Origin of the sequence: Streptomyces sp. NPDC090445 (assembly GCF_044769385.1) — a bacterium.
Lineage (GTDB): Bacteria > Actinomycetota > Actinomycetes > Streptomycetales > Streptomycetaceae > Streptomyces.
Window position 1 is genome coordinate 1 of sequence record NZ_JBIVXV010000028.1, and the last position, 56,187, is coordinate 56,187.

52 protein-coding genes and 2 pseudogenes (1 of these 54 only partly in view) are annotated in these 56,187 nt (G+C 73.5%); 28 read left to right on the forward strand and 26 right to left on the reverse strand.

The window, feature by feature from the left end; all coding sequences use genetic code 11:
* Positions 1-260: 260 nt before the first annotated feature.
* Positions 261-666, reverse strand: a pseudogene (locus ACIQUT_RS32920) (helix-turn-helix transcriptional regulator); the annotation flags it as partial.
* Between the two features lie 20 nt (positions 667-686).
* Between ACIQUT_RS32920 and ACIQUT_RS32925 the strand changes: the two are divergent.
* A complete protein-coding gene (locus ACIQUT_RS32925; RefSeq protein ID WP_403568385.1) occupies positions 687-941 on the forward strand; it encodes a helix-turn-helix transcriptional regulator in 255 nt (84 codons plus the stop codon).
* A gap of 117 nt (positions 942-1,058) precedes the next feature.
* Here the strand turns inward: ACIQUT_RS32925 and ACIQUT_RS32930 are convergent, their stop codons facing one another.
* Both ACIQUT_RS32930 and ACIQUT_RS32935 read right to left on the reverse strand, forming a co-directional pair.
* Positions 1,059-1,577 carry a hypothetical protein gene (locus tag ACIQUT_RS32930; protein ID WP_403568387.1) on the reverse strand — a complete coding sequence of 173 codons (519 nt, stop codon included), beginning with the start codon at positions 1,575-1,577 and terminating at the stop codon, positions 1,059-1,061.
* A 118-nt stretch (positions 1,578-1,695) separates the two neighbouring features.
* The gene (locus ACIQUT_RS32935; RefSeq protein ID WP_403568389.1) at positions 1,696-2,973 is read right to left on the reverse strand and encodes an ABC transporter ATP-binding protein; all 1,278 of its coding nucleotides are present in this window, start codon (positions 2,971-2,973) and stop codon (positions 1,696-1,698) included.
* Positions 2,974-3,039: 66 nt separating this feature from the next.
* On the opposite strand from ACIQUT_RS32935, the gene lxmA reads away from it, so the two are divergent.
* From lxmA to ACIQUT_RS32960, 5 genes are all read left to right on the forward strand, one after another.
* Positions 3,040-3,258 carry a lexapeptide family class V lantibiotic gene (lxmA, locus tag ACIQUT_RS32940; RefSeq protein ID WP_403568391.1) on the forward strand — a complete coding sequence of 73 codons (219 nt, stop codon included), beginning with the start codon at positions 3,040-3,042 and terminating at the stop codon, positions 3,256-3,258.
* Between the two features lie 122 nt (positions 3,259-3,380).
* The gene (lxmD, locus tag ACIQUT_RS32945) at positions 3,381-3,971 is read left to right on the forward strand and encodes a peptide terminal cysteine decarboxylase LxmD (protein WP_403568393.1); all 591 of its coding nucleotides are present in this window, start codon (positions 3,381-3,383) and stop codon (positions 3,969-3,971) included.
* Entirely contained in the window at positions 3,968-4,975 is a 1,008-nt protein-coding gene (locus ACIQUT_RS32950; RefSeq protein WP_403568394.1) for a hypothetical protein, read from the forward strand. The genes lxmD and ACIQUT_RS32950 overlap by 4 nt, the downstream gene beginning before the upstream one ends.
* A complete protein-coding gene (lxmK, locus tag ACIQUT_RS32955; RefSeq protein WP_403568395.1) occupies positions 4,972-6,126 on the forward strand; it encodes a class V lanthionine synthetase subunit LxmK in 1,155 nt (384 codons plus the stop codon). The genes ACIQUT_RS32950 and lxmK overlap by 4 nt, the downstream gene beginning before the upstream one ends.
* Positions 6,123-6,965, forward strand: coding sequence for a hypothetical protein (locus tag ACIQUT_RS32960; RefSeq protein WP_403568397.1), 843 nt, complete (start codon positions 6,123-6,125; stop codon positions 6,963-6,965). Before lxmK ends, ACIQUT_RS32960 begins: the two co-directional genes overlap by 4 nt.
* Here ACIQUT_RS32960 and ACIQUT_RS32965 read toward each other — a convergent pair.
* The 15 genes and pseudogenes from ACIQUT_RS32965 to ACIQUT_RS33035 form a co-directional block, all read right to left on the reverse strand.
* Positions 6,901-7,266 carry a hypothetical protein gene (locus ACIQUT_RS32965; protein WP_403568399.1) on the reverse strand — a complete coding sequence of 122 codons (366 nt, stop codon included), beginning with the start codon at positions 7,264-7,266 and terminating at the stop codon, positions 6,901-6,903. The genes ACIQUT_RS32960 and ACIQUT_RS32965 overlap by 65 nt on opposite strands.
* Positions 7,263-7,481 carry a hypothetical protein gene (locus ACIQUT_RS32970; RefSeq protein ID WP_403568400.1) on the reverse strand — a complete coding sequence of 73 codons (219 nt, stop codon included), beginning with the start codon at positions 7,479-7,481 and terminating at the stop codon, positions 7,263-7,265. Before ACIQUT_RS32970 ends, ACIQUT_RS32965 begins: the two co-directional genes overlap by 4 nt.
* 49 nt (positions 7,482-7,530) lie before the next feature.
* Positions 7,531-8,307 carry a hypothetical protein gene (locus ACIQUT_RS32975; RefSeq protein WP_403568402.1) on the reverse strand — a complete coding sequence of 259 codons (777 nt, stop codon included), beginning with the start codon at positions 8,305-8,307 and terminating at the stop codon, positions 7,531-7,533.
* 186 nt (positions 8,308-8,493) lie between these two features.
* Complete coding sequence (locus tag ACIQUT_RS32980) at positions 8,494-9,144, reverse strand: hypothetical protein (protein WP_403568404.1); 651 nt, start codon at positions 9,142-9,144, stop codon at positions 8,494-8,496.
* A gap of 50 nt (positions 9,145-9,194) precedes the next feature.
* Positions 9,195-10,049 (reverse strand): immunity 49 family protein, encoded by an 855-nt coding sequence (locus tag ACIQUT_RS32985; protein ID WP_403568406.1) that lies wholly within the window; start codon positions 10,047-10,049, stop codon positions 9,195-9,197.
* Positions 10,050-10,168: 119 nt separating this feature from the next.
* Positions 10,169-11,029, reverse strand: coding sequence for an immunity 49 family protein (locus ACIQUT_RS32990; protein WP_403568408.1), 861 nt, complete (start codon positions 11,027-11,029; stop codon positions 10,169-10,171).
* A complete protein-coding gene (locus tag ACIQUT_RS32995; protein ID WP_403568410.1) occupies positions 11,026-14,109 on the reverse strand; it encodes a hypothetical protein in 3,084 nt (1,027 codons plus the stop codon). Before ACIQUT_RS32995 ends, ACIQUT_RS32990 begins: the two co-directional genes overlap by 4 nt.
* On the reverse strand, positions 14,106-14,531 hold the full coding sequence (locus ACIQUT_RS33000) for a DUF6507 family protein (RefSeq protein ID WP_403568412.1): 426 nt from the start codon (positions 14,529-14,531) through the stop codon (positions 14,106-14,108). The genes ACIQUT_RS32995 and ACIQUT_RS33000 overlap by 4 nt, the downstream gene beginning before the upstream one ends.
* A gap of 47 nt (positions 14,532-14,578) precedes the next feature.
* Positions 14,579-14,890, reverse strand: coding sequence for a pore-forming ESAT-6 family protein (locus ACIQUT_RS33005; protein WP_403568414.1), 312 nt, complete (start codon positions 14,888-14,890; stop codon positions 14,579-14,581).
* 70 nt (positions 14,891-14,960) lie between these two features.
* Positions 14,961-15,293 carry a hypothetical protein gene (locus ACIQUT_RS33010; protein ID WP_403568416.1) on the reverse strand — a complete coding sequence of 111 codons (333 nt, stop codon included), beginning with the start codon at positions 15,291-15,293 and terminating at the stop codon, positions 14,961-14,963.
* A 135-nt stretch (positions 15,294-15,428) separates the two neighbouring features.
* Entirely contained in the window at positions 15,429-16,847 is a 1,419-nt protein-coding gene (locus ACIQUT_RS33015) for a DUF6177 family protein (RefSeq protein ID WP_403568418.1), read from the reverse strand.
* Positions 16,848-16,914: 67 nt separating this feature from the next.
* Positions 16,915-20,889 carry a type VII secretion protein EccCa gene (gene eccCa, locus ACIQUT_RS33020; RefSeq protein WP_403568419.1) on the reverse strand — a complete coding sequence of 1,325 codons (3,975 nt, stop codon included), beginning with the start codon at positions 20,887-20,889 and terminating at the stop codon, positions 16,915-16,917.
* A gap of 2 nt (positions 20,890-20,891) precedes the next feature.
* Positions 20,892-22,886, reverse strand: coding sequence for a cobalamin biosynthesis protein CbiA (locus ACIQUT_RS33025; protein WP_403568420.1), 1,995 nt, complete (start codon positions 22,884-22,886; stop codon positions 20,892-20,894).
* A 93-nt stretch (positions 22,887-22,979) separates the two neighbouring features.
* Positions 22,980-24,335, reverse strand: a complete 1,356-nt coding sequence (gene eccD / locus ACIQUT_RS33030; protein WP_403568422.1) for a type VII secretion integral membrane protein EccD — start codon at positions 24,333-24,335, stop codon at positions 22,980-22,982.
* Positions 24,336-24,544: 209 nt separating this feature from the next.
* A pseudogene (locus ACIQUT_RS33035) lies at positions 24,545-24,847 on the reverse strand (hypothetical protein); the annotation flags it as partial.
* Between the two features lie 352 nt (positions 24,848-25,199).
* Here ACIQUT_RS33035 and ACIQUT_RS33040 point away from each other — a divergent pair.
* Together ACIQUT_RS33040 and ACIQUT_RS33045 are read left to right on the forward strand one after the other, a co-directional pair.
* Positions 25,200-25,547, forward strand: coding sequence for a GntR family transcriptional regulator (locus tag ACIQUT_RS33040; protein ID WP_403568424.1), 348 nt, complete (start codon positions 25,200-25,202; stop codon positions 25,545-25,547).
* On the forward strand, positions 25,544-26,575 hold the full coding sequence (locus tag ACIQUT_RS33045; protein WP_403568426.1) for a DUF1648 domain-containing protein: 1,032 nt from the start codon (positions 25,544-25,546) through the stop codon (positions 26,573-26,575). Before ACIQUT_RS33040 ends, ACIQUT_RS33045 begins: the two co-directional genes overlap by 4 nt.
* Before the next feature lie 98 nt (positions 26,576-26,673).
* Here the strand turns inward: ACIQUT_RS33045 and ACIQUT_RS33050 are convergent, their stop codons facing one another.
* Both ACIQUT_RS33050 and ACIQUT_RS33055 read right to left on the reverse strand, forming a co-directional pair.
* Entirely contained in the window at positions 26,674-27,570 is an 897-nt protein-coding gene (locus tag ACIQUT_RS33050) for a sigma-70 family RNA polymerase sigma factor (RefSeq protein ID WP_403568428.1), read from the reverse strand.
* A 371-nt stretch (positions 27,571-27,941) separates the two neighbouring features.
* On the reverse strand, positions 27,942-28,409 hold the full coding sequence (locus ACIQUT_RS33055) for a histidine phosphatase family protein (RefSeq protein WP_403568430.1): 468 nt from the start codon (positions 28,407-28,409) through the stop codon (positions 27,942-27,944).
* 186 nt (positions 28,410-28,595) lie between these two features.
* Here ACIQUT_RS33055 and ACIQUT_RS33060 point away from each other — a divergent pair, with 186 nt between their 5' ends.
* From ACIQUT_RS33060 to ACIQUT_RS33085, 6 genes are all read left to right on the forward strand, one after another.
* On the forward strand, positions 28,596-28,811 hold the full coding sequence (locus tag ACIQUT_RS33060) for a CbtB-domain containing protein (RefSeq protein ID WP_403568431.1): 216 nt from the start codon (positions 28,596-28,598) through the stop codon (positions 28,809-28,811).
* A 109-nt stretch (positions 28,812-28,920) separates the two neighbouring features.
* Entirely contained in the window at positions 28,921-29,673 is a 753-nt protein-coding gene (locus tag ACIQUT_RS33065) for a CbtA family protein (protein WP_403568433.1), read from the forward strand.
* 20 nt (positions 29,674-29,693) lie between these two features.
* On the forward strand, positions 29,694-30,005 hold the full coding sequence (locus ACIQUT_RS33070; protein ID WP_403568435.1) for a hypothetical protein: 312 nt from the start codon (positions 29,694-29,696) through the stop codon (positions 30,003-30,005).
* Positions 30,006-30,025: 20 nt separating this feature from the next.
* Positions 30,026-30,700, forward strand: coding sequence for a hypothetical protein (locus ACIQUT_RS33075; protein ID WP_403568437.1), 675 nt, complete (start codon positions 30,026-30,028; stop codon positions 30,698-30,700).
* Between the two features lie 208 nt (positions 30,701-30,908).
* The gene (locus tag ACIQUT_RS33080; protein WP_403568439.1) at positions 30,909-31,568 is read left to right on the forward strand and encodes a hypothetical protein; all 660 of its coding nucleotides are present in this window, start codon (positions 30,909-30,911) and stop codon (positions 31,566-31,568) included.
* 554 nt (positions 31,569-32,122) lie between these two features.
* The gene (locus ACIQUT_RS33085; RefSeq protein ID WP_403568441.1) at positions 32,123-32,350 is read left to right on the forward strand and encodes a hypothetical protein; all 228 of its coding nucleotides are present in this window, start codon (positions 32,123-32,125) and stop codon (positions 32,348-32,350) included.
* A 114-nt stretch (positions 32,351-32,464) separates the two neighbouring features.
* Here ACIQUT_RS33085 and ACIQUT_RS33090 read toward each other — a convergent pair whose 3' ends face one another.
* The 3 genes from ACIQUT_RS33090 to ACIQUT_RS33100 are packed head-to-tail and all read right to left on the reverse strand — an operon-like array spanning position 32,465 to position 33,874.
* A complete protein-coding gene (locus ACIQUT_RS33090) occupies positions 32,465-32,872 on the reverse strand; it encodes a hypothetical protein (RefSeq protein ID WP_403568443.1) in 408 nt (135 codons plus the stop codon).
* Between the two features lie 60 nt (positions 32,873-32,932).
* The gene (locus ACIQUT_RS33095) at positions 32,933-33,337 is read right to left on the reverse strand and encodes a RidA family protein (RefSeq protein WP_403568445.1); all 405 of its coding nucleotides are present in this window, start codon (positions 33,335-33,337) and stop codon (positions 32,933-32,935) included.
* A 54-nt stretch (positions 33,338-33,391) separates the two neighbouring features.
* On the reverse strand, positions 33,392-33,874 hold the full coding sequence (locus ACIQUT_RS33100) for an RrF2 family transcriptional regulator (RefSeq protein WP_403568447.1): 483 nt from the start codon (positions 33,872-33,874) through the stop codon (positions 33,392-33,394).
* Positions 33,875-34,013: 139 nt separating this feature from the next.
* Between ACIQUT_RS33100 and ACIQUT_RS33105 the strand changes: the two genes are divergently transcribed.
* From ACIQUT_RS33105 to ACIQUT_RS33120, 4 genes are all read left to right on the forward strand, one after another.
* Positions 34,014-34,841, forward strand: a complete 828-nt coding sequence (locus ACIQUT_RS33105; protein ID WP_403568449.1) for a hypothetical protein — start codon at positions 34,014-34,016, stop codon at positions 34,839-34,841.
* A gap of 135 nt (positions 34,842-34,976) precedes the next feature.
* Complete coding sequence (locus ACIQUT_RS33110) at positions 34,977-36,980, forward strand: FUSC family protein (RefSeq protein ID WP_403568450.1); 2,004 nt, start codon at positions 34,977-34,979, stop codon at positions 36,978-36,980.
* Positions 36,981-37,102: 122 nt separating this feature from the next.
* The gene (locus ACIQUT_RS33115) at positions 37,103-37,834 is read left to right on the forward strand and encodes a hypothetical protein (RefSeq protein ID WP_403568452.1); all 732 of its coding nucleotides are present in this window, start codon (positions 37,103-37,105) and stop codon (positions 37,832-37,834) included.
* 12 nt (positions 37,835-37,846) lie between these two features.
* On the forward strand, positions 37,847-39,097 hold the full coding sequence (locus tag ACIQUT_RS33120; protein ID WP_403568454.1) for an ATP-binding protein: 1,251 nt from the start codon (positions 37,847-37,849) through the stop codon (positions 39,095-39,097).
* A 111-nt stretch (positions 39,098-39,208) separates the two neighbouring features.
* Here ACIQUT_RS33120 and ACIQUT_RS33125 read toward each other — a convergent pair whose 3' ends face one another.
* On the reverse strand, positions 39,209-41,293 hold the full coding sequence (locus ACIQUT_RS33125) for a PhoX family protein (RefSeq protein WP_403568456.1): 2,085 nt from the start codon (positions 41,291-41,293) through the stop codon (positions 39,209-39,211).
* Between the two features lie 471 nt (positions 41,294-41,764).
* On the opposite strand from ACIQUT_RS33125, the gene ACIQUT_RS33130 reads away from it, so the two are divergent.
* Positions 41,765-43,708: a VWA domain-containing protein gene (locus ACIQUT_RS33130; protein WP_403568458.1), complete on the forward strand. Its 1,944-nt coding sequence runs from the start codon at positions 41,765-41,767 to the stop codon at positions 43,706-43,708.
* A 164-nt stretch (positions 43,709-43,872) separates the two neighbouring features.
* On the opposite strand, the gene aspS is transcribed toward ACIQUT_RS33130, so the two are convergent.
* Positions 43,873-45,690, reverse strand: a complete 1,818-nt coding sequence (aspS, locus tag ACIQUT_RS33135; RefSeq protein ID WP_403568460.1) for an aspartate--tRNA ligase — start codon at positions 45,688-45,690, stop codon at positions 43,873-43,875.
* A gap of 137 nt (positions 45,691-45,827) precedes the next feature.
* On the opposite strand from aspS, the gene ACIQUT_RS33140 reads away from it, so the two are divergent.
* The 9 genes from ACIQUT_RS33140 to ACIQUT_RS33180 all read left to right on the forward strand — a co-directional run bounded on the left by ACIQUT_RS33140 (position 45,828) and on the right by ACIQUT_RS33180 (position 56,110).
* Entirely contained in the window at positions 45,828-48,035 is a 2,208-nt protein-coding gene (locus ACIQUT_RS33140) for a SpoIIE family protein phosphatase (protein ID WP_403568462.1), read from the forward strand.
* A 135-nt stretch (positions 48,036-48,170) separates the two neighbouring features.
* Entirely contained in the window at positions 48,171-49,241 is a 1,071-nt protein-coding gene (locus tag ACIQUT_RS33145; RefSeq protein ID WP_403568463.1) for an AI-2E family transporter, read from the forward strand.
* A 321-nt stretch (positions 49,242-49,562) separates the two neighbouring features.
* Positions 49,563-49,868: a hypothetical protein gene (locus tag ACIQUT_RS33150; RefSeq protein WP_403568465.1), complete on the forward strand. Its 306-nt coding sequence runs from the start codon at positions 49,563-49,565 to the stop codon at positions 49,866-49,868.
* 103 nt (positions 49,869-49,971) lie between these two features.
* A complete protein-coding gene (locus ACIQUT_RS33155; RefSeq protein ID WP_403568467.1) occupies positions 49,972-50,916 on the forward strand; it encodes a hypothetical protein in 945 nt (314 codons plus the stop codon).
* Positions 50,913-51,455, forward strand: coding sequence for a hypothetical protein (locus ACIQUT_RS33160; RefSeq protein WP_403568469.1), 543 nt, complete (start codon positions 50,913-50,915; stop codon positions 51,453-51,455). The genes ACIQUT_RS33155 and ACIQUT_RS33160 overlap by 4 nt, the downstream gene beginning before the upstream one ends.
* A gap of 19 nt (positions 51,456-51,474) precedes the next feature.
* Positions 51,475-53,133 (forward strand): peptidoglycan-binding protein, encoded by a 1,659-nt coding sequence (locus ACIQUT_RS33165; protein ID WP_403568470.1) that lies wholly within the window; start codon positions 51,475-51,477, stop codon positions 53,131-53,133.
* Positions 53,130-53,897 carry an ABC transporter ATP-binding protein gene (locus tag ACIQUT_RS33170; RefSeq protein ID WP_403568472.1) on the forward strand — a complete coding sequence of 256 codons (768 nt, stop codon included), beginning with the start codon at positions 53,130-53,132 and terminating at the stop codon, positions 53,895-53,897. The genes ACIQUT_RS33165 and ACIQUT_RS33170 overlap by 4 nt, the downstream gene beginning before the upstream one ends.
* 20 nt (positions 53,898-53,917) lie before the next feature.
* Complete coding sequence (locus ACIQUT_RS33175; protein ID WP_403568526.1) at positions 53,918-55,189, forward strand: ABC transporter permease; 1,272 nt, start codon at positions 53,918-53,920, stop codon at positions 55,187-55,189.
* Between the two features lie 165 nt (positions 55,190-55,354).
* Positions 55,355-56,110: a hypothetical protein gene (locus tag ACIQUT_RS33180; protein ID WP_403568474.1), complete on the forward strand. Its 756-nt coding sequence runs from the start codon at positions 55,355-55,357 to the stop codon at positions 56,108-56,110.
* A gap of 26 nt (positions 56,111-56,136) precedes the next feature.
* Here the strand turns inward: ACIQUT_RS33180 and ACIQUT_RS33185 are convergent, their stop codons facing one another.
* Positions 56,137-56,187 carry the 3' portion of a hypothetical protein gene (locus ACIQUT_RS33185; protein ID WP_403568476.1) on the reverse strand. The gene runs 309 nt beyond the window's last position, so the window shows 51 of its 360 coding nt (coding positions 310-360); its start codon lies off the right edge, out of view; the stop codon is at positions 56,137-56,139.

A 56,187-nucleotide genomic window follows, 5' to 3' on the forward strand; every position in this document is an offset into this window, starting at 1 on the left:
ACCCCCCAGGTCATCCCTTCGACAGGGGGCAGACAGCCATACCGGGCCCGGGGGCCAGGCGCCCCGTTTCGGGGCCACGAGAAAGGTAACGGGGGAGGCACAGGGCCCGACGAGGGGGAGGCGGACCGCGGCGGGACCGGCGACGGGGACCGGGATGCGGATGCGGATGCGGTCCGGGAATGGCTGGCCCGGGCGCTCGGCGACAACTCGCTCCGCGGGTGGCGCACGGCAGGACCGTAGCGCCCGGGCTCTGCCTGCTGCTAGATCCAGCCCCGCTCCCGCGCGAGGAGCGCGGCGTGCGGGCGGCTGCTGGCGCCTAGGATCGTCCTTGCCCACGCGGCACAGCTCTTCGAGGACCCGGAGCTCGATCTCCGAGAGCACCTCGACGGAGTCGGATCCGTCGCCGGTCAGGACGGCCAGGTCCACGGCCTGGTCCCAGATCTTCTCGAAGAGGGCCAGGATGTTGGACACCAGACCGGCCTGCTGGGTGACCAGTGCGCCGCGTGAGGTGTCCGCCGGGTCCACCGGCACCAGGGCGGTCTTCCGGTCGTAGACGAGGATCCGCTCGGAGAGGCTTTCGGCCACTCTGATCGACGCGCCCTGCGCGGTGAGTTCGCGCAGGTAGGCGACGGTCGGCGGGTGGTCCAGGGCCTCTTTGCAGACCACGGGAAGCTGCTTTGAAGTCATTGGCCGGGAATCACCCACTGGATTTCTCCTCGCTCACGGGCCGTGAGGTGGAAGTGCTCCTGCTGCTGGCGTCCGGGGAACAGAACCGCCGCCTCGCACGGCACCTCGGCATCGCGGAGCGCACGATCCGTGCGCACACCGCCAGCATCGTGCGCAAGCTCCAGCTGAAGTCGAGGTTCGAGGCCGCGATCGTCGCCCACCTCTACGCCGACGACATCAAGGACCTGGAGACGACACAGCGCAGCGCTGCCTGACCGGCACCCAGGCGCACACCGCTCCCATACCGCAACGGCCGGTCCCCGCCCAGGGGACCGGCCGTTGCGGTATGGGAGCCACGCGGCGTGGACGCCGGCGAACGCCGACCCGCGCGGCTAGGGCAGCGCAGCGCTCACGCCGTCCACGATCATCATCCACATGGGCTGGGCGCCGGTGCCGAAAGCCGACGCCAGGGCGTAGCCGATCGACGCGTCCAACGGCCGGACCTCGACGTCCTCCTGCCACTCCGCGAGGACCACCTCGTCGCCGTCGGAGGAGAAGTCACCGATGTGCACGCCGTCGCGGGTCAGCCGGCTGCTGGGGATCGAGTCCGGGACCAGGCGGTAGCCCACTCCCTCGAACTCCACGTCCACCCGGTACGAATGCCTGCTCAGGCCGCCCTTGGCCGGCTTCAGCTCCGCTTCCCGGCCGTCGATCCGCAGGGTGAGGAAGGCGGGGTCGCGGGTGCCGATGGCGATCTGCGCGTCCGCTTCCGACGCGGGGTCCCGCTCCAGGACCACGCGGGGGATCCCCTCGCCGTCGACCTCAAGGCGGTCCTGGCCGTCCTGGTGGACGGTGATCCCGCCGAAGCGGGTGTCCTCGATGGGGGTCGGGTTCCGGTCTGAATCGCTCATGCTCAGGTCCTTCGGTGCGGGTGGGACTGGTGGTTCGTCGCGGTGGTTCGCCGCGGGTGGTTCGCCGCGGGTGGTCCGGCGGCCGGGCGGACGTTCCGTGCCCGGCCGCCGGGGCCGTTCAGCGGGCGGAGGCCAGCCGGGTCGCGGCCAGTTCGCGGTAGATGTCGTTGCGCTCCAGCAGTTCCTCGTGCGGGCCGTGGTCGCCGACCCGGCCGTCGTCGAAGAGGATCAGCTGGTCGGCGGTGGTCACCGTGGACAGCCGGTGCGCGATCAGCAGGACCGTGCAGTTCTCGGCGGCCTGCTCGACCGTCCTGCGCAGGGCGATCTCGCTGAGTCCGTCGAGATGGGCCGTGACCTCGTCCAGCAGCAGCACCTGCGGCTTGCGGAGCAGCGCCCGGGCGATGGCGAGGCGCTGGCGCTCGCCGCCGGAGAGGGCGAGGCCGCGGGAGCCCACCTCGGTGTCGAGCCCGTCCGGGAGTCCCGCGACGAACTCGTCGAGCAGGGTCTTGCGGAGCACCTCGGCGACGGCCTCGTCGGTGGCGTCGGGGGCCGAGTAGAGGAGGTTCTCGCGCAGAGTTCCCGCGAGCATCGGGGAGTCCTGTTCGACGTAGGCGATGCGGCGCCGCAGGTCGGCCCGGCTCAGGGAGCGGATGTCCGTCCCGTCGAGGCGGATGCTGCCGGCGTCCGTCTCGTAGAAGCGCTGGATCAGAGAGAACACCGTGGTCTTTCCCGATCCGGAGGAACCGACGATCGCGGTGACCGCGCCGGCGGGCGCGGTGAAACTGGTCCCCTTCAGGGTAGGCGTACGGCCCTGGTAGGCGAACTCCAGCCCCTCCACGACCACTTCCGGCGGCGGCCCGGAGGGCTTCGCCGGCGTCAGGTCCACGTCGTCCTCGGCCTCCATCTCCCGGACCTCCTCGATCCGGGCGAGGGCGCCGAGGCCCTGCTGGAGGGCCGTGGTCCCGGAGATCAGGGACAGGATGGGCCCGCCCAGGTTGAACAGGTAGAGCAGGAAGCCGATCAGCGCGGCGAGGTCCAGCGCGCCGGTGGCGACGAGCGCACCGCCGAAGCCGATGACGGCGAGGAACGACGCCTGGACGATCAGCCCCGCGAGCACCGCGATCATCGCCTGGTACCGGGCGCCCGCCAGCCCGGCGCGGTACGCCTGCTCTGCGGCGGCCTCGGCGCGCTCGGTCTCCTTGGCCTCGCCGCCGTTCGCCTTGACCGTACGGGCGGCCCCCAGCGCGCGGTCCAGGGCGGCGCCGATCTCGCCGACGGACTCCTGGGCCTGGGTGGTGACCCGGCGGATGCGCGGCATCACCACGCCCATGGCCACGCCGACGACCAGCAGGACCACCGAGGTGATCCCGAGCAGGGGCAGGCTCATGACGCCCATCAGCACGATCGTCGCCAGCAGGTGGATCGAGCCGTCGATGATCTGGATGAGCCCGCCGGTGGCGGCGTGCTACACGACGTCACCGAGAAGGACCTGTTCGACGGCTACACCGCCTACACCTCCGCCGAGGAGCTGGGCCTGCACGACGGCGCCACCGCCGGCCCGGCCTTCAGCCCCACCGTGCCGTGGGCGATCCAGGCCGGCATGATCAGCGCCCGCTCCTCCCAGGCCTGCGCCGCCGCCCTCGGCTCGCTCGCCGCGCGGACCGTCGAGAACAAGTGCTGATCACAGCGTGACATCGGGGATCGGCCGGCTCGCCGCGGCATACCGCCGCGCCGGTGCCGGCCGGCCCCGGCGCGGCGCGACCTCCGCGTCCGCGCCCCCGTAGAACCCCGAGAGGAGGAGACATGGACGTTCCGGACACCGGATTGCGACGTGTGCTCGTCGTGGGAACCGGCGCCCTCGGGGTGGCCTTTCTCCCCTTCTGGATCAACTGGCTGAAGAACGCGCACCCGGAGACCGAGATCCGCGTCGCGCTGACCCGCTCGGCGCTGCGGTTCGTGTCCGCCGACGCGATCGCCGTGCTGTCCGGCAAGGAGGTCTTCATCGACGACTGGAGCCGTTTCTCCGGAGTCGACGTGCCCCATGTCGAACTGGCGCGCTGGGCGGACCTCGTCCTGGTGCACCCGGCCACCCTGAACTTCGTGGGCCGCTACGCCCTCGGCATCACCGACACCCCTCTGCTGCTCGCCCTCCAGTCGACCGGCGCCCTCGTGGGCGTCGCCCCGTCCTTGCCGCCCGCCGCACACAAAAGCCCCGTCGTACAAGGCCACTTGGACGTACTGCGCGACCGGCCCGGAGTGGTCCTCGCGCCGACGATCCCCGCGGTCAGCGCCAGTACGGGAGAGCTGGAGGACGGCGGCTCCGCACCGTTCAACGAGCTGTACGACCTCTGCGTCGCCCGGTCCCGCGCCGACGGGAAGGGGCCCACGCCATGACGGCCGTGACGACCGTGACGACCGCGACCGATCCGGTGCCGGCGCTCCCGGAGCCGTTCGGCCCCGACGTGGTCGCGGAGTACGGGACGGAGCTCCAGACCACCCGGGTGCTCCGCGCGCCCGACGGCGGCTTCCTGTGGTGGCAGGGGCCCGGCGCGCAGGTACGGGGACCGCTCCTCGCGCGCGCCGCGCACCTGGTCCCCCTACTGCCCGACGACACCGGCGCAGCACTGCTGACCGTCCCCGAGCGGGCCGGTGCGGGGCTGCTGCACCGGGTCGGCGGGTCGGCCTCCGCCGCGGCCTGGCTGCGGGACTTCCGGCCCCAGGCCCGGGCGCTCGTGGCGCATTCCCTGGTGTCGGCGGCCCGGGCCCTGCGCGCGCTGCACGCCGTACCGGCTCCCCCGCCCGGGGAGCTGCGGCTCGGCGCCCCGCCGGGGCTGGGCCGGCTGCGGGACTGGGCCCGCGGCAGCAGTGAGCTGCGGGAACGCACCCTGTCCTGCTGGGGCGCGGAGCGGCTGGAGCGTCTGCTCGGCTGGGCCGACGACCTCGCCCCGGATCCCGCGGCGGAACCCATACCGGATCCCGTACCGGATCCCGCGGCCGGCGCCGCACCGGCCGGCCGGTCGCTGGTCCACGGCTGGGCTTCGCTCGGCGCGCTGGTCCCGCCCCTGAGCCGGGGCCGGGTGGCGCTGCTGACCGGCGAGGACCTGGCCGTCGGGCGGCCCGAGCTGGACCTGGGGTGGCTGCTCGGCGAGCTCGTGGAGCTGGCCTGGACCACCCCGCACCAGAAGCCCGCCGACCTCCAGCGGCTGCTGCTGGACGCGTACGGGCCCGGCCCCGACCCCGTGCTCGTCGGACGGTCCGCCGTCCTGCGGGTCGTCACACACATGCAGGACTTCGCGACCTACCGGGGGTGGGACGACGAACTCCTGGGCTACATCGCCTTTACCGCCGAGTTGATCGACGAGGAGGGCCGCAGAGCGGTCCCCCAGGGAGTGTCATGACTACAGCGACCCCGACCGAGCAGCAGCCCGCGCTGCTGCGGTACCAGCCCACGGAGCTGGACTCCGTTCCCGAGGTGGCCGAACTGCTGGACCGGCTGGGCCTCGGCAGCTTCGTCCCGGACGGGCTCACCGCCTTCGGCGGGCGCAACGACAACTGGGCGGGTACGACGACCAGCGGCGACCAGGTCTTCGTGAAGACGGTCACCCGCGCCCCCGACGGCAGCAGCCCCGAACTCGGCCGCACCCTCGCCTACGAGGCCCTCTCCCGCCGACTGCCCGCGGACTCCCCGCTCCGCTCCCCCGTCCACCTCGGCGCCCACGAGGGCGCCGCCCTCAACGCCTACCGCCTGCTGTCCGGCGCCCGTTCCGGCTCCGAGATCGCCGTGGACGGCGGCTTCGACGAGGAGATGTGCCGCGAGGCCGGACGCGCCGTCGCCACCCTGCACGCACTGGACGCGGACGGCGCGGGCGTGGACACCGGCGAGGCGCCGCTGCCCCCGCTGGCCTGGCTGGAGGCCTGCCCCTGGAGCGCGCTCCAGGACCGCAGCATGGCGCAGATCGCCGCCTGGAAGCTGGTCCAGGACGACGCCGAGGTCGTCGCCGCGCTGCGCCTGCTGCGCGAGCGGGAGCAGGCCGCGCCGCGCACCCCCGCCCACTGCGACCTGCGCTTCGACCAGTTCATCCAGCACGAGGACACGCTGTACCTCTGCGACTGGGAGGAGTTCCGGATCGCCGACCCGGCGCGCGACGTCGGCGCGTTCATCGGCGAGTGGCTCTTCCAGGCCACCTACTCCGTCTTCGCCCCGACCGGCGACCGGGGCAGCGCGGGAGCCCCCGCCCTCGGCTTCGACCTCGCCCACGAGGAGATCGTCGAGCGCGGCTCGGCCAGCCTGCGCCGCCACACCCCGCGCATCGCCGCCTTCTGGCAGGGCTACCTCGAATGCCGGGTCCCCGATGCCGAACTGGCCGAGCGGGCCGTCGGCTTCGCCGGCTGGCACATGTACGACCGGCTGATCGCCACGGCCCAGGCCCACGCCGTCCTCAGCCCCGTCGCCCGCGCGGCGGCCGGCATCGGACGGGTCCTGCTGCTCAACCCGTCCGGAGCCGTCGCCACGCTGCGGCTCGAAGCCCCTTCCGGGAGCTCCCGATGACCTCCACCGCCACGCACGTCCTCGCCCCGCGGCTCACCGCCGCCCTCGACCTGGTCTCCGTACGGGCCGACGGCCTCCAGGCCACCGTCGCCGGGAGCGAGTTCACCGCCGAGAGCCCCCGCGACCTGCGCGGGCGCCTGTCCAACGCGCTGTACGAGGAGTTCCACGCGGGCAACGGCGAGCACCGCCGGGAGCCCGGCGGAGTGCCCCGGCTCAGCCTGCGCGACGCGAGCCTGGAGGAGCGGCTGGCGGCCGGTGTCCCGCACGCCTGGACCCCGGCCCGGGCCCGGCTGATCGAGGTGCTGCACCGGGAGGGCGGCGACCAGCTCGTCGTACAGCTGCCGGACATCACCGCCCGGGTGCCCGCCGACCGGCTCATCGGGACCGGGGACGGGAACGGGAGCGGGAACGCGCCGCAGCCCGGGGACATCGTGGAACTGGCCCTGGAGGCCGCCCGGCCCGCCCTGTCGCCCGGCTTCTTCTACGTGATGGGCTCGCGCGCCCTGCCCCGCCCGGCCGGGCCCATCCGGCGGCTCTTCGTGCACGCCCTGGACGGGTCGGCGCGAAAGCCGACACAACCCCAGGTCAACGACCTGGGGTTCGCTTCTTGTCCCCCCGCCTCGCGCGGGCCGGGTGCCGGGGGCTCCCGAGTGGCTCGTCAGAGCAGGTGCGGCGGCGGCACGACCAAGACCACGGCAAGCAAGCGGGGTCTCATCCGGGGGAGCGCCTGGGTCTCGAACCATCCGCCGTCCCGCACCCGGCGATCGTCGCTCATCAGGCGGCACCGCGGGCAGTACGGACGCCTGCCTCGGCAGCGGCCTCGTTGCGGATGCGGCTGATCTCGGCGGCGATGTCACGGGCCTCGCCGAGGTCGGTGACCTCGCCGGCCCGGGCCTCCAGGACGCGGAGCCGGGCGGCGGCCTCCGGGTGCCGGGCGATGGCCACCTCGACGGCCCACGACTCCGTGAAGGCGCGGAGGGGAACTGCGGAAACCTCGGCACGGGCACGGGCGGTGCCGGCCGCACGGTCGCGGTCGAAGTCGGCGAGCAGGTGAGGGGCCACCCGGGCCGGCGCGGCGCGGATGGCCTCGGGCTGGGCGGGCGGCTGCGGGATCACGGACGGCTGGGGTGCGGTGCTCATGCGGCTTCGGTCCTCTTCTCTTCGTCCGGTTCGCCTGCCCGGTAGGCGTTGGCGAGAGTGGTGATGTGCTGGCGGGACCAGCCGACACGGCGACCGACCGCGGCCTTCTGCCCATAGCGGTCGGCGGAGCCGCTGCGGCCCACCGTACGGTTGAGGTGCTCTTGCGCCCGCGCGAGGGCCTGTTCGGCCCGGCGAACGGACTTCATCGGCGCCATGGCCTCGGCACGTTGTCCGTGCTGGACTCGTGACGCGGAATGCGCGTGATCACGTACTCGCCTCCTGCATCCAGGGCGGCGCGGCCGGACGCCGGCGCCAGTACCAGTTCGGATCCGAGAAGCCCCGGGCGTCTGCCGTGAGGGCAGCCGCGAGTCCTGCACCGCCGTCGTCGACCGTGAGGTCCCGGAACCGGGCGTCCAGCTCTGCGAGGGCGCCGGCCGCCCGTTCCCGGTCGTCCGCTGCGAGTGCCTGCAGTGCGCTGTCCAGCCGGTCCCGGTTCTGCAGGTCCTCGCGGTACATGTCCGCGCCGTACCAGCGCGAGGGCGGCCACCCGGCGGCCATGCGCGAGACCAGGGCCTCCCACCCCCAAAGGAGCATGCGGACCTCGCCGGCCGGGCTGTGCCGGCCGGCACCGGGGAACAGCCCGTCGGCCACGGGCGTGGCCACGGGAAGGTCCCGCACCACTTCGGGGAATCCCTCGACCCTCGCGGCGGGGAACTCGGGGACAGGGGCCTCCGTCGCGTACACCCTGTAGCCCTGCTGCTCGTCTTCCAGGTATTCCACGCGTGCGAAGGTCACACCGCCTCGGGAGGTCACCACCTGGCGTATCCACGGCAGGGTCCCCCAGGAAACGAGCACCGCCGTGTCCAACTCGCGTGCCAGCACGGTCGCAAGGCGTCCCACGGAGGGCTGCGGAGCCAGTTCCTCGGTGCCGTACACCGTCAGCCGGCAGCCGATGTCGCCGCTGAGCGCCTCGTATTCGCACGTGACCTTCGCGTCCCGGTTGCGGGCCTCCGTCTCGCCGTCCGGGGATACGTCGATCACGGTGGGTGGAACGCCGAAGGACTCGGCCAGAGCGCGGGAAGCTGCCTCCGGGTCTGCTTCTCCCGCGGTAAGAAAGCCGTATATCAAGAGAAACACTCCCCGTTGGCAACGACGCCGGTCGGCGGGAGCCCGGCAGACTGCCTGGCCGCTTGTTCGCCGCGTTCCGCACCCGCCGGATGCGGTCGGCTATCCGAATGCGGTGTCGGTGAGGTTGGGCCCGCGCCCGTCGATGATGAGGTCGGGAGCCTTGAGTCCGTAGCCCTCGGCTCGGCCGTAGTACGTCGGCTCGCCGGGCACCGCCGCGACTTCGAGCACCTGGTCGAGCTCCCGCAGGGCCGACGCGAGCCGCGGCGCGTTGTTGGCGTGGACGGCCGGGTGGGGCTCGCCGCGGAAATCGTACGGACCCCATATGTCGTGGTGCACGGACACTTCGGCCCAGGCCCCGTCCTCGTCGAAGGGGGACACCAGGAGTTCCACCAGGCGGTACTCCCTCCCGCCTGCTCCGTTCGCGTCGAACCATGCGCCGGATCCGAGTACGAGGACCGCGCCGATCTCCGCCTGCGGATGGCCGGTCGGCCGACAGCCGCGGAGGGCGTCGGGCAGTGCCGGATCACCGAGCGAACGGCCGGCAAGGGACAGCCTGTTGTGGATGCCGATGCCGCCCCTGCCGACCTGGAACCAGCTCCAGTCAAGGGAGAGCGGCTCCAGCAAGGCGTGCTTCTCCAGCACCCCGCCCATGCGCGCCGCGGTCCGGAGCGCGGACTCCAGACCCGGCTCCGCCACGTCGTCCAGGTCCCACCACCACGAGCCGCACTCCTTCGGCGCGCGCATCAGCATCGATGTCCCACTTCCTCACGCACCGTACGCAGGGGTGGAGTTCCCGGTGATCAGGTCGGGAACTCGCCGCACCAGTTTCCGCTCAACAGGGCGGCGGGCACGTATTCGGACTCGACCTCGATCTCGATGCCCGTCTCCCGGGCGAAGCAGGCCATGGCGAGCGGGGCGAGCGCCACGAGGCCCGAGACGCGGGTGGCCCGGCCCTCCACGTTCCAGTACTCCCCGTGTAGCTGGAGGGCAGCGGTGAAGGCGCGGTTGAAGCCCGCGTCGTCCCTGCGGACGATGCGGTGGAACATCTCCATCGGCGGGTAGAGCACCTTGCCCACCGCCTCCTGGTCGGTCCTGACGACCGCCGGGTCGGTGCCGTCGACCGCGGCCACCAGCTTCCGGCCGAGGTCGGGGCCGCCCAGCCAGTAGGTCTGGAGGGTGTCGATCCAGGCGTACTCGAACTCGTCGACGTACGCGCCGCTCTCCCGCAGCAGGGACAGCGGCACGCGGCAGAGCTCCGTGATCCTGTCCCGTTCCCGGCACACCACGGCCAGGTAGAAGGCAGTGAGCCAGGTGCCGGGCGTCACGTGGTTCTGCGACCCGGTGGCTTCGAGCGTGCGGTCCTTGTGCGCGATGCGGCACTGCACGTGGGTCCCGGTCGCGGTCGCGGCGGCGAACACCGCGGAGCCGGCCTGCATGGCCGTCACCCAGGCGTCCCACGTGGGGTAGATCGATCCCCGCGGATCCCTCAGGCAGTGGGCCTTGGCCAGCATGAGCGCGGTGTCCAGGGCTTCACCCAGATCCTTGGAATCGCCCTCCAGACCCTCGATCAGCCTGTCCGCACTCCCCTGGAGAACGGCGAGGCCCGCCTCCGCATTGCCCGTGGGAAACGGGTGACGGGGGATGGTCGTGAACACCGAATACCTCTTCTCATCAGATCGCACGAGCCGGAGCCAAGGCGGGTGCTCGGGTCAGGTCGGGAACTCGCCGAGCCGGTGTTCGGCCGTGCTGTGGGCAGGGAAGCCGTGCCGCGGCATTACGTGGGGAATTCCCCCAGCCAGCCGTGCGTGAGCAGGTACTTGGGGAGGAACGGCGATTCCACGTCGATCGGGAACTTCCCGTCGTGGGCCAGGCACGCCATGGCGAGCGGGCCCAGGGGAAGGGCACCGTCGATGTCGGTCGCCCGCTCTTCGTCCAGGGTCCAGTACGCCTTGTGCAGTTTCAGGGCCTCCGCCAGCGCCGGCCCGAACTCCTCCTGGCGCTTGCGCACGACGTGGTAGAAGAGGTTGAGCGGCGGATACATCACGCCCTGCAGCGCATCGCGCGGAGTGTTCCGCGCGACCTCGGGATCCGAGGACTCGAACGCAGCCATGAGCTTGTCCACCAGCCCGGGCCGCCGGAGCCAGTAGGTCTGCTGGACATCGACCCAGTGGAAGACGAAGTCGTCGTACGCACCCTCCGCCGAGCGCAGCCGCTCCAGCGGGACCTCACACAGCTGCGTCATCCGCTGCTGCTCACGGCAGATGACGGCCAGCCAGAACGCGCTCAGCCAGTTCCCCGCATGGGCGAACGGCTGCAGACCGATCACCGGCAGGGACCGCGTCCTGCCGTTGATGAAGCAGTCAACGGTGCCCTCGTCCGCGCCGGTCACGGCGAACAGCGCCGAGCCGACCTGCATCGCCGTGACCGTGGCTTTCCAGGATTGCAGCCGGTCCGCCGACGGGTCCGCGACGGAGTGTGCCTGCAGCGCGACGAGAGCGGCACCGTAGGCCAAGTCGATCATGTCTGGCGACTCTTCGAGGTCTTCGACAAAACCGGCCACCTGCTCGCTCAGCCCATCGGCGAACTCCTCGGCATCGGAGCGGGGCACAAGGTGGCGGTCAACGGTTTCGGTCACGGAAGAGTTCTCCTGGTGGTGTCGAAGGTCCGGTACTGCAATCCAGTGTAGCTTCCGGTATTTAGCTCACCCCTGACGACGATGTACTCGAGCCTTCCGTTCTTGCGCGCCCTCCACAGCTTTTCCACGAGCTCTTTTTCGCCTCGCTTGTTCATCTCTTGGAAAATGTCGAAGAGGTATTCCTTGCTTCCTTGGGGGACTGACGGCCCCTTGACACCGGGCATCCTGGGAGGCCAGGGAGGCGGGTCGAGATCACGCTTGCCGAGGGCCGTTCTGATGCTGCTCTTGCCCTCGAGGATGACGGCTCGCCCGTCGGGGTGCAGCCACACCTGGTCGAATTGGTCCGCGCCGCTCATCGGGCCGAGGAGTTCCTGCTTGACGAAGCCCGGGCGGTGCTCGGCCATGAAGTGGTGCTCGGCCGCCGCTTCGCCGAATTCCTCGGCGGCATCCCGCATCGCCGTGTGGGCCTCCTTGTACGCCGCCTCGGCCTCCGGGCTACCGGTCGAATTCTTCCACTTCGTCATGGCCGTATCGTGAGCTATGGCGGCGTGGCGCCTGTGCGCGAACCCATCGAGGATGTCGAGCCGCGCCGAATCGGAGACGTCCTCCCGGCCCAGGGGTTGGTAGTCGTCCTCGATGTAGTGGGGCGCAGGGGGTTCGGGGGTGTCCTTGGCGCGGGTCCACGGTGCGTCGTGCGCCAACTTGGTGAGTTGGGGCGGGGCGTACCCGCTCTCGTCCAATTTGGAAAGAAGCTTGCGGTGGCCGTCCTTGTCGTAATACCGCTTGCGGTATCCGGGCTCCTCGTTGGCCCGGTATACCTGGATCTCCTCGATCTGGTCCTTTGTCAGGCGGCCGCGGGGGCCGTAGGGATTGTCGCCGTCCAGCATGAAGCTGGGGCGCTCCACCGGCTTGCGCGGACCCGACGGGCCACCCGTCGGGGCATCGCCGGTCGCGCCCGAGCCCGATGGGGCTGCGGCTGCGTCATCACCCGTGCGGGCCGCGCCGTCGCCGGGATGGTGGGTACCGCCCGCTCCCGGAGCCTCCGGGTGGGATCCGCCGGTGGACGTGCCGTCGGTGCGGCCGCCGCCGGTCGGAGTCTCGGTGTGGCCGGCGCCGGTGGACGGGGTGTCCGCGTGGCCGCCGGCCGTGGACGGGGTGTCCGGGCGGGAGCCGCCCGTGGACGGGGTGTCCGCGCTGTTGCGGGGCATGCTGTCCGGGGCGTGGCCGCCGGGGGTGGTGTCCGGGCGGGGGCCGGGGGTGTGGTCGCCGACGGTGCGGAGCGGGTCGGATATGTCGGAGCCGAGGCGGAACACGTCGCCGCCGCGGCCGCCGACGCCGGCGCCGACGAGGACGCGCTCCTCCGCCTTGACCGTGGCCGGCGAGTCCGCCTTCGGGGCGTCGGCCTTGGGAGCGTTCGCACCGGATTCGGGCCTGCCCGACGGGGTGTTGCCCTCCGCGTCAGGCTTGCCCGAGGGGCTGGCAGCCGCGTGAGCCGTGCCCGGCGAGCCGTTGCCCTCCGCGTCAGGCCTGCCCGAGGGGCTCGCACCCGCATGAGCCGTGCCCGGCGAGCCGTTGCCCTCCGCGTCAGGCCTGCCCGAGGGGCTCGCACCCGCATGAGCCGTGCCCGGCGGGGTGTTCGCGTCGGGCTTCGGCGCGTTCGCGATGTCGCGCGGCGCTTGGTCGGCCTGCTGGAGGACGTTGCCCTTCGCGTCGTAGATGGCCCCCTCGGGGTCCATGAACTGCGGCGCGCCGTCCGTGGGCAGCTTCACCGTGCCCGGGGGGAACGTGGTCGTGCCTTCGGGGAGCCTGACCGTGTCGTTGGAGAGCTTGATCGCGCCTTCGGGGACGGGCGTGCCCGAGGGGAGGTGGATCGTTCCGTCCGGCAGCATCTTCGCGCCGTCCGGGAGGGCCACCGCACCGTCGATGTTGATCGCCGGGGCTTCGACCTTGCCCATGCCCTTCAGGGCGGCCATCACGTCGCCGATCTTCGAGAACCCGGCGCCGGCGCCCTTGAAGATGTACGTCATCGGGTCGATGGCCCGGCCGGCCTTCCCCGCGAAGGACAGGGCCTTGGCGACGGCTCCCGCCTTGCCCGCACCGGCGGCGGCGCCGCCCGCGCCGCCCGTGAAGACCGTGGTGAGGACGTTGAAGGTGACCGCGCCGGCCGCGCGGGAAGGGTTCGACCCCCACTGGTCCCACGCCAGCAGCGCCTTGCCCGTCTCCTTCATCGCCGTACGCGAATCCCGCAGCCAGGAAGGCAGCTTGTCCGACGGGGCGGCGAGGAAGAGCGGGCCCACGCCCGGTATCGCGGTGATCGCAATTCCCGTCGCGAGCTTGGCCAGGCCCGTCCACGACTGCTTGAACGTTTCCAAGCCCTGCAGGCCGACCAGGCCGCCCAGGCCTTTGAGGGTGCCCCACACGCCGTCGACGACGACGCCCTTGCCGAAGTCCCAGACGTGTTCCCACACCTGCCATGCGGGGACGGATTCCTCCACCGCGTCGCCCCACGGCAGGGACTTCGACTGCTTGAGCGCCTCCGCGTCATACCCGTACATGTCGGCCGCGTTGGAGCCGTCGTTCACCCGGAGCGGCTGGCCGCCGACCAGCGCGACGATCTTTGCGTGCGCGGTCCGCTCCACCTCGTGGAACTGGGTCCACACCTCGGCGATCTCGTTGCGGCGTGCGAGGTTCTCGTCGATCAGATCGCCGTCCTCACGCCACTTCTCGTCTTTGGAGACCTTCAAGAGAAACGTTCCTGCTTCCCCCTTCAGGTCCTCCAGCTTCTTCTTCAGCGGCGCCACGTCACGCGCGTACGCGCCCAGCGCACCCGCGATGGCGGACATGTCCGTACTCAGCTTCAGCCCGAGATCGGAGACCGGCTTCGTCGTCGCGAACAGCTGGTCGGCTTCGGGCGCCTGGTAGAACGCCTGGAGGCCGCCGAAGCTGGAGTGGACGTCGCCGGCCTTCGTCGACACGGCGGTACCGCCGGAGGAGATCGCCTTGATCTGCCTGTCCAGCTCCACCAGATCGCCGGTGAAGACCGGCACCTCCACCGGGTCGACGGGGTCCTTGTCGCTCACCTGCCACCGCCCGGCTTCTGGCGGAGGGCCTCCAGGTTGACGGACCTGGCCGCGTCCTGGGCCTGCTTGGCCGAATCCAGGTCGCCTGCGATGTACTCGTTCGTCGCCTTCACCGCACCGAGGATGCAGGCCTCGATGCGCGCGGCCATCGACTTGAGTTCCTTCTCGCGGCCCTTCAGGTATTCACCGAGGGCGGCCGCCACCGGGCCCATGGCACCCTTCATCGTGGGCGCGTGGCCGGGGGCCGGGTTGGGTATGGCCGTCTTGGAGACGGAGCCCGGCACTGCCGTTCCCGCGGCCTCCCCCGCTTTCGACATCGCGGTGACCAGCGCGTTCAGCGCCTTCTCCAGATCACCGGCGTGGCCGCCGACCGTCTTCACCTGCCCTTGAACGCCTTGCGGCTTGATGTCCCAGGCTGTCATCCGCGTTCCCCGTCCCCCGTATCCCCTGCGTCAACTGCCGGTGAGCGTCAGCCGATGTTGTCGACCGCGGTCTTCGCGCGCGTCTGCGTCTGGCGGGCCGTCGAGTCGTTCTTCACCAGCGTCTCGTTCAGCAGCCGGATGATGCCCTTCACTTCCTCCGAGACCTTCTTCCAGCGCTGCTCCTTGGCGTGGTACTCCGCCGAGACGCCTTCCGCCTCGAAGTCCGACATCACCTTGGCCACCTGCCCGTCGCGCGCCGCGATCACCGTCTCCAGCTGGCCGATCACCACCTTGATGTTGCCCTGCGCCTCCGTGGACGCACCCGAATCGTACGAACGACGGTCCTGGCCAGCAGCCACTACAACCACACTCCCCGTTGAGATCGAAAACCCTGCAACAGCCGCCTTCGCGGCCCGGTCAGCGGCCCTGTCAGCGGCCGCGGAAGCGCGCCGCGTCGAAGTTCGCCGACGCCATCTGCGTCCTCGCGTTGTCGCCCTGCTCCTGGTCACCCGAGGAGAACGCCTTCTCCATCCCCGCCTGACCGCCCAGGATCGCCGCCAGCGACGCGTTCAGCTCCTTCGCGATGTCGTCCGCCCGACGCTTGAAGTCGTCGAACGCCACCTTGCCCTGGCCGTTGAACTTCCCCTCCAACGGCTGCGCCGCCTGCACCAGCAGCCGGACCAACGTCCCCAGGTCCGTACTCGAACCCTGCGACCCCTTCATCAGGGTCGTCAGGGCCGTGGTCCCCATGTCGAACTTCATCGCTCACACTCCCCCGCACACATGCTCAAACAATCGGTTTCAGTCAAATGTATGTCTACTTCTATCAAGACGCATCGCATCTGCAACGTCCAACACCGCGGTTGTGACGGACGTATGACAATCCACCAGCTTCACTCACTCGCCCTTCAGGTGGCGCACCAGGCGTTCGAAGTCCGCCCAGCCCGACAGGTCCGACGGGTCCCCCGGCAGCGGGTAGTAGTAGGCCGGGCGGGCCTTCGGGCCCAGTCTGACGGGGGGCTGTGACAGCGGGGTGCTGCGTGCGCGGTCGTCCGGCATCGCCCGGACCTCCTCCGCGCCCAGGACGAAGGCCAGCGGCACCCCCGGCCCCTCGAAGCGCGGCGGAACCAGCAGGTCGCGGCGGGCTTTGCGGAGCTGTACGAGCATCGACTGGAGCCGGTGGCGGGTGGCGAGCACCTCGGCGGTCCGCTGGAGGGCGCCGAGGGGCACCTCCTCGTCCGCGCCGTAGCCGAACGCCAGCGTCACGTCCTCCTCGACGCCCGCCTTCGTACGGGTGACCTTCACGGTGGCGATGCCGGGCCGGTCCGGGCTGCCGACCACCACGAACCACGTCGGCTCGGGCGCCCGCGCGTACGCCACGTCCGTGAGCCGGCCCGGCGACCAGGGCAGGTTGGCCGGCTCGGCGGTGCCCCAGCCCCCGGGGGGCCCGCCGGTCAGCTCGCGCCAGACCGTCTCCACGGACCCGCCGAGGACCAGCCGGTCGTCCGCGGGGTGGATCGTGCGGTAGGTGACGGCGAGCTGCCGCTCCCCCGTCTCCGCCGCCCGCCGGTACGCGGCCGCCACCGGGGTGCGCGGGTCGTCCTCGGTGGCGTCCGCGGGGACGACGGTGGCGAACATGCCCTCCTGCCAGCGCAGCACCGCGCCGCTGAGGCCGTCGTAGTAGCCGTCCTGCCGGTCCTGCACCACCCACCGCGAGGGCCAGCCCGGCATCACGGACATCACCGCCGGGGACAGCGTCGTCCCGGGCGGGGTGACGATCTGCAGGCCCCGCTCGGCCGCGGCGCAGGCCCGGAAGGCGTCGGCGAGCCAGGCCGTCATGGCGACGACCGGGCGGTCCATGATGACCACGGCGACATTGCCGGTCAGCACGTCGACGGCGGGCTGCGCCGCGGCCGGCGTCGGCGCGACCCCGACCCCGTCGGACGCCACCACGGCCAGCGAGCGCGCCGCCTCCGGCGGCCAGGCGGTCCCGCCCGAGAGGGAGGCGAGGCGCGCCGCGAACGTCCCCGCGAGCCGCTCGGCCCCGGGGACGCCGGTGGTGGCGCGGGCCTCGGTCCACCAGAACGGCACCGGCGGCGGCGTCGCCCCGAGCAGCCGCTCGGCCTCGCCTTCGACCTGTACCAGCAGCGGTGCCTCGACCGAGACCAGCGGCCGGCCCTGCGCGTCGCAGAGCTGGACGACCGCCCCCTCGCCCGTGGTGTCCACCAGCTTGTCGGGCCCGCCGGAGAGCAGGCCCGCGAGCACGGCCCACGGGTCCGGCATCCGCGGGGTGAGGGCGATGACGTCCTTGGTCATGGCGTTCGTACGGTCCTTCGCAGCTCGTTACTCGGGCGTGTACTGCGTTGCTCGGGCGTGTACTGCGTCACTCGGGCGTGTACACGGTCTGGATCAGGCGGTTCGACTGGCCCCTGCGGACGAGCACGCCGCGCCCCGGCGGCTGGAAGCCGGCGTACACGCCGGGGAACAGCTGGCCCTCACTGCGGTCGCCGGCCATCACCAGCGCCGAGGCCCCCGACTCGCGCAGGCCCTGGACCAGCGGCTCGTACAGGCCGCGGGAGGCGCCGGCGACGCGCCGGGTGAGGACGAAGTGCAGGCCGATGTCGACCGCCGACGGGATGTACGGGACGAACGGGGCGAGCGGCGCCTGCCCGGCCGTGGTGAGGACGTCGTAGTCGTCGACGAGGACCACGATCCGCGGGCCGCCGCCCCAGCTGCCCGGCTCCAGGTCCTCCAGCGGGGCGCTGTCGTCGGGCAGGCGGCGCTCCAGCTCGTTGGCGATGCCCGCGGCCAGCCCGGCGCACATCTTGGCGTTGTAGGCGTAGCCGCCGTTGAACTCCTCCGGGACCACGCCGCGCAGGCTGCGCCGCGGGTCCATGATCGCGAAGACGAGTTCCTGCTCGCCGTACCGCTCGATGAGGCCGCCGGCGATCGTCTTCAGGAGGTTCGTCTTGCCGCATTCGCTGTCGCCCATGACCAGCAGGTGCTGGTCATGGTGGAACAGGTCGAGCAGGACGGGGGCCAGGGCCGTCTGGTCCAGGCCGATCGGCACCCGCTGCGGCTCGGCGACCGGCCCCGGCAGGGCGTCCGGCTCCAGCAGGTGCGGCAGCACCCGTACGGGCTGGGCGGTCTCCCCGCTCCAGGTGGCGCGCACGGTGCGGGCGGTGCGCTCCAGTACGACGCCCAGCTCGGAGTTGTCGGCCTGCCCGTCGGTGCGGGGCAGGGCGACCTGCGCGAACAGCTTGCCGTCGGTCAGGATCCGGCCGGGCTCGTCGGGCGCGAGGGTCTCCGAGAGCTTGCGCTCGATGCTGGACTCGCTGGGGTCGTTGAGCCGCAGCTCCACGCGGGTGCCGAAGTTGGCCTGGGTGGCGATGCGGACGTCGTTCCAGCGGAGCATGCCCGCGACGACGTGGATGCCGTAGCCGCCGCCGCGCTTGAGGATGTCGACGACGGCGTCGTCGAGTTCCTCGAAGTCGTCGCGGAGTGCGCCGAAGCCGTCGATGACGAGGACGATCTCGGCGGAGGCCAGTTCGGGCAGCCGGCCCGCCGCGTGCAGGGTGCGCAGCTGCTCGACGGAGTCGATGGTGTGGTCGCGGAAGACGTCCTCGCGGACCGCGAGCATGTTCCGCACCTCTTCGACGGTGCGGGCGGCGCGCTCGCGGTCGGCGCGGCCGGCGATCCCGCCGACGTGCGGCAGGCCCGCCAGGGCTTGGAGGCCGCCGCCGACCAGGTCGAGGCCGTAGACGCCGACCTCCTGCGGGGTGTGGGTGAGCGCGAGGGAGAGGACGAGGGTGCGCAGCAGGGTGGTCTTGCCGGACTGGGGGCCGCCGATGACGGCGGCGTGGCCGCCCGCGACGGTGAGGTCCAGGTACCACTCGCCCTGCCACTGCTTCGCCGGGTCGTCGAGCAGGCCGAGCGGCACCACGAGCGGGCCGCGCCGCTTGGCGAGCTGCATGCCGCGCGGGCCGACGCCGAGCGGGCCGGCGACGGCGTCGAGCGGGAGCGCGGAGGGCAGCGGCGGCAGCCAGATCCGGCGGACGGGGGCGGCGGCGTGCTCCAGCTGGCCGACGATGACGCCCATTTCGGTGGGGCCGCTCTCGCGGCGCCGGCCGCTCGGCTCCTGGGCGGACTGGCGCTCGGGTTCGGCGAGGGTGTTGAAGGCCTCGTACTCCAGGGCGAGCGGCCCGGTGTCCTCGTCCTCCTCGTGGCGGACGGGGCCCCGGTAGGCGCCGGAGACGTAGCTCGCCTTGAAGCGCTCGTAGTGGCTGGTGTCGACCTTGAGGTAGCCGAAGCCGGGCAGCGGCGGCAGGTGGAAGGCGTCCGAGGTGTCGAGGACGGTACGGGACTCGTCGGCGGAGAAGGTGCGCAGGCCCAGCCGGTAGGACAGGTAGGTGTCCAGGCCCCTGAGCTTGCCGCCCTCGATGCGCTGGCTGGACAGCAGCAGGTGCACGCCGATGGAGCGGCCGATGCGGCCGATCGACAGGAACAGGTCGATGAAGTCGGGCTTGGCGGTGAGGAGCTCGCCGAACTCGTCGATGACGACGAACAGGTGCGGCAGCGGCTCCAGGTCGGGCCGGCGGTCGGCGCGCAGGGCGGCGTAGTCGCCGATGTCGGCGACGTTGCCGGCGTCCTTGAGGACCTGCTGGCGGCGCTTGACCTCGCCGGCGAGGGAGGCGTGGACGCGTTCGACGAGGCCGGCCTGGTTCTCCAGGTTGGTGATGACACCGGCGACGTGCGGCAGGTCAGCGAACGGCGCGAAGGTGGCACCGCCCTTGTAGTCGACGAGGACCAGGGCGAGGTCCTCCGGCGGGTGGGTCGCCACCAGCGCGAGGACGAGGGTGCGCAGCAGCTCGGACTTGCCGGAGCCGGTGGCGCCGACGCACAGGCCGTGCGGGCCCATGCCGAGCTCGGAGGACTCCTTCAGGTCGAGCAGGACCGGCTCGCGGGAGTCGCTGATGCCGATCGGTACGCGCAGGAAGGCGCGCTCGCCCCGCGGCGCCCACAGCGCGGGGAGGTCGAGGCGGGCCACGTCGTCGATGCCGAGCAGCTCGGCGAAGTCGACGGGCCCGGACAGCGGTGCGTCGGCGAGGGACTCGGCGGACAGCCGGAGCGGGGCGAGCATCCGGGCCAGGCCCTCCGCGGACGGGATGCCGACCTCGTCGACGGTGCCGTGGGCGCTGACCGGCTCGGTCTGGCGGAGGTCCTCGATGAGGATCTGCGCTCCGTCGACGGTGATGCGCACGCCGACGTGGCCGGGCTCCTGGATCCGCTGTTCGAGCAGGTGCAGGACGGTGATGCCCATGTCCCGCAGGCCGACCGCCTCGTCGGGGCGGGGCAGTTCGACGGCGTCCTCGCCGTGCCCGTCGGCGACGACGAGCAGCCGGGAGTTCATGGTCAGCGCGTCCGTCCCGGCGAGGCCGCGGCGCACCTCGGCCGCGTAGGAGGCGCGGCGGTTCAGCTCGGGCGCGAGGAGGCGGGCGAGCTGGGCGGCGGAGGGGGCGATGCGGCGGGCGGGGACGGGCCCGTCGTGCTGCCCGGAGTCGAGCAGGTGGGGCATCCACTTGGCCCAGTCCCAGTCGGCGATCCGGTCGCCGGGCACGGCGAGGGCGACGGCGACGTCGTCGGGGGCGTGCAGGGCGGCGGTCTGCACGAGCAGGGCGCGGGCGACGCGCAGGCAGTCCTCGCGAGGGCCGATGACGCTGACGTTGCCGACGCGGTCCAGGGGAACGGTCAGCGGGAGCTCGGTGCCGGTGCGGAAGCGGGCGGTGAGCGCGGAGGCCTCGTTGAGCATGAACTGGTCGGGCGGGGTCAGCACGGAGGACCCCTGCTGGCCGATCCTCAGGTCCCGTACGGGCATCTCGCCGGTGCCGACGCGCACCTGGAGGAAGTCACCGTCGGCGCGGCGCCGCTCCCACAGCCGGGCCGGGTCGCGCAGGACGTCGTACAGGGCCTGCGGCGCCGGGTTCAGCACGTCGGCGCGCTCGCGCCGCTCCCGCTCCTCGCCGGCGAGCTCCTCGCGCAGGTCCTCCAGGTAGGCGAGGTACGCCTCGCGCTGGGTGCGGCGGGCGCGCTGGGCCTTGCCGCGCTGCGAGAAGGCCATGACGAGGGAGCCGGCGACCGTGACGCAGAGGATCATCGCGCCGAGCGCGGCGAACTGGCTGTTGCGGACCACGGTCATCATCACGACCGAGGACATGACGCCGGCCACGGGCAGCAGCGACATGGCGATGTTGCCCGCCTTGCCCTCGGGGAGGTTCGGCGGGGCCTCGATGGTCCGGGCCTCGGTGGCGGCCGGCGGCTTGATGGTCCGGGCCGGGCGGTGGATCAGTCGGGTACTCATCGTCAGTGGCGCTTCTGGGAGAGCTGGAAGACGTCCGCGGCGAGCCGGGTGGCGATCGTCCGGGTCGACTCGGCCAGCAGTTCGGTACGGATGACGCCGCCGCTCGCCAGGTGGCGGTCGTACGGCAGGACGTGGACGGTCGCCCCGGTCGAGCCGAGCGTGCGGGCGGCCTCGTCGAGGTCGATGCCGGAGTGCGGGGACTGCTCGGTGATGACGACGACCGTGCCGGCGATCAGGTGCGGGGGCAGGCCCTGCATCCACTGGAGGACCGCGTAGGTGCTGGCGATGCCGTCGAGGGCGGCGGGGGTGGCCAGGACGCGGGCCTGGGAGGCGGACAGCGCGACGCGGGCCACCTCGGCGGGCAGGGTCTCGCAGTCGACGACGGTCACGCCGAAGTAGCGGCGCAGCGCGACCATGGCCCGCTCGTAGGACCGGAGGTCCAGCATGGCCCCGATCCGGCCCTGGCTGCCGGGCAGCAGCCAGGCGTTGTCGCGGAGCTGGACGAGGTAGCCGGTGACGTCGAGGAGGGACATCTGCGGTTCGACGATGTCGGCGAACTCGCCGGTGGTCCAGCGGAGGGCCTCGGCGCCGAGCCGGATGGGGAGGGAGCCGAGGGCGGGGTCGGCCTCGACGAAGAGGACGGGGTCCTGGCGGTAGTGGGCGTACGTGGTGCCGAGGAGGGCGGCGACGGTGGACTTGCCGGCGCCGCCGCGGATGGACGTGACGGCGATCTGGCGGCCGGTCGTCACGGACTGCTGGAGCAGTTCGGCGGTGCGGGTGGCGTCCGCGACCTCGCGGGAGGCGGATGAGGAAACGGTTCGCCAGAGGGTGCGGGCGGCGCGGGTCGCGAACGGCTCGCCCCGGCGGGCCCCCTTGAAGGCACCGACCAGGCTCTTGTCGACCACGGGCCGCGATTCGGGCGTCGCCCGGGCGGCACCGCCCTGGCGGGGGGCCGCGGGCGCGCCGGGGGCCGCGGGCGCGCCGGAGGTGGCCGCCGGGCCGTGGGCGGCCGCCGGGCCGTGGGCGGCCGCCGGGCCGTGCGTCGGGGCTGCGCCCCCGTGGGCGGCGGCTGCGGCGTGGGCGGCACCTGCGCCGTGAGCGGCACCTGCGCCGTGGGCCGGGTCGGCTCCCTGGGCCGGGGCCGCGCCCTGGGCGGGGTGGGGTGGGGGGTAGGCCTGGTGCTGGGCCTGGGCGTGGCCGCCCTGTGCCCCGGGCTGCTGCTGGGCGTACGGCTGGGCTCCCTGGCCGGGGGCCGCTGCGTGCGCCGGGCCGGCGCCCTGGCCGGGGGCCGGCTGGGAGTAGGGCTGCTGCTGGGCTTGCGGCTGCGCGTACGCCTCGGGCTGGACGTGGCCTCCCTGGGCCGCGTGCTGCTGCCGGGCGTGGGCCTGGCCGCCCTGGGCCGGCGGCCTGCCGTGGGCCTGCGGTCCTGCCTGGGCCTGGGGCTGGGCTCCGGGGCCGCCTTGCGGGGTACCCGACTGGGGGTAGCCGTAGCCGGCGGCCTGGTCCTGGGCCTGCGGGTACCCGTAGCCGGGGGCTTCGGCCTGAACCGGCGGCTGACCGTGGGGCTGGGGCTGGGCCCCGGGGACGCCCTGAGGGGCGCCCGACTGGGGGTAGCCGTAGCCGGGGGCCTCGCCCTGGGCCTGCGGGTAGCTGTAGCCGGGGACTTCGCCCGCGGCCGGGGTCTGCGGGTAGCCGTGGCCGGGGGTCTGGCCCGGGGCGGCCTGCAGGTGGCCGTGGCCGGGGGCTTCGCCCTGGCCCTGGGCGTGCTGCGGGTGGCCGGTACCGGGAGCCCGGCCTTCAGCGGCGGCCTGGTCGACCCGGCCGGCCCGGCCGTCCCGGGCCGCGGCGGCCTGCGGGTGGCCGGGCTGCGCGTGGCCCTGCTGGGGTCCGGGCCGGTGTGCCGCGGTGGCCCCGGGGGTCCCGTCCTGGGCCTGGGGCGCGGAGGCCGCCCTCAGGTCGCGCAGGACGTTGCCCTGCCAGTTGTCTCCGTTCGGCATGTCTGCCACTGCCCCTCTTCTTCCGACCTGCTGCCCCGCCCGGAGCGTTGATCCGGCCTGCTGCCCCGCCCGGGGCGCGGCCTGCGCCTTGACTCAGAACTTGTCGAGCAGTTGCCCGTACACGCCGAACACCCCGATGGCCAGCGGGAAGAGCCCCACCATGCCGACGGACTCGACGAGGTCCGCCATCCGCCGCAGCCGCACCTGCACGTGCTCGGGCGGCTGCACCGCCAGCGCGAGCATCGGCAGCAGCGCCGCCACGCACAGCACGGCCAGTGCCCCGGCGCCCCCGTCGTGCTGGATCCACAGCACGGCGAGGCGTACGACGAGGACGCACGCGGCGGCGAGCAGCGCCACGACCTCGGCGACCAGCGGGAACGCCCGGGACCGGGACAGGAGCACCACGGCGACGAGCGCGGCCAGCGCCACGGTCCACGCGCTGGGCTTCTCGGCCAGGGTGAGCAGCCATCCGCCGGCGGCGGCCGAGGCCGCGGTGGCGATGGTCGCGAGGGCGAGGCCGCGGTGGGTGGCGGCGAGGGCGTTGCCGACCTCGTGGCGGCTGACCGAGGCTCCGCCGGAGCGGCTGTCGTCGAGCCCGGTGAGCCCCGAGGCCATCAGCGCGAGCCGCGGCAGCACCCCGAGCAGTACGACGGAGACCAGCGCCATGACGGCGCCGAGCCGCGCGGGATCGTCCTGGACGGCGGCGACGGCCCCCCACAGGACGGTGATTCCGGCGACGGCCATGGCGCCGATGAGCCCGCCACGGCCGAGCGGGGAGAAGTACCCGAGCAGGACCAGGGTCAGGGTCAGCGAGCCCGTGACGGCGGCGAACCGGACGATGCCCGACCAGTGGTAGGCGTCGGCGGCGGTCCACGCGGCGAGGACGGACAGGGCGCCGGAGGCGAGCAGGAGCACGGTGGCCAGGCCGCGGTTGCCCTGGCCGATCCGGGAGACGAGCGCCCCGGCCGCGAGCAGGACGAGCGTGACGGCCAGCAAGGTCCCGGCGAGGGTGTCGAGGCCGGTCTCGCGCCGGGCGAGCAGCGCGGCGGTGACGGCGAAGGCCACGGTCGCGGCGCCGGCGGCGGCCCTGCGCGCGGCGGGACGCCAGCGCCAGGCCCGGAGGTCGAGGTCGTCGGCCACGAGGTCGGTGACGTCGTGGACGACGGGTGCGGGCGGCGCCGAGTGGGTCCTGACGAGTTGCAGGACGGCGCCGTCGGCTATGCCCGCCGACTCCAGCGTGCTCTCGTGCGGCAGCGCGGAACCGTCCGACGTCATCAGCTGACGCGTCATCGGACGGGAGGCGGCGCGGTCGTCGAGCAGCAGCAGGACGTCGGGGAGCAGTTGTCCGATCGGCGTGTCGGACGGGAGGACCACGTCGGCGCGGCGGCGCTCGCCGACCAGGGTCACCCGGCTCAGTTGCGCCCGGGAAGTCGTTGCTGTGCTCACCACTTGCGGGAACCTATCATCGCGGTGTTGTGACCTTTCGGGCCGTGCTTCTACGGCTGGGTCGGCTTGGGCGACTTCGTCACGGGCGGGGACTGCGAAGGGGACTTGGCCGGTTTTGCGGCCGGCGCGGAGGCCGAGTGGCCGGGCGTCTTCGCCGCCCCGGACGGCTTGGCCGGCCCGGGGGACTTCGCCGGTCCCGGGGACTTCGCCGGGTCGGAGGTCTTGTCGGGGCCGGGCGCCTTCGGCGGCTGCGTCTGCTTCGGGTACAGGCTCTGCTGTTGCTGCTGTTGCTTCTGCTGCTCGGCCTTCTGCTTGGCCAGCGTGGCCTGGATGAAGGACCAGCCGACGCAACCGGCGCACAGGACGGCCGCGATGGCGATCCCCGCGAACATCTTCCCGAGCCGCTCGTCCGCCGTTCGCCGCGCCCGCTGCGCGCCGAACAGCAGTGCGTCCCGCATCCTGCGGCGGCGTACCGCCACCGACTCCAGCAGCTGACTGTCGTAATCGCGTGCCATGCGCCGCCCGTCATCTCCCCCGTGTTTTGCCTGTGCAACATAGAACATGCATCCGCCCGGAGCACGCCTGACGGGTCGGCACGGCGAGCCTCCAGGCGGTTGACCCGCCGTGATGCAGCGCCATATCCCCTTATGTACGGGAGAGTTCTCCGCCAGCCCGTCCGCTCTTGCGAACACCCGATCGGAGCGACCCATTCCGCAGACGCCGGTGACGGGGCTCCGGTTCCCGGCCGCCCGCCCGGAAGTGCACGACGGGAACCGGGCCCTCACCCCGCCCCCACCGGCTGCACCTGTCCCGCGCGGCGACAGACCGTACCGGGATGAGGCAGATGGTGCTAGCGTCATTGGCACCATGCTGCTGAGACTGGACACCACCGACAGCCGCCCGCTGCACGAGCAGGTGGCGGGGGCCGTCCGGCGCGCCATCGCCGAAGGGGAATGCGCCCCGGGAGAGCGGCTGCCGCCCGCCCGCGACCTCTCCCTGGCGCTGGGCGTGAACGCCAACACCGTGCTGCGCGGCCTGCGCGCCCTGCGGGACGAGGGGGTGCTGGAGTTCCGGCGCGGCCGCGGGGTGACCGTCGCCCAGGGCGCCGACGGACGGTCGGAGCTGCTGGGCAAGGCCCGCCGACTGGTCGAGGACGCGGCGCGCCTGGGCTACGGCCGGAGCGAACTCATCGAGATGATCAGGGGGCTTTCATGACGGACCGTACGAGGCGACCGAGCGGCGCCGACGGGGGTGGCGGCACGCGCATCGGCGGGGGTGGCGGTGGCGGCATGCGGATCGGCTGGGGTGCCGGAGTCTGGGGTGCGGCGGTCGCCGCGGTGCTCGCCCTGCTCCCGCCGGCGGTGAGCAGCCGTCTGCCCGACCGGCTGGCCACCCACTGGAGCGGCAGTGCGCCCGACGGCTCGATGCCCCTGTGGGCGGCGGCGCTGGCACCCGTGGCCGTCTGGGTGCTGCTGCTGCTCGGCCTCTTCCTCGCGGCGCGGCGCGGGGGCGCACCCGGGCGGCCGTGGACCGCGGCGACCCTCGCGGTGAGCGGGGTGTTCCTGGCCGGGGCCCAGGTGTCGATCGTCCGCGCCAACCTGGACCGGGCCGACTGGCGGGACGCCGCCTCGACGGGCACGGGGGTGCTGGTCACGGCCGTCGCCGCGCTCGGGGCCGGGGCGCTCGGGTGGCTGGCCGGGCGGCACGGCGAACCGCCCGCCGCCGTGCGGGAGGCGGGCGCGGGTCCGCTGCTGGAGATCCCCGAGGGCGAGCGTTTCGTCTGGCTCTCGCGCACCACGAACCGCTGGCTCCGCCTGACCGGCGCCGTCGCCGCCCTCATCGCCGCCGTGGTGGTCCTGGTCGCCGCGGCCGGGCTGACCACCGCCCCGCCGTGGGCGCTGATCGCGCCCTTCGCGGTCGTCGCCCTCGCCGCGTCGGGGTGTTCCTCCGTTCAGGCGCGGGTGACGGAGACGGGCCTGGAGGTGGCCTTCGGGCCGCTCGGACGTCCCGTGCGGCGGTGGCGGGCCGCGGACATCGTCTCGGCCCGCGCCGAGACGCGGACGCCCGCCCAGGTCGGCGGCTGGGGCTACCGGATCGGCGGCCAGGGCACGACGGTGATGCTCCGGTCCGGGGAATGCCTGGTCGTACGGCCCCGCACGGGGCCGGACTTCGCCGTCAGCGTCGACGACGCCGAACGCGGCGCCGCCCTGCTCAACACCCTCTCCGCCCGCCGGTCCGCCTGACCGCCCGGGGCGGTACCGCGCCCCCGCAGGGGCGCGGGGGACCGCGCGACCGGCCCCCACCGGCCCGCGGTTCCACGGCCGGACTGCCGGCGGGGCGCTCAGCCGGGCAGGGTGCCGGCGGTGAGGGCGGCCAGGCGCTCCGGGTCCGCGAGGATGTCCAGGGCGGCGATCCGGCCGCCGCGGACGGTGAAGGCCATGAGGGACAGCGGACTGCCGTCCGACGACCGGGAGAGCACCCCGGGGAAGCCGTTGATCAGGACCGGCCGGGCGGCCTCCGCGAACCGGGCGAACATGATCGCCTGCGAGGCCACGTCCCGGGCGCCGCGGCGGACCAGGCCCGGGCGCAGCGTGCCGCCGTCGGAGCGGGCCACGACCTCCGGGTCGAGGAGGTCGAGCAGCGCGCCGAGGTCACCGCCGCGGGCGGCGGCGAGGAAGGCGTCGACGATCTCCCGGGTGCGCGCCCGGTCGGCGTCCTGGTCCGGGGCTGCGCCCTGGACGCGGCGCCGGGCCCGGCTGGCGAGCTGCCGTGTACCGGCGGCCGTACGCCCGAGGACCGGGGCGATCTCGTCGAACGGCACGGCGAACAGGTCGTGCAGGACGAACGCCAGCCGCTCCGCGGGGGAGAGGGTGTCCAGGACGACCAGCAGGGCGATGCCGACCGAGTCGGCCGTGAGGATCTCGTGCTCCGGATCGATGCCGGCCAGGCCGGTGACGACCGGGTCGGGGAGGCGGAACCCCCCGTCCTCGCCGGTCAGCGGCTCCTCGCGGCGCGTCGTGCGCGAGCGCAGCATGTCCAGGCAGATGCGGCCGACGACGGTGGTCAGCCAGCCGCCGAGGTTGTCCACGGCGGCGGTGTCGGACCGGCTCAGCCTGAGCCAGGCCTCCTGTACGGCGTCCTCGCTCTCGCCGATGGACCCCAGCATCCGGTAGGCCACGGCCCGCAGATGGGGGCGGTGCGCCTCGAACTTCCCCGCCAGGGCTTCCATTTCGCTCACCGGTCACATCCTCGCGTCGACGTCCGCGGCTGCCCTCTCCGGCCCGCCAAGGGGGACCGTAACCGCTCAACACGGCTTTTCCGCCGGCGATTTCGCGGGTCAGGCGGACGACCGGGGCCGGGCGGCCGCCGGGGACCGCATCCACATCGCGCCGCCCTGCACCATCGCACCCGAGGGCGCGGCCCGGGGCCTGGAGATCCTCGACGCGGCCCCACCAAGAACACGGTGTACGCCTTCGGCAAGGAGCACGGCATCGAGGTCTGCTTCGCGGCGGCCCGGATGTACGGGCTGATCGAGGGCACCGTCCACCGCGACGGCGTGCGGCCGGTGATCGCGACGGGCGACTGGATCGTCGCGGCACGCCGGTTCCGTCAGCCGGGGTCTCCGTCCTGGCCGCCCCGGCCGAGGAGGAGGTTCCAGCGGCCGGCCCGGCCGGTGAGCGTGGTGACGGTGTCGGGCCGTGCGTCGAGCCGCCAGAAGGCCGGGAGCGGCAGCTCCAGGGCGTACACCACGGCCGCCCGCACGACGGCCTGCTCGACCACGGGGCGGTGCGTGCCCGCGGGCAGGCCGGCGAGTGCGCCGCCGACCCGGGCGACCAGCCCGGCGAGGGACTCCCCGCCCCCGGGCGGTGCGTACGCGGGGTCGGTCAGCCAGCGCCGGATGCCGTCGGGGTCCTCGGCGGCGACCTCGTCGAGGGTGCGGCCCGCCCACTGCCCGGTGTCCGGGCCGCGCAGGCCCTCGTGACCGGGGCAGGGCTCGCCGTGGCCGAAACGCGCCTGCCGTGCGGATACGTCGAACGGCCTTGTAACGAACTGAACTCGTACTACGCCGCTCTTCATAAAGGGAGGATAAGCGCGGTACGGTCTCGGACGACAACCAAACAAGACGACGGTCCGACGGAAGTCCGGTGGGAAACCGGCACGGTCGCGCCACTGTGAAACCTCCCCCGGGGGAGGGAAGTCAGACCCGCGCCGTCGTTGCGAGCACCACTGACCGGGACGCGTGTTCCCTCTGGAGGTACAGCCATGGCCGACACCGCCGTGCCCACGACGGCCCCTGCCGCCGTCGCCCCGATTTCCCTCTCCTCGCTCGCCCCCTGGGCCCTCTTCGCAGGCGTCCTGATGCTCGCCCTGCTCTACGTCGTCGGCGTCGAGCAGGGCGCCACCGCACTGTTCGAGGGCGACACCATCCACGAGTGGATGCACGACGGCCGCCACCTGCTCGGCTTCCCCTGCCACTGACCGACCGGCCACTGACCGACCGGCCCACGGCCGACCGGCCGGTTGAGCCCGTAGGCCCATCGGCCGACCGGCTCAACCGGTCAACTGATCGACCCATCAAGGGAAGCCCATGAATCCCATCTCCCCCCGCGCACTGCTGGTGCGCGGCATGCTGGCCGGCCTGCTCGCCGGCGCGGCCGCCTTCCTCGTGGCCTACCTCATCGGCGAGTCCCGCGTCGACGCGGCCATCGCCCTGGAGGAGGCCGCCGCAGGCGGACACGACCACGCCGAGGAGGCCCCGGTCAGCCGGGCCCTCCAGGCCACGGCCGGACTCGGCACCGGCACCCTCCTGTACGGCGTCGCGCTCGGCGGCATCGCCGCCCTCGTGTTCTGCTACGCCCTGGGCCGTATCGGCCGCTTCGGTCCGAAGGCCACGGCGGCGCTGGTCGCCGGCGGCCTGTTCGTCACCGTCGTCCTGGTCCCCTTCCTCAAGTACCCCTCCAACCCCCCGGCCGTCGGCGACCCCGACACCGCCACGCGCAGGACCGTGCTGTTCCTGCTGATGATCGCGCTGAGCATGCTGCTCGGGGCGGGGGCTCTGATCCTGGGCCGCCGCCTGGCACCCGGGCTCGGCAACTGGAACGCCTCGGTCGTCGCCTCCCTCGCGTTCGTCGCGGCGGTCGCGGTGTCGTACGCGTTCCTGCCCGCCGTCGACGAGGTCCCGGCGGACTTCCCGGGCACGCTGCTGTGGCAGTTCCGCCTCGCGACCCTGGCCATCCAGGCCGCGATGTGGACGACTTTCGGCCTGGCCTTCGGTTTTCTTGCCGAACGGGCACTTGTCCCCGCCGCCGCCCCCAAGGAGGCTGTTGCGCCGGTGAGTTGACGATGAGGGGCCGGTGATCCATGCAGGCACGGACGCAAGCGCACGCACCGGCACGGGCACGCACCCGGCCGCCGGCGCAGGCGCAGGCCCAGTCGGCGATCCGCCGGTGGCGGGGCTGGACGGGAGCGGTCCCGTTCTGGCTCAACTCCGCCGCCCTGCTGCTGGCCCCCTTCACCGCGATCACCCTGCTCGCCCAATTCGCCGTCATCGCGACCCTGGCCGCCCTCGGCAACCTGGTCCGCCAGCTCTGGTACGGCGACCACGGCCACCCGGCCGTCCACCTCGCCGCCGCCCTCATGGGGGTGGCGGCGGTGGCGTTCGTGGTGGTCTGACACGCCCGTAGGGTCGGGCCATGAGCCACACCGTCCACGCCCGGCGCGTTCGCGACCCGGCGCTGCCGTTCGGGCACCGGCGCAGCGCGCTGCGCAGCATCGTCGTCCTGTACCGGCCCTTCGGCTTCAACGGGACCTGGTCCTTCCTCAGCCGGACCGGAGACCTCCGTCGGGACGGCGACGCCCTGGTCCGCGCCCTGGCGAAGCTGGAGCTCAGCCGGGCTGCGGCGATGGCCGAGCGGGCGGAGGTCGCCGAGCGGCGCAGGGCGGAGAAGCACCTCGAACACCGCAGGCAGCCGCGGGCCGCCGATGTCCGGTTCCTCCTCGGGCCGCGCTGGCCCGGGCCCGACGGGCACGCGGCGGCAGCCCACGAGGTCGCGCGGCTCTGGCGGGAACGGGGCCGCCCCGGTGCGCTGCCCCTCCCCGATCCCGATGCGCTGCCCCTCCCCGGTCCCGGGGCGGATCCGGGCCTCGACGAGGAGCTGTGTGCGCACGTCGCCGCGTACCTGGAGGCCGGCGGGCACCTGGAGCAGGACCGGCTGGAGCTGCTCGCGGACGGGCTGCGCGGGCTGAACCGGCGGATCGCGCGGCTGTCCGGCGCCGGCCGCGGCTGTGTGGCGCTCGTGGGGTTGAGGCGGATGGGCGAGGTGGTGCTGGGAGACCCGGGCGGGTCCTCCCTTCGCCACGCCCGCTAGCCCGTTCGGGCGTACGTGCCCCGGCGTGCGGGAAGGACCCGCGCACCCGTCGCCAGCTGGGACAACACGGGTGGGCCGCGGGCGGCCGGGCTGTGACGGGGCGTCAATCTTCGGCGTTGTCACGGGTGCTGGGGGGCAGGGAGGGAGTCCACTGCTCTCAGGAGAACCGGCCCGCCTGAGCCGGTGCATCGGACCGGGAGGACAATCCATGCCCCGCGGCAAGTGGGTGGTCGGCGTGCTGACAGCGGTTCTGCTGGGCACCGGGATAGGGCTGCTGCGCAGCACCGAGGGGGCGCGGCCCGCGGCGGCCGGCTCCGCCGACGCGCTGCCCTCGCGGGCCCTGGGGCTGTCCGGGCACCGGCGGCTCGTCGAGCAGCTGGACCAGCCCCGCCGGCCGCGCACCTCGGACAAGGGGTCCCGGCCCGCCCGGGCCGTCGCCATCACCCCGCTGCGCCCCGCGCAGCCGCTGCGGCTCCGGATCCCCAGCCTGGGGGTGGACCTGCTGCTGGTCCGCGGCGGCCCCGGCCTCGGCGACGGCACGGCAGCAGGCGACGGCACGGCAGCAGGCGGGGGTGCGTCGGCACGGGCGGCGACGGAGGCCCTCTGGGACACCGGCACCGTGATGCCCGGCGCGGCCGGGACGGCCGTGGTCACGGCGCCCGACGTCCGCCTCGCCGATCTGCGGCGGGGCCTGACCGTCGAGATCCCGCGCGCCGACCGCCGGACCGCCGTCTTCACCGTGGACCTGGTCTCCCCCGCCGGGGTGACCGGTCGGGGGCAGCGGCCGGGGCGGGCCCAGCTGCGGCTGGTCAGCGGTGAGACCACCGTGCTGGCCCGGCTCACCGGCCAGCGGCGCACCCCCCGCTGAGCCGCCCGCGGAGCCCGTCGCCGGTCGGGCGGGGTGACACCGAGGGGTCACTTCGTTCGCCCGGTCGGGCGCTTCTGCGGCCGGGGTGGGGAGGTGCCGGGCGTGGCGGGGCAGACCCCTGCCATGACCGGGACACGGCATGCACGATCGGCGGCGGCCAGGGCCCTTGCGGCCGCCTGTGTCGCACTGCTGTGCCTGTTCGTGTCCGGTCCTGCCGCCGCGCCGGCGGCCGGTGGGGCGCATGCGGTCCGGCAGCTCCCCTCCGGTATGCCGAGCGAGCCGGTTACCCCGACCGAGCGGGAGTCGGAGCCGGCGTCGGATCCCGAGGTACGGGCCGCCGTCCGGCCGGCCGCGCGCGGGCTGCCCTGTGCGCGGGAGCTGCCGCAGCCGGTGTTTCACGTGAAACCGCCCGCGGGGCCGGGACGCGCCGCCCCGTACGAGGCGGCCGAACCGACGCTGTCCGTGCGGACGGTGCGGAGTGTGGTGTTGCGCTGCTGAGCGGGCCGAGCAGCAGCGCGCAACCCCCCACACCCCGAACACCGTGAGGTTCCGGCATGCCCATCGACCCGTACGCCGCCCTGAACGCCATGATCCGAGCCGAGGTCACCCGCTTCACGCCCCCGCCGAGGACGAAGCCGAAGCCGGAGCCGAAGCCGGAGCAGGAGCAGGCCTCCGAGCCCGAGGAGACCGCCGCCAAGACCGCCGCCCCCGCGACCGCCGCCCGTGAGACCGCGGCCCTGTCCCGGAGCGGGTCACCCGTTCCGGCCGCCGCCGAGGACTGACGCCCGCGGGGCACCGACCGGCACGGCGCCGGTCCCCGTACCCCGGAAGGGGGTGCGGGGACCGGCGTCCCTGGCCCGTCGGGTCTCGTGCGCCCGTCAGGTCTCGTGTGCCCGTCAGGTCTCGTGCGTGTAGTAGCGGTAGAACGCCACCACGCCGACGGCGGCACCCGTGATGAAGCCGACCCAGCTGGAGCGCAGGATGGAGTCGCCCGTGAGGCTGTACAGGTAGCCCACGGCGATACCGCCGAAGGACCCGTACGCCGCCGCCCGCACCTCCCTCATCATGCGGGGGCCGACCCGGGCGAGGGTGAACATGACCGCGGCGAAGATGACGCCGCACAGGATCCCGTAGAAGACGTTGGCGGCGTCGACCGGGCCCATCTGCCGCTGCATGAAGGCCGCGTAGACGCCGTAGACGAGTCCGAGCAGCAGGGCCCGGGTCAGCGCGCCCCTGTCCAGGTGGTGCGCCTGCGCCGTCGGCCCGCGGGGCCGCCGGTGGGCGACGGGTGCCGCATGTGCCATGACAGGGCTCCTCTCTTCCCCCATCCAGAGCACACCCGGCACCCCGGCCCGGCAAGTGGATCAGCTGCCGGCGGTGCGCACGGCCACGGCGTCGATCTCGAAGAGCATCCCGGGCAGGGCCAGCGAGGCGACCCCGATCAGGGTCTGGGCGGGCAGTTCGGTCCCCCAGGCGGCGTGCAGGTGCTTGGTGAGCACCTGCAGCTTCGCCAGGTCGTGCTCGACGATGTACGTGCCGATCCGGACGACGTCGGCGGGGCCGAGGCCGACGGCCGCGAGGGCGGTCCGCAGGTTGGCGAAGGCCCGCTCGACCTGGGCCTCGAACTCCTCGGAGACGACCTGCCCGTTGTCGTCCGAGCCGTACTGGCCGGCTATGAAGACCTGCTCGCCGGGGGCGGAGACGATGTGGCTGTAGCCGAAGTCGACGGGGTTGTGGAGTCCTGCCGGGTTGGTGATGCTGCGCGTCATTGCCAAGCTCCTGGGTCGGTCGATGGCGTACGTCGGTCCGTGCGATCGGTGCGGTCAGGTGGTGGTGGGGCCGGCGAACCAGGTGCGCAGCCGCACCGGGGCCTGCGGGGCCTGCCGCTCGGCCTCGCGCCGGATGTCGTCGAGGTTTTGCTCCGCCAAGGCGCGGCGCCAGGCCAGTTCGGCGCGGCCCATGGCGTGCGCGATGGCGCACTCCGGGCCGTTGTCGACGGCGGGGCCGCCGCCCGGCCCCTGGTTGCGGATCTCGGCGCACCGGAAGGCCTCGGCGGACCCCTCGACGGCGACGACGACGTCCATGAGCGAGATCTCGGCCAGGGGGCGGGCGAGCCGGAAGCCGCCCCGCGGGCCCGGGGCGGAGGTCAGGATCCCCGCCCGGGCCAGCGCCTGGAGCTGCTTGTTCAGGTAGGCGGCCGGCAGGTCGTGCCAGGCGGCCAGGCGTGCCGCCGGGACGGCCCGCTCGGGGCCGATCCAGGCCAGGTTGACGCAGCTGTGCAGCGCCCACTCGACGCCCTCGCTCATCCTCACAACCTGGACATTAAATGTCCATGATTCTTTCCGCAAGGGGAATCCGCCGCGTCGGGGAGCCGCACCGGCGTGCCGCCACCCGCCCGCAGCACCCCCGCTCGCGCCCGCCCCGGCCGCGGATTTCCCTGGTGACGTGCGCACCTTCCTGTCGGCGGTACTCATCACGCTCATGGCGCTGCTCGTGCCCGCGAGCGCCGTCGCGTACTGGGCCGACCGCGAACTGGGCAACGCCGACCGCTACACCGCCGCCATGTCCCCGCTGGCCGGGAACCCGGCGGTCCGGCAGGTCGTCGTCACCCAGGCGACCCGCGCCCTGTCCGGGCAGATCGACGCCGGCCCCTTCCAGGGCGGCGTCGAGGCCCTGCTCGGCGAGGCCCTGCGCTCCTTCACCGGCACCGCCGCGTACCGAACCGCCTGGGACGCCGCCAACCGTGCCGCGCACGCCGCCTTCCTCCAGGCGCTCACCACCGGCGACGGCAACGCCGTCACCCTCGACCTCGCCCCGGTCATCGAACAGGTACGGGCGGAGCTGATCGCCGACGAGGTGCCGTTCGCCGACCGCATCCCGGTGACCCGCGTGGCGGTGACGGTGATGGAGTACGACAACCTCGGCGCACTCCGGAAGGGCTTCCGCATGCTGCAGATCGCCGGTGTCTGGCTGCCCGTGCTGACCGTGCTGCTGGCCGTGACGGCCGTCGCCGTCGCCGTGAACCGCCGCCGGGCCGTGGCGGCCACCGGCCTGGGGCTGGCCTTCGGGGCCGTCCTGCTGGGGATCGCGGTGTCCGTCTGCCGCCGGCTCACCCTCGACGACCTGCCCGCCGACATCGACCGGTCGGCGGCCGGCGCCGTGTACGACGCGCTCACCGCGTTCCTGCGCACCACCGCCTGGGTGGTCCTGGCGATCGGGCTGGCCGTCGCACTCGCCGCCTGGCTGAGCGGACGGCGCCGCCGGACCCCATAAGCTCGGAAGGTACCAAGTACGCAGAACGGCGCAGAGAACCGTCAACGGCGCAGAGCGCGTGCAACGGTGCAGAGAGCGCGCACCCGTACAGAAGAACCGAAAACCCGACGAGCGAGCGGCGGCACGGAAGCACCCATGGGCACCGAACGCACCGAAGACATACCGTCCGGGCGAGCCCGGCCGCACCCGCTGGCCCCGCCCGCCTGGCTGCTCTCGGGCCTGCGGCCCGACCCCGCGCCCATCCCCTGGGCGGCCGTCGTCCGCGCGGGCATCGCCCTCTCCGTCCCGCTCGCGGCCGGCTTCGCCCTCGACGAGCCGGAGTACGGGGCGCTCGTCTCGATGGGCGCCCTGTCGGGGGTCATCGGCGACACCGCCGACGCCTACCGGATGCGAATCCTCAACATCGCCGTGCCGCAGCTGTTCGGCGCGGTCGGCGTCGCGCTCGGCACCCTCGTCTTCGGGCGGGGCTGGCTCGCCGTCGGCGTGCTCACCCTGATCGCCCTGGTCTCCGGGATGGTCTCCTCGATCGGCACGGTCGCCTCCGTCTCCGGGCTGCTGCTCCTGCTCAACGCGGTGGTCGGGGCCGGCCTGCCGCTGCCGCAGCCCTGGTGGACGGCCCCGCTCCTGCTGAGCGCCGGCGGGCTGTTCGTGCTGGCCCTGACCCTGGCGGGCTGGCCACTGCGCGGTCGGCAGCCCGAGCGGACCGCCGTCGCCGCCACCTACCTGGCCCTCGCCGACGCCCTGGAGGCCGCCGGCGGACCCGACTACGACGACCGCCGCCGGCACCTCACCCAGACCCTCAACCAGGCCTACGACCTGATCCTGGGCCGGCGCGCCCGCGTCCACGGGCGCAGCCCCTCGCTGGTCCGGCTGCTGGCCCAGCTGAACGTGGTGATCCCGCTCGTCGAGGCGGCACCCGCCGTGCACCTGCGCGGCCGCCCGCTGCCCCCGCGCATCGCGGCGGCCGTCCGGGACCTCGGCCGGGCCGTGGAGGAGGGCCGCACCGAGCCGCCCGTACTGGGCCTGCCCGCGCCGCACACCCCCGCCGAACGGGCCCTCGACGCGGCCCTGCGGCACGCGGCGGCCGTCGTGCACCTCCCCGAGCCGACCCTGCGCAGCGTCGACGACGACCGGCTCGGCCGCCCCACCGCCCTGCACGTCCGGGCCCGGCAGGCGGCGCGGGACATGATGCTGTCCGAGGCGTCCTGGCGGTACGGGCTGCGGCTCGCCCTGTGCATCGGGCTGGCCCAGTCGCTGGTCTCGCTCGTGCCCGTCGAGCGCTCGTACTGGGTGGCCCTGACCGTCACCTTCGTCCTCAAGCCCGACTTCGGCTCGGTGTTCTCCCGGGCCGTGCTGCGTGCGCTGGGCACCGTGGGCGGGCTCGTCGTCGCGGCCGCCGTGCTCGCCGAGGTGCCGCGCGGCTGGTGGGACGTGCCGGTCATGGCGGTCCTCGCCGCGCTGATCCCCGCGTTCTCCGCGAAGGGGTACGCCTTCCAGACCGCCGCGATCACCCCGGTGATCCTGCTGCTGTCGGACCTCCTCAGCCACCAGGGCTTCGACCTCATCCGGCCCCGGCTGCTGGACAGCCTGATCGGCTGTGCGATCACCCTGGTCTTCGGCTACCTGCTGTGGCCCGAGAGCTGGCACACGCGGATCGGGGACCGGCTCGCCGACACCGTCGACGACGCCGCCCGCTATGTGGAACGGGCCTTCGGCGGCCCGCGGCCCGACACGGCGGCCGGGCTGCGGACCGCGCGGACCGTGCGGCTCCAGGCCCGCCGGCGCCTCTACCGCGACCTGTCGTCCGTACGCAGCGAGTTCCAGCGGGCGCTGACCGAGCCGCCGCCGACCGGGGCGCGGGCCGCGGCGTGGTGGCCGCTGGTCGTCGCCGTCGAGCGGATCGTCGACGCGACCACCGCCGCCCGGGTCCGCGTCAACCACGGGGCGCCCGAGCCCCGGCCCGCCGAGGTGACGGCGCTGACCTCCGACCTGCACGCCCTCGCCGACGGGGTGCGCACCGCCCGGACCCCCGACCGGCTGCGGCCCCCCTCCGGGCCGTCCGGCGACGAGGCGTCCGTCCTGGAGCCGGTCCGCCAGGAGGTCGCCTGCGCGCGCGGAATCACCTCCTCCGAGCCCTGACCCCACACCCCCTGCGCCCCGCGGCCCGCGCGCCCGCGTCCTGCGTGCCCGGGGGGCGGGGCGGGTCCCCCGAACGGGCCTTCCGCCCGGCCGTCGGGGCCCGGACGGGAGAGCATCGGGGCATGAGGCCCCTCCTCCCGCGCCGCCGGCACCGCCGCGCCGTGGCCGCCCCGGTCCTCGCCGCCGCCCTCGCGGCCGCGGCCGGGTGCGCCGATGTGGAAGGGCTGCGCGACGACGGCGACCTGGGGACCGTGCACGCCCCGCAGACCCTGTGGAAGGACATCCACCCCTCCCCGCCCGGCCCCGGCGAGCAGGCCGGTGCGGCCGCGGTGGTCCCGGGGCTGCCCAAGGCCGCGGGCCGGAGCATGCGCGACGTGAACGCGCTGGCCGTCGTACGGGCCGACATCACCGCCGCCGCCCGGCAGGACGCGGGCACGGGACGCCTCGTCGACCCCCGGGCGGTCCGGCGGCTCGCGCTCTGCACACAGGCTGTGGACGGAGGCCCCGACTGCCCGGTGCGGCCGCCGGTGCTGCACGACGTGACGGGCGACGACCGCGACGAGCTGATCACCGCCGTCGACATCGACGGCCGGATCAGCGAACTGCGCGTCTACACCGTCCGGGACGACGGCTCGATCGCCCGGATCCTGTCGCGGCGCGGGGTCCTGGAAGGTGTGGAGGTCGCCGCCGAGCACCTCGCGGTGCGCGAGCCGACCCCGAACCCGAGGAAGGTCTCCGTCTCGGACTACGTGTGGAACCCGGAGACGGGCGCCATGGACCTGGCCGAGCTCACCCTCGACGAGTGCCCCACGCCGAAGACCGGCTCCACCCCGTGCCCGGCGATCCGGGGCTGAGGGCGGCACACCATGCGGGTGACGAGCAGTCTGCGCTGGAAGATCGCCCTGACCACGACGGCCGTGTGCTGCACCGTCGCCGCCGTGCTCGGGATCCTCGTGCACAACGTGGTCGCCCGGCAGGTCGTCGGCGAGGTCCGCAAGGACGCCGACCGGGACCTGGACCACGCCCTGACCGAGTACCGGTACGGCACCGCCCACGGGCACCTGAACGTCGTCCTGGACCCGCCCGACCTGCCCGCCCGGCTGCGGGGGCTCGTCGCCCGCGGCCGGACCGGCAGCATGGTCGGCGAGCACGCCGGCCGGCCCGTCATGTGGGCCGCCGGACCCGCCGACGGCAAGCCCCTCGCCGTGTGGGTCTCCTTCGAGAGCACCCGCAGCCGGCTGCGGGACCTCAACGCCGCGATCCTCGCCTCCGCCGCGCTCGCCGCCGGGGTGGTGGCGCTGGCCGGCCTGTTCCTCGCCAACCGGATCAGCAGCCGGCTGACGGCCACCGCCGCCGTCGCCCGCCGGATCAGCGCCGGCGACCTCGACGCCCGTGTCGACATCCCCGACGCCGCGGGCGACGGCACGCACCACGACGAGGTGCGGGACGTGGCGCAGGCGCTGAACACCATGGCCAAGTCGCTGCAGGAGCGGCTGGAGGCGGAGAAGCGGTTCACCGCGGATGTCGCGCACGAGCTGCGGACCCCGCTGACCGGCTCGCTCGCCGCGGCCGCGCTGCTGCCGGAGGGCCGCCCCAAGGAGATGATCAACGACCGGCTGGCGGCTCTGCACCGGCTCACGGAGGACCTGCTGGAGATCTCCCGGCTGGACGCGGGCGTCGAGCACGCCGATCTGGCCCGGGTGGAACTCGGCCGGGCCGTTCGGCGGGCGGCCGCCGCGACCCGGCTGGACGTGTCGGTACGGGTGGTCCGCGACATGGAGGCGCTGACCGACCGGCGGCGGCTGGACCGGATCCTGGCCAACCTGCTGGTCAACGCCGACCGGCACGGCGCTCCGCCGATCGAGGTGACCGTCGACGGGCCGGTGGTGACCGTACGGGACCACGGGCCCGGCTATCCGGACCGGCTGATCGAACAAGGCCCGCAGCGCTTCCGCACCGGGGACCCGGGCCGCGGCCGGGGCCACGGGCTGGGCCTGACCATCGTGGCCGGCCAGGCGGCGGTCCTGGAGATCGCCCTGGACTTCGCCAACGCTCCGGACGGGGGCGCGGTGACCACGCTCCGGCTCCCCGTCGGGCGTCTGGCGGACGGGAGCTGACGCACGGGAGCGGGGCGGTGTTTCACGTGAAACACCGCCCCGCTCCGCCATGGCGTACGGGACAACTGCCCGCGGGGCGACGGCCCGCGGGCAGCCTCCCGGACACCGGCGTCAGACGCCGATGTTCTTGCCGTCCTTGCGCCAGACCGACACCACGGCCGGGCGGACGATCTTGCCGGGGCCGTCGGGCCACACCGACGCGGGCTTCTCGACGGACGCGCCGTCGATCTCGCCCGGGTGCTGCACGGAGACCAGGACGCGCTTGTCCTGGACCAGCGGGCCGCAGGTCTCGGCGCCGCGCGGCACGGTCAGGAACTGCTTGAGCTCACCGCGGCGCTCGCCGGAGGTGGCAACACCGAACAGGCCGTCGTGGGAGCCGAGCTGGTTGCCGTCCGTGGAGATCCACAGGTTGCCGTGCGGGTCGAAGGCCACGTTGTCCGGGCAGGAGATCGGGCTGACCTTGTCCTTCGGGAAGCCCGCGAAGTAGGTGGCCGGGTCGTTCGGGTCACCGGCGACCAGGAACAGGCGCCAGGCGAAGGCGTCGCCGGCCGGGTCGTCGAAGCTCTCGGCGAGCTCCAGGATCTGGCCGTGCTTGTTGGCGTTGCGCGGGTTGGCCTCGTCGGCGCCCGGCTGGCCCGCTTTGCCCCGGTTGCTGTTGTTGGTCAGGGCGACGTAGACGCGGCCGGTGCGCGGCGAGGGCTCGACGTCCTCGGGGCGGTCCATCTTGGTGGCGCCCACCTTGTCGGCGGCCTGGCGCGTGAAGACGTACACCTCCTCGGCGGTGAAGCCCGGGACGTGCGAGACGTTGCCGGTGGCGAGCGGGATCCACTGGCCGGTGCCGTCGAACTGGCCGTCCGACGGGTACCTGCCGGAGCCGTCGATCTGGTCGGCCGGGGAGTCGCCGGTCAGCTTGGCGACGTAGAGGGTGCCCTCGTCGAGCAGGGTGAGGTTGTGCTCCTTGGCGGCGCGGCTGTTGCCCTTCATCATCCGCTTGCCGGAGACGAACTTGTAGAAGTAGTCGAAGCGCTCGTCGTCGCCCATGTAGACGACGGGGCGGCCGTCCTCGGTGAGGCGGGGCTGCGCGGCCTCGTGCTTGAAGCGGCCCAGTGCTGTGCGCTTGCGCGGCACCGAGTGCGGGTCGTACGGGTCGAGCTCGACGACCCAGCCGAAGCGGTTGGCCTCGTTGGGCTCCTGCGCGACGTCGAAGCGCTTGTCGAACCGCTCCCACTTGCGCTCGGAGGCGGCGCCGGTGATGCCGTAGCGCTTCAGTCGGGCGGCCTGGACGGGCTCGGTGACGGAGCCGCCGTTGGCGAAGTACTGGTTGAAGTTCTCCTCGCCGTGGAGGGTGGTGCCCCACGGGGTGGTGCCGCCGGCGCAGTTGTTGAGGGTGCCGAGCACCTTGGTGCCGGACGGGTCGGCCGAGGTCTTCAGCAGGGCGCCGCCGGCGGCCGGGCCGGTCATGCGGAACTCGCTGGTCGTGTGGAGGCGGCGGTTCAGCTGGTGGCGGTTGACCGCGGTCAGCTTGCCGCTGCGGTGGTCCTCCTGGACGACGACCACGGACAGGCCGTGCGCGGCCCAGGCGATCTCGACCTGCTCCTTGGTCGGGTTCGCCGGGTCGTAGCCCTTGAACATCAGGACTTCGTCCGTGTACTCGTGGTTGGCGACGAGGAGCTGCTGGCGCTCGTAGCCGCTGCCGAGCGGGAGCAGGCTGAGGAAGTCGTTGTTGTAGCCGAACTGGCCGGCCTGGGCGGCGGCGGTCTGCCGGTCGGCGTTGAAGCCCGGGGCGCCCTTGACGATCGGGTCGCCCCACTTGATCACCACGTTCTGGGCGTAGCCCTCGGGGATGGTGACCTGGTCGGCGGTGTTCGGCGCGACGGGGGCGAAGCGGAGGCCGCGGGCGGCCTGGCCGGCGCCCTCGGCGGCGCCCTGGGCGTCGGCGGCGGGGGCGGCGGTGGCCTGCGAGCCGCTGCCGCCGACGGCGACGGCCGTACCGGCGGCGGTGGCGACCGTGACGACGGCGGCCGAGCGCAGCATCGAGCGGCGGGACCAGGTGCGGGCGATGATGTCGCCGGCGTACTCGTTGTCGCTGGTGTTCGGCACCTCGTGGAAGCAGGCGTCGCCGCAGCGGTAGCGACAGGTGAGGGCGGAGCGGCCGCCCCCATGCGGGTTGCCTATGAGCGGCAGAAGCTTGCGCACGAGTGTCCTCCGTAACTGCGCGGTTGCCGACGGGAATCGGCCGAATCCAGCGGTGACGGTAGGGCCGGGGTACGCCGAACCGGCGGCCGCGGGATGAACGTCCGGTGAACCGAGCACGTCGGGGCGGGAGTTCGGGGAGCGTGGGGGTGCGGTTCGGTGGGGCCGGTGTGGTGTGGTAAGGCTCTGTACGGGCCCGCACGGCAGGCGGTCCGGAGGAGCCCTCACACGTGGCGGGCGGATCAGCCAAGATCCGCAAGAGAAGGCCGAAAAGAGCCTGGCGCCACTAGGGGCGCCCCTGCAGACGTTCCAGCCGAGGGGTCGATAACCTTACGTGTCCACTCTGGGCAGGGATCAACCGCGCAGCACGGACAAAAGACGCACGCACTCATGCGAAAGGCCTGGCCCATGGGTATTCGGAGCTTGTTGCGCAAGGTTTTCGGACGGACCGCCGAGCCGGTTCCGGAGACGACTGTGGCCACTACCCCTTCGACCTCATCAGCTGCGGTGCCGAACCAGGCGGAACGGACACCGCTCGACGCGGCGGCCGAACTGGTCGCGGCTTCCTTCGACAACCACACGGTCCCGCCGCAGTCCGCGCCGCGCGACCGCGAGCCGGGCGTGCTCGTCACCGCCCCGGCCGGTGACGCCACGGTCCCGGAGGCCCGCCGCCCCCTTTCCCCGGCCGACACAGCGGCCCCCGCCGCCCCGCTCCCCGAAGCCGGGGCCGCTCCCGCCGCTGTGACGCCCCCCGAAGCCGGGGCCGCGGCTCCCGCCGCCACGCTTCCCGAAGCCAAGGCTGCCGAGGCGGCCGAGGCCGCAGCACCGGCCGCCGAGGCCGAGCCCGAGGCCGCCCTCGCGGAGCCGCAGCCCGAGGCCGCCCCCGCCGCTGCGGAGGCCGAGCCGTCTGCCGCTGCCACGGAAGCCGCGCCCGACACCGCCGAGGCGCCGCAGGAGCCCGCGACCGCCGAGGCCGCGGAACCCGCCGCCGAGGCCGAGTCGGCCGAAGCCGAGCCCCAGGCCGCCGCCGAGGCGGAGCCGGTGGCAGTTGAGGCCGAACCCGCCACCGCGCAGGCCGAACCCCTTGCCGCCCCGGACGAGGCGGAACCCGCCGCCGCCCAGGCCGAGCCCGCTGCTGCCGAGGACGACGCGGCGCCCGCCGAGGCTCAGGAAGCCGTGGCCGCCGAGGCGGAGCCGGAGGCTGAGCCCGCCGCCGTCCCGACCGAGCCCCTCGCCGCTCAGGACGAGGCGGAGGCCGAGCAGGTCACCGCGCAGGCCGAGACCGCCGCCGAGGCGGAGCCGGAGGCCGTCCGGGCCGAGGCCGTGGACGCCCCCGTGGAGGCCGAGCCCGTCGCCGTCCAGGACGAGGTGGAGCCCGCGACCGCCGAGGCGCAGGAGGAGCCCGCCGAGGCGCCCGCGCCGCAGGAAGCCGAGGCCGTTGAGGCAGCGGCTCCGGCCGAGGCGGAGCCGGCGGCCGAGCCCGTCGCGGCTCAGGCCGAGCCGGCCGCCGAGCCCGTTGACGTGCAGGAAGAGCCGGAGCCCGCAGAGGCCGAGGCCGAGCCCCTCGCCGCACAGAGCGAGTCGGAGCCCGAGGCCGAGCCCGTCGCCGCGCAGGCCGAGGCGGTTGACGCCCCCGCAGAGGCGGAGCCCGTCGCCGAGCCGACCGAGGCGGAGCCCGTCGCCGTACAGGCCGAGGCCGCGCCTGACGTCGAGCCCGTCGCCGAGCCGACCGAGGCCGAGGAGGGTGAGGCTGCCGCGGGGCCGGCGCACAGTGCGGCCGTGGTGCGGAAGCGGGCGCCGGAGGTGGCCGCGGCCTACAAGGCGGCCGGCCAGGTGCTCCGCACCAGGGGCAGGGCAGGCGCCCGGGCCAAGGTGTACCTGGTCCTGGACCGGTCCGGGTCGATGCGGCCGTTCTACAAGGACGGCAGCGCCCAGTACCTCGCCGACCACGCCCTCGCCCTCGCCGCGCACCTCGACGGTGAGGCGACCGTGCACACCGTGTTCTTCTCCACGGAGGTGGACGGCACCGCCGACCTGACCCTCGACACCCACTACGGGTCCTGGGTCGAGGGCCGTCACGCCGAGCTCGGCCGCATGGGCCGCACCAGCTACCACGTCGCCGTGGAGCAGGTCCTGGAGCGCTACCGCAAGGACGGCGACTCGGGCCCGGCCCTCGTCGTGTTCCAGACCGACGGCGCCCCCGACAGCCGGCAGCCCGCGAAGCAGGCGCTGGCGGACGCGGCCGCGTCGGCACCGCAGGTGCACTGGCAGTTCGTCGCCTTCGGCGACCACGACAACAAGGCCTTCGACTTCCTGCGCAAGCTGGACGCCGAGAACACCGGGTTCTTCCACGCCGGCCCCGCTCCCTGCGAGCTGACGTCGGCGGCCCTGCTCAAGGGGCTCCTGGACCGCTTCTAGGGCCGGCTTCCAGGACCGGCTCCAGGAGCGGCTTCCAGGACCGCCTCCTGGACCGGCTCCTGGACCGCTGCCAGCGCACGCCCCACCGCGCACGCCCCACACGCCGAAGGGCCCGGGATCGCAATCCCGGGCCCTTCGGCACGTCAGGTCACCGCAGCGGTGCGTTACCGCGAGGCGTCCGGGTGGACGGCCTCCGCGATCGGCTTGGCGTCCACCGGCTTCGCCTCCACCGGCTTGCGCAGCGCGATGTTCAGCTCGCGCAGGCGGGACTCCTCCAGGACCGTGGGCGCGCCCATCATCAGGTCCTGCGCGTTGCCGTTCAGCGGGAACGCGATGGTCTCGCGGATGTTCGGCTCGTCGGCGAGGAGCATGACGATGCGGTCCACGCCCGGGGCGATGCCACCGTGCGGCGGGGCGCCGAGGCGGAACGCGCGGAGCATGCCGGCGAACTCCCGCTCGACGGTCTCGGCCTCGTAGCCCGCGATCTCGAAGGCCTTCAGCATGACCTCGGGCTCGTGGTTGCGGATGGCGCCGGAGGACAGCTCGATGCCGTTGCAGACGATGTCGTACTGCCAGGCGAGGATGTCGAGCGGGTCCTTCTCCTCCAGGTCCTTCATGCCGCCCTGCGGCATGGAGAACGGGTTGTGCGAGAAGTCGATCTTGCCGGTCTCCTCGTCCTTCTCGTACATCGGGAAGTCGACGATCCAGCAGAAGCGGAAGACGTTCTCCTCGAAGTGGCCGGCGCGCTTGGCGGCCTCGACCCGGACCGGGCCCATGATCTTGGAGACCTCGTCGAACTCGCCGGCGCCGAAGAACACGGCGTGCCCGGCCACCAGGCCGAGGCGCTCGGTGAGGACCTTGACGTTCTCCTCGGTGAGGAACTTCGCGATCGGGCCGGTCAGCGTGCCGTCCTCGCCGACGCGGACCCAGGCGAGGCCCTTGGCGCCGAGCGAGACGGCGTAGTCGCCGAGGCCGTCGAAGAACTTGCGCGGCTGGGCGGCGGTGTCCGGGACGGGCAGGGCGCGGACGTGCTTGCCGGCGAACGCCTTGAACTCGGAGCCCTCGAAGACGTCGGTGATGTCGACGAGCTCCAGCTTGGCGCGCAGGTCGGGCTTGTCGTTGCCGTACTTGAGCATCGACTCGCGGAAGGGGATCCGCGGGAACGGGGAGGTGACCTCGCGGCCGCCGCCGAACTCGGTGAAGAGCTCGGTCATCAGCTTCTCGATCGGCTGGAAGACGTCCTCCTGCTCGACGAAGGACATCTCGACGTCGAGCTGGTAGAACTCGCCCGGCGAGCGGTCGGCGCGGGCGTCCTCGTCGCGGAAGCAGGGCGCGATCTGGAAGTACCGGTCGAAGCCGGAGATCATCAGCAGCTGCTTGAACTGCTGCGGGGCCTGCGGCAGCGCGTAGAACTTGCCGGGGTTCAGGCGGGACGGGACGACGAAGTCGCGCGCGCCCTCGGGGGAGGTCGCGGTGAGGATCGGGGTCGCCATCTCGTTGAAGCCGAGGGCCACCATCTTGTGGCGGATCGCGGCGATCACGGCGGAGCGCAGCATGATGTTGCGGTGCATGCGCTCGCGGCGCAGGTCGAGGAAGCGGTACTCCAGGCGCCGCTCCTCGTTCACACCGTCGTCGGTGTTGATGGTGAAGGGCAGCGGGGCGGCAGCGCCCAGCACCTCGACCTCGGCGGCCTCGATCTCGATCTCGCCGGTCGGCAGGTCGGGGTTGACGTTCTCGGCGCCGCGGGAGACGACCTTGCCGTCGACACGGACGACGGTCTCCTTGGACAGCTTGTCCAGGGCGGCAGCGGCGGCGGTGCCGGGACGGGCGACGAGCTGCGTGATGCCGTAGTGGTCGCGCAGATCGATGAAGAGGATGCCGCCCAGGTCTCGACGATTGTGCAGCCAGCCGCTCAGCCGGACGTCGGTGTTGACGTCAGAGGCGCGGAGCTCGCCGCAGGTGTGGGACCTGTACCGATGCATCAGTCATCCAGTTCTTCGCGATACCAGGGGTGGATTCAACCGTCCCAAGGTTACCGTCCGGGACACCGGCCGCGCTGGCGCGCCCGGCGGGCCCCGCGGACAGGCACGTCGAGGCGATCACCTGTAAAGATGACCGCGTGCGCACGGAGGATGTCCTTGCTGCCATCGCGACGGGCCTGTGGCGGTGGGACAACGCGTCCGGGAAGGTCAGCCTCGACGGCGAGGCCGCCCGGCTGCTCGGCCTGCCCGCCGAGCCGGCCGTGCTGCCGGAGGCGGCCGTACGGTCCCGGTTCCACCCGGTGGACTGGAACGAGATCAACGGGATCGTCAGCCTGGCGGTGGCCGAGGACACCCTCGCCGAGGCCCGGCTGCGGATCACGGACGGGGACGGGCGGGTGCTGCGGACCGTCCGCAGCCGCTCGAAGCCGGTGCAGAACCGGTCGGACGACGGCCGCCTCGGCTACGAGCTGATCGGCACCATCCAGGAGATCGCCGAGCCCCAGCCCGGCACCACCGCCGCCGCCCGAACCACCGCCACCGGCGACTGGCGGCGCTCCCGCGAGGCCTTCCTGCTGGACGCGGGGCGGGCCCTCGCGGAGGCCCGGTCGACGGCAGAGGTGCTGCGGGTCGCCGCCTCGCTGTCCATGCCCGGGTTCAGCCCCGACGGGCTGGCCGTCTTCGGGGTGGCCGGGGACCGGCTGTCGGTCATCGGCCACCACGGGCACGGGCCCGGCGACGAGGGCCCCTTCGCGGACATGCGGCTGGACACGGACTACCCGGCGGCGGAGGTCGTCCGCACCGGCCGGGCGATCTACCTGCCCACCGCCGAGGACTACAGGCAGCGGTTCCCGGCCACCTGGCCGCTCGCCCAACGCTTCGGCCGGGCCTCCTGGGCCTTCGTGCCGCTGGTCGTGGCCGGGCGCACCACGGGCGCCTGGCTCGCCGCGTTCAAGCACCCCGTGTCGTTCTCGCCGGACGAGCGGTCCGTGCTGACCACGGTGGCCCGGATGCTGGCCCAGGCGCTCCAGCGGGCGGGCGTGGCCGAGTCGGAGCGGGAGCTCACCACCGGGCTGCAGCGCTCGATGATGCCGACACTGGGCCCCGACATCCCCGGCATGCAGATCGCCGCGCGGTACGTCCCGACCGGCGGCGGGCTCCAGGTCGGCGGCGACTGGTACGACGTGATCCCGTTGCCGTCGGGCCGGTTCGCGCTGGTCATCGGGGACGTGCAGGGGCATGACGTACGGGCCGCCGGGCTGATGGGCCAGCTGCGGATCGCGGTGCGCGCGTACGCCTCCGAGGGCCACCGCCCGGACGCGGTGCTCTCCCGCGCCTCCCGGTTCCTGGCCGGGCTGGGCTCCGCGGTGCAGGGCACCGGCTCGTACGGCGGCCCGGACTCCGGTCCCGATCCCGATCCGGACGGCGACGCCGACGCGGGCTTCGACTTCCGGAGCCCGCGCTTCGCGACCTGCCTGTACGTGGAGTGCGACCCGGAGACCGGGATCCTGGAGGTGGCCCGGGCGGGGCATCCCGACCCGGCGATCCGGATGACGGACGGCACCGTGCTGATGCGGCCCACCGCCGGCGGCCTGCCGCTCGGCATCATCCCCGACACCGACTACCCGACGACCCGGTTCACGCTGGAGCCGGGCGAGACGATGCTGCTGTGCACCGACGGGCTCATCGAGACCGGCGGGCACGACCTGGACACGGGCTGGGCGCGGCTGCGGGCGGTCCTGGAGACCGGGTCCGGGACGCACGGGACGGAGAACCTGGAGAAGCTGGCCGACCTGCTGGTGCAGGCGGTGCACGGGCCGTCCTCGCACCACACCACCGGCCCGCTCGCCGACCGGCGCGAGGACGACATAGCCCTCGTCCTGCTGTGCCGCGAGGGCCCGGGCTGCGGCTGCGGCGTCCCGCTGCGGTATCCCTCCCGCCCCACGCGCCGCACGATGCTGACGGTGGCGCAGGCGGAGCCGGCCCGGATCGCGGGCGCCCGCCGGCAGATCCGGGAGCTGCTGCACGACTGGGCCGACCCCGAACAGGTGGACTCGGCGGTGCTGATGGTCTCCGAGATGGTGACGAACGTGCTCCTGCACACCGACGGCGACGCGCTGCTCGTCGCGGAGGCGGTGGGCGAGCCGGGGGCGCGCCGGCTGCGGATCGAGGTGGCGGACTCCAGCGACGAGCTGCCGCACGTGCGGCATCCGGGCGAGATGGCGTCGAGCGGCCGCGGGGTGCTGCTGATGGAGATGCTGGCGGACGCGTGGGGCGCGGACCCGCGCGGCGAGGGCAAGTCGATCTGGTTCGAGCTGAACGAGCAGTCGGAGCCGGAGCCCGACTGAACGAGCAGTCGGGGCCGGAGCCCGACTGAACGAGCAGTCGGAGCCGGAGCCCGACCGAGCGAACGGCCGCGGCCGGAGCCCGACCGAGCGAACGGCATCAGCGGGAGTGCGGCTGACGCGTGGTTGGATGACCGCGTGCCCAGCTCCTCCCTGCTGCCGGAGCCCGTACGCCGCCTCGCTGCCTGGTGCGTGGTCGTACTCCTCGTCACCGGTGTGGCCGCGGTCGGGGTCTGGCTGTGCATCGTCTTCAAGACCGCCGTCACCCCGGTCCTGCTCGCCCTCCTCGGCACGGCCCTGCTGGGGCCGCTGCACCGGCGGCTCGTGCGGATGAAGGTCCACCCCTCGCTCGCCGCCGCGCTCACCTGCCTGGCCGTGCTCGCGGTGGCCGGCGGGGCCACGTACATCGTCGTCTCGGCCCTCCTCGACACCGGCGACCAGATCATCAGCTCCCTCCGGCGCGCCGGCCAGGACCTCGCCGGGCACTTCGGTGCCGCCGGGACCTCCCTGGAGGACCTGGCCGCCAACGCCAAGGACCTGCTGGCCAAGTTCGGCGGCACGGCCGCCTCCGGCGTCATCGCGGGCCTCAGCGTCGTCGCGGAGGTGCTGGCCATGGCCGCCCTCGCCCTGCTGCTGATGTTCTTCTTCCTGCGGGACTCCCACCGGGCCGCCGAGACCCTGCGCGGGCTCGGCCCCCGCGGCAGGGGCGACAGCGTCGAGGCGATGGCCCGGCGCGCCTTCGACGCCGTCGAGGGCTTCATGCGCGGCACCACCTTCATCGCCCTGATCGACGCCGTCCTCATCACCGTGGGCCTGCTGGTGCTGCAGGTGCCCGGCGCCGTCGGGCTCGGCGCCCTGGTCTTCATCGGCGCGTACATCCCGTACCTGGGCGCCTTCCTCTCCGGCGCGCTGGCCGTCCTCGTCGCCTTCGCCGAACAGGGCTGGATCATCGGCCTGTGGGTCGTCGCCCTGGTGGTCGCCGTGCAGCTGGTGGAGGGCCACTTCCTGCAGCCGGTGATCCAGAGCCGGACCGTGCAGATGCACCCGGCGGTGGTCATGCTGGCCATCACGGCCGGCGCCAGTGTCGCCGGGATCCTCGGGATGCTGCTCTCGGTGCCCCTGGCCGCCGCCGCGTTCGGCATGGTGTCGGAGCTGCGGGCGCGCCACGCGGGAAGCCGGCGCAGCGAGCGGCGGGAGCAAGACGAGTAGCGCACGTTTCAGGACAACCGCGAAGCGGTTCCCGATCATCCATTAGCGGAGGACCCGAGGCCACCGTTTTCCCGCCGCCCGCCTTTTCCAGCGCAAACACCGAAAATGATCTAAAGGCTCGGCGGAAACGGCCGACCGATCCGACACGGAGTATTCAGGCTGCTATCGGCCACGCGGCCGAAATCCCCTGGTACGGGATTGCCGTTCGTGCCATCGTCTTTCACTGGACCGGGGGGACCAGCTCAGCGCTTGCCGCTGACGGCGGTACTGGCTCTTCCTCTCGGCTGCACCACGACGTGTCCGCCCAGAAGAGGAGACAGCGTGCGCAAGGCAGCAAGGTTCACCGCGGTGGCACTCTCCGCCGCCGCGATCGCCCTGGGATCCGTCACCGTCGCCCACGCCGGCGACTACACCCAGGACGGGGTCCGGATCCGCTCCAACTCCACCACCTCGTCCGCGGCCCTGGGCCTCGGCTACAAGAGCCACACGATCACGCCCATCTGCTACAAGTCGGGCACCGTGATCAACGGCAACAAGTGGTGGGACAAGCACCGCAACAACAACACCAGCGTCACGGGCTACAGCTCGATGACCCTGCTCAGCAAGTGGGCCGCGAACCCCTGCTGATCGGTGCTCGGATCCACCCGGGGCCGGGACCGCTGGAATCGGTCCCGGCCCCGGGTGTGCCGGGCAGTGTACGACCACCAGTCCCACCATCGAAAGGCTGATCGTGCACCACGCACGCCAACGGCTGCCCCTGCTCCTGGCCGCCGCGGTCGCGGTCGCGGCGCTCGGCGCCTGCAGCGGCCCGTCGACGGAGAAGACGGGCGGCGCGGCCGCATCCACGGGCGAACCTCCGGTGAAGGTCACCCCGCAGCCCGACGCCGCGAACGCGGCGCTCCCTCTGGACGCCTACGGTTTCGACAAGAGCCAGCAGAAAGTGCTCCAGCAGGCGCAGGACATCCTCACCGAGGCCTGTATGCGCCGTATCGGATTCACTTCCTTCAAGAATTCGAGTACGTACGTCGCCGGCCCCGACACCCGCCGGATCGCAAGCGGAATCGGACTTGTGGATGCCGAATCCGCAAAGAAATACGGTTATCGTACGGGGGAATTGCCGAACCGTGAGGCGGGCGCCGCGGCCAAACGCGACCCGAGCGAGACGGCCGCCCTGTTCGGCCCGCAGGACGGCGTGCCCGCCCACCCGGGCGCCCCGGAGGACGGCTGCTCGGGCGAGGCCGCCCGCAAGCTCTACCCGAAGGGCGCCAAGGGCACCAACGGCACCTCCACGACCCCCGCCGGGAACGGCCTGGTCGACGAGCTCACCCAGCAGGCCGGGGACCGGGCACGCGGCGACAGCCGGGTCACCGCGGCCATCGCCCAGTGGAGCTCCTGCATGCGCGATGCGGGATTCCAGGTGAAGACGCCCTGGGAGCTCCAGCAGATGGAGGGCACCCGGTGGACCGGGCCGGTCACCGGCGAGGAGATCACCGCCGCCACGACGGACGTGTCCTGCAAGCAGAAGACGAAGCTCTCCGACACCTGGACCGCCGTCCTCACCGCCTACCAGAACACCCTGATCGAGAAGCACAAACAGGACCTGGACCAGGAGAAGAAGCACCTCGGCGAGCAGGTGGCGTTCGCCGAGAAGGTCCTCAAGGACGGCGCGGCATGAGGCACCGCCGGGCGGCGTGCGCCCTGCCCGCCGCAGCGGCGGCCCTGGCGTCGGCCCTGGTCACCGGGTGCAGCACCGCCCCGGCGCCCTCCGCTCCCGCGGGGGGTACGGCGGCGGCCGCGCCCGCGCTGCAGCCGCCGAGCCCCGAGGTGCGTCAGGCGTACGACACCTACTGGGCGACCTGGCTCGCGGCGAACCGCACACCCGACCCGCAGGACCCGGCCATCGAACGGGTCGCGGCCGGAAGCCAGTTGCAGGAGCTGCGCGACAACCTCGCCCACTCCAGATCCGCGGGCCAGGTGCTCCTCGGCGAGGTGGGCCACCGGGTCGACGGCGTGGAGAGCCCGGGGCCCCGGTCGCTGATCCTGCACGACTGCGTGGACCTGGACCGCTGGCTGATCCACGACGCCAGGACCGGAGCGCCCATCGACCAACTGAAGGACAAGCCCTCGCAGATGGGCGCCTTCACGCTGACCCGGGAGAACGAGGGCGCCCCGTGGCGGGTGAGCTCCCTTCAGGTGATCGGCGAGAACTGCTGAGCGACGAAGTGAGTTTCACGTGAAACATCAAGAGCCGCCGGCAACCAAGCCCGCGGAGGACGGCACCGACGAGCCGGACGGACCTGACGTGCCCGACGGGTCCGGCGGGCCCGACGCATCCAAGAGGTCGGACGGGCCTGACGGACCCGACGGCGCAGACGCATCCAACGAGCCGGGCGGATCCGACGGGTCGGACACGCCCGACGGGTCGGACACGCCCGACGGGTCGGACGACGGCCGGGCCTCGCTGGGGCGTCGGCGACGCATCCTGACCTGGGTCGTCGCCGGCGCCGTCGCCCTGACCGGGGCCGGTATCGCCGTCGCCGCCACCATCCGCTCCCCCGCCCAGGTCGCCGCCGACGCCGCGCCGCCGCCCGCCTCCGTCCTCGCCGACCGGGTCGAGCGGCGGGTGCTGACCTCCTCCGTGGTGGTCCGCGGCACGGTCGCCGCCGAGCAGACGCTGACCGTGTCCCCGGGCGCCGGGGCCGCCGCGGCCGCCGGCACGGGCGGCAAACCCGTGGTCACGCGGATCAACAAGCAGCCCGGGGCGGCCGTGAAGGCGGGCGAGGTGCTGGTCGAGGTGTCGGGGCGGCCCGTGTTCGCCCTGGCCGGGGCCCTGCCCGTGTACCGGGACCTGAAGCCCGGCGCCACCGGCAAGGACGTGGGGCAGCTGCAGGAGGGCCTGAAGGCGCTCGGCCACCCCGCCGGCAAGGACCCCGCGGGCACCTACGGCCCCGGCACCAAGGCGGCGGTCACCGCGCTCTACGCCGCGCTGGGCCACACGCCCCGGCCCGCCGATCCCGGCGACACGGAGAAGCTCCAGGCGGCGGAGGACGCCGCCGACGCCGCGCAGCGGCAGGTCACCACCGCCAAGACCGCCCTCGCCAAGGCCAAGGCCGGCGGCGGCGCCGACACCGCGGAGGCACAGCAGCAGCTCGCCTTCGCCCAGGCCGACCTGGCCAAGGCCAACAGCCGCCTGGAGGCGGCCCGGGCGTCCTCCGGACCGATGGTCCCGGCGGACGAGCTCGTCTTCGTCAAGGGCTTCCCGGCGCGCCTGGACACGGTCAAGGCGGCGGTGGGCGAGCCCGTCCCGGACGCGCTGCTGGCCCTGTCCGCGGGCGCCCCCGTGATCCGCTCCTCCCTCCCGGCCCATCAGAAGGACCTGGTCAAGGCGGGGATGAAAGTGGAGGTGCTGTCGGAGGCCACCGGGCTGACCGCCACCGGGACCGTCGCCTCGGTGGCCACCGCCCCGACCCCGGCGACCGGCGGATCCGGGGTGTCCGGGCCCGGGGCGGGCGCCCCGGACGGGGCCGGCTCCGGCGGCGGCCCCGGCGGCGGCGCGCCGGGCGGGGCCGCGGACGCCGGCGGGTACGCCCTGACGGTCACACCGGACCAGGCGCTCGACCCCCGGCTCGCGGGGCAGGGCGTACGGCTCACGGTGACGGCCGCGTCCTCGGGCGAGCCGGTCCTGGTCGTGCCGCTGTCCGCGGTGTCGGCCGGGGCCGACGGGCGGACCACCGTCACGGTCCTCGGCAAGGACCCGGCCGCGGCGGGCGAGCGGCGGCGCGTCGAGGTCCGGGCGGGGATGTCCGCCGACGGGATGGTCCAGGTCGAGCCGGTCGGCGGGGGCGCGCTCGCCGACGGGGACCGGGTCCTGGTCGCCCAGGCGAAGCCATGACCACCGCACCCGGACACACCACGGACCCGCCGGACCGGTCGGACCCGTCGCACCCGTCGCACCCGTCGCACCCGTCGCACCCGTCGTACCCGGTCGTCCGGTTCGAGGGCGTCGGGCTGACCTATCCCGGCCCGCCGCCCGTCCAGGCCCTGCGGCCCTGCGACCTGACGGTGGAGCGCGGCGAGTACGTCACCGTCGTCGGCCCCTCGGGCTCCGGGAAGTCGACGTTCCTGAACGTGGCCGGGCTCATCGACGCCCCGACCGCCGGCCGCTACCTGCTCGACGGCATCGACACCGGCTCCCTGCCCGACCGCGACCGCACGGCCCTGCGCGGGCAGCGCATCGGGTTCGTCTTCCAGTCCTTCCACCTGCTGCCCCACCGCAGCGCCCTGGAGAACGTCCTCCTCGCGATGGTCTACAACGGCATCCCCCGCGGTCAGCGCGCCGGCCGGGCCCGTACCGCCCTGGAGCGCGTCGGGCTCGGCCACCGCAGCGGCCACCTCCCGACCCGCATGTCCGGCGGCGAACGCCAGCGCGTGGCCATCGCCCGCGCCCTGGTCTCCGAGCCCTCGCTGCTGCTCTGCGACGAACCGACCGGCAACCTCGACACGGCGACCGCCGGCGCCGTACTGGCCCTGCTGGACGAGCTGCACGCCGACGGGCTGACCCTGCTGGTCATCACGCACGACCCGCACGTCGCGGAGCGGGGCCGGCGCACCGTGTCCATCCGCGACGGGATCCTGAGCGAGGTGGTCCGCGCATGAGACGGCCTCGCATCGCGAGCATGCGGTGGCGGCACCGGGCGCGCGGCAGGGGCGGCGGCGCCCCGGCCGCCATCGCCCCGTCCCGGCTGTCGGTGCGCGACCTGCTGTCCGAGGCGCTCGCCGGGATGCTCCAGCGGCCCGCCCGGTCGGCGCTCACAGGCCTCGGCACCGTGCTGGGCGTCGGCACGTTCGTGGCGATCCTCGGCCTGACGGCCACCGCGTCCTCCCAGATCGACAGCCGCTTCAACGCCCTGACGGCCACCGAGGTCGGCGTCCAGGACACCGCGGGCGGCGGGGATCCGCAGCTCGCCCGGCAGGTCCCGAACGCCTTCCCGAAGGACGCCGACACCCGGGCGGGCGCGCTCAACGGGGTCACCGCCGCCGGGGTGTTCTGGCCGGTGCCGCTCGGCGAGACGACCGTGCGGTCCGCCCCGGTCGCCGGGGCCACGGGGGAACGGATCCCGGTCGTCGCCGCCTCCCCCGGCATGCTGCGCGCGGCCGGGCTCACCCTCGGCACCGGCCGGGCCTACGACACCTTCCACGACGGGCGCGCCGAACAGGTCGCGGTGGTGGGCTCGGCGATGGCGGCCCGGCTGGGCATCACCACGCTGGAGAGCCGCCCCGCGGTGTTCATCGGCGACCACGCGTTCACCGTGATCGGGATCGCGGGCGGCGCCGAACGCAAACCCGACCTGCTGCTGTCGGTGATGGTGCCCCGGAGCACCGCGGAACGGCTGTGGGGGCCGCCCGACCACGCGCAGCGGGCCCGGATGATGGTGGTGACCGAGCTGGGGGCGGCCCGGCAGGTGGCCTCCGAGCTGCCGCTGGCGCTGCGCCCGGACCATCCCGACTGGCTGACGCCGGCGCCCCCGCCGGATCCGCGGACGCTGCGGGCGGGGGTGACCTCCGACCTGGACCAGCTGTTCCTGCTGCTGGCCGCGATCTGCCTGGTCATCGGGGCCGTGGGGATCGCGAACACCACCCTCGTCGCCGTCCTGGAGCGGACCGGGGAGATCGGGCTGCGCCGGGCCCTCGGGGCGCGCGGGCGGCACATCACCGCGCAGTTCCTGGCCGAGTCGGCCGCGCAGGGCACGGTCGGCGGCCTGGTGGGCACGACGCTGGGCACCCTGACCGTGGTCGGGGTGTCCGCGCTGCGCGACTGGACCCCGGTGATGTCACCGCTGACGGTCGCCGTGGCGCCGCTGATCGGGCTCGTCACCGGGGTCCTCGCCGGGCTGTACCCGGCCTGGCGGGCCTCCCGCACCCAGCCGGCCGAGGCCCTGCGCCGCTAGGCAGCGGCTCCCGCTCCGGGGACGCCAGGGCACCCGGAGATCCGGAGAAGTCATGCGAGTGGTGCATCAAGGTGTCGTCAAGAAGATCACCTTGTCGTGAGTGCGCCTGCTCGTTCGGCCAATATCAGACGGTTGTGCTGACGGGTCGACAGGTGGGGGACCGGGATGTCGTTCGATGAGGAATGGGCTGTCGCCAAGGCGGGTGTGCGGCTGAACCAGGCGCCCCCGCCCGGCGGAGGTGGTGGGACCGCAGACCTGAGCGTCAGCCGGGACGATCTGGGCGCCATCGGCGGTGAGGCGTTCCAGCTCCACAGCCGGCTCGCAAAGGACGGCACCCACGCCCGTCAGACGACGTCCGACGCGGCCACCGCCCTGGCAGGCAGCCACTTCGAGACGGGCGCCGCACTGAAACAGGTGCACGAGACCTGGTCGCAGCAGGTCAAGGCGCTGACGGATGCCTGTGCGCACATCTCCAACCACCTCGACTACTCGGCTGCGGCGCACCAGAAGGACGACGACGAGGATGGGGACGACGGCTGGGAGTACGCCGAGATGGGAGGCAGTCTCTGGGGCGGGATCTGGGAGACGTTGCTCAGCGTCCTTCTCGCCTTGGTCCCACTGCTTCCACTCGCGATCGCGGGCGCCAGCACACACGCCGTTTGGACTGACAAGTCCGACCCCTCCAATTGGTGGTCCGTGCTCTTCTCGCTGGGAGCGGCCATCGTCGGCGCAACAGGCTTCATCGTTCTTCGTGAACGCCTGTCGTACAGGTCCCACTTGATCGATGCGGTTTCCTGGCTGTACGTACCTGTGAGCATTGGCGTATTCGTCTACTACGCCATCCGGGACCCTGCTGAAGTCCAGCTCAAGTTCGTCGGAGATCTCGGCTTGGAGCTTGCGCGTTGGCTCGGCCCTCTGTGATCCCGCCCCAAGCAAGTGCTTGCCGTTCACAGCTTCAGGAGAAACCAGCGATGCGCGACGAAGAACGTCCTCGGTGG

Bases quoted from the DNA above. Each gene is read 5' to 3' on its own strand.
- eccCa (WP_403568419.1), bottom strand. From the start codon at position 20,889: ATGAGTACCCGACTGATCCACCGCCCGGCCCGGACCATCAAGCCGCCG.
- ACIQUT_RS32970 (WP_403568400.1), bottom strand. From the start codon at position 7,481: ATGGCGCCGATGAAGTCCGTTCGCCGGGCCGAACAGGCCCTCGCGCGG.
- ACIQUT_RS33175 (WP_403568526.1), top strand. From the start codon at position 53,918: ATGCGGTGGCGGCACCGGGCGCGCGGCAGGGGCGGCGGCGCCCCGGCC.
- ACIQUT_RS33055 (WP_403568430.1), bottom strand. From the start codon at position 28,409: ATGAAGAGCGGCGTAGTACGAGTTCAGTTCGTTACAAGGCCGTTCGAC.
- ACIQUT_RS32950 (WP_403568394.1), top strand. From the start codon at position 3,968: ATGACGGCCGTGACGACCGTGACGACCGCGACCGATCCGGTGCCGGCG.
- ACIQUT_RS32930 (WP_403568387.1), bottom strand. From the start codon at position 1,577: ATGAGCGATTCAGACCGGAACCCGACCCCCATCGAGGACACCCGCTTC.
- ACIQUT_RS33085 (WP_403568441.1), top strand. From the start codon at position 32,123: ATGCCCATCGACCCGTACGCCGCCCTGAACGCCATGATCCGAGCCGAG.
- ACIQUT_RS33160 (WP_403568469.1), top strand. From the start codon at position 50,913: ATGAGGCACCGCCGGGCGGCGTGCGCCCTGCCCGCCGCAGCGGCGGCC.
- ACIQUT_RS33015 (WP_403568418.1), bottom strand. From the start codon at position 16,847: ATGACCAAGGACGTCATCGCCCTCACCCCGCGGATGCCGGACCCGTGG.
- ACIQUT_RS33075 (WP_403568437.1), top strand. From the start codon at position 30,026: ATGAGCCACACCGTCCACGCCCGGCGCGTTCGCGACCCGGCGCTGCCG.
- ACIQUT_RS33045 (WP_403568426.1), top strand. From the start codon at position 25,544: ATGACGGACCGTACGAGGCGACCGAGCGGCGCCGACGGGGGTGGCGGC.
- ACIQUT_RS32980 (WP_403568404.1), bottom strand. From the start codon at position 9,144: ATGCTGATGCGCGCGCCGAAGGAGTGCGGCTCGTGGTGGTGGGACCTG.
- ACIQUT_RS33090 (WP_403568443.1), bottom strand. From the start codon at position 32,872: ATGGCACATGCGGCACCCGTCGCCCACCGGCGGCCCCGCGGGCCGACG.
- ACIQUT_RS33100 (WP_403568447.1), bottom strand. From the start codon at position 33,874: ATGAGCGAGGGCGTCGAGTGGGCGCTGCACAGCTGCGTCAACCTGGCC.
- ACIQUT_RS33060 (WP_403568431.1), top strand. From the start codon at position 28,596: ATGGCCGACACCGCCGTGCCCACGACGGCCCCTGCCGCCGTCGCCCCG.
- ACIQUT_RS33180 (WP_403568474.1), top strand. From the start codon at position 55,355: ATGTCGTTCGATGAGGAATGGGCTGTCGCCAAGGCGGGTGTGCGGCTG.
- ACIQUT_RS33070 (WP_403568435.1), top strand. From the start codon at position 29,694: ATGCAGGCACGGACGCAAGCGCACGCACCGGCACGGGCACGCACCCGG.
- ACIQUT_RS33065 (WP_403568433.1), top strand. From the start codon at position 28,921: ATGAATCCCATCTCCCCCCGCGCACTGCTGGTGCGCGGCATGCTGGCC.
- aspS (WP_403568460.1), bottom strand. From the start codon at position 45,690: ATGCATCGGTACAGGTCCCACACCTGCGGCGAGCTCCGCGCCTCTGAC.
- ACIQUT_RS32935 (WP_403568389.1), bottom strand. From the start codon at position 2,973: ATGGGCGTCATGAGCCTGCCCCTGCTCGGGATCACCTCGGTGGTCCTG.
- lxmD (WP_403568393.1), top strand. From the start codon at position 3,381: ATGGACGTTCCGGACACCGGATTGCGACGTGTGCTCGTCGTGGGAACC.
- ACIQUT_RS33000 (WP_403568412.1), bottom strand. From the start codon at position 14,531: ATGACAGCCTGGGACATCAAGCCGCAAGGCGTTCAAGGGCAGGTGAAG.
- ACIQUT_RS33040 (WP_403568424.1), top strand. From the start codon at position 25,200: ATGCTGCTGAGACTGGACACCACCGACAGCCGCCCGCTGCACGAGCAG.
- ACIQUT_RS33170 (WP_403568472.1), top strand. From the start codon at position 53,130: ATGACCACCGCACCCGGACACACCACGGACCCGCCGGACCGGTCGGAC.
- lxmK (WP_403568395.1), top strand. From the start codon at position 4,972: ATGACTACAGCGACCCCGACCGAGCAGCAGCCCGCGCTGCTGCGGTAC.
- ACIQUT_RS33080 (WP_403568439.1), top strand. From the start codon at position 30,909: ATGCCCCGCGGCAAGTGGGTGGTCGGCGTGCTGACAGCGGTTCTGCTG.
- ACIQUT_RS33010 (WP_403568416.1), bottom strand. From the start codon at position 15,293: ATGAAGTTCGACATGGGGACCACGGCCCTGACGACCCTGATGAAGGGG.
- ACIQUT_RS33120 (WP_403568454.1), top strand. From the start codon at position 37,847: ATGCGGGTGACGAGCAGTCTGCGCTGGAAGATCGCCCTGACCACGACG.
- ACIQUT_RS32960 (WP_403568397.1), top strand. From the start codon at position 6,123: ATGACCTCCACCGCCACGCACGTCCTCGCCCCGCGGCTCACCGCCGCC.
- ACIQUT_RS33095 (WP_403568445.1), bottom strand. From the start codon at position 33,337: ATGACGCGCAGCATCACCAACCCGGCAGGACTCCACAACCCCGTCGAC.
- ACIQUT_RS33110 (WP_403568450.1), top strand. From the start codon at position 34,977: ATGGGCACCGAACGCACCGAAGACATACCGTCCGGGCGAGCCCGGCCG.
- ACIQUT_RS33025 (WP_403568420.1), bottom strand. From the start codon at position 22,886: ATGCCGAACGGAGACAACTGGCAGGGCAACGTCCTGCGCGACCTGAGG.
- ACIQUT_RS33115 (WP_403568452.1), top strand. From the start codon at position 37,103: ATGAGGCCCCTCCTCCCGCGCCGCCGGCACCGCCGCGCCGTGGCCGCC.
- ACIQUT_RS32965 (WP_403568399.1), bottom strand. From the start codon at position 7,266: ATGAGCACCGCACCCCAGCCGTCCGTGATCCCGCAGCCGCCCGCCCAG.